Consider the following 56,546-nt stretch of genomic DNA (forward strand, 5'->3'; position numbering starts at 1 on the left):
CGCGAGCTTTTTGATGCTCGACGAGCCAACCGAGGGACTTGCGCCGGTCATCATTCAACAGATCGGGCATACGATCGCGCGGCTCAAGAACGAGGGTTTCACCATCCTCCTCGTGGAGCAGAACTTCCGCTTCGCCTCCACGGTCGCCGACCGCTACTACGTCGTCGAGCACGGCAAGATCATCGACGGGTTTGCGAATTCCGAACTGCAGGCGAACATGGACAAGCTCCACACTTATCTGGGCGTCTAGGACCGCGAACGAGAATTGAAATCAAGAAGAAATACTGGGAGGAAAGCTGCATGACAAAGTCGATCACTGCATTTCTGCTCGGCACGGCACTGGCGCTTGCCGCAACAACCGGCGCCAGTGCGCAGGACAAGACCGTCAAGATCGGCGTGCTGACCGACAATTCCGGCCTCTATGCGGACCTTGGAGGCCCGGGCTCGACGCTGGCCGCGCAGATGGCCATCGAGGATTCCGGGCTTGCAGCCAAGGGCTGGAAGGTCGACCTGGTCTCGGCGGACCATCAGAACAAGCCTGACGTGGGCACCACGATTGCCCGACAGTGGATCGACGTCGAGAAGGTCGACATCTTCATGGACGTGCTGAACTCCGGCGTTGCGCTGGCGGTCAACAACCTCGTCAAAGAGAAGAATGTCATCCTGATCGACACCGGCGCTGCGACCTCGGATCTCACCAACGCGCAGTGCACGCCGAACACGGTTCACTGGGTGTACGACACCTACATGCTCGCAAACTCCACGGGGCAGGCGCTGGTGAAGGCCGGCGGCGACACGTGGTACTTCCTGACCGCCGACTACGCCTTCGGCCATGCGCTCGAGCGCGACACCGCCGCGGTTGTGGTGAAATCAGGCGGCAAGGTGATCGGCACCGTCAGGCATCCGCTGAACACGGCCGACTTTTCCTCGTTCCTGCTGCAGGCGCAGGCGTCGAAAGCCAAGATCGTCGGCATGGCTAACGCCGGCGGCGATACCACCAACACGATCAAGCAGGCGGCGGAATTCGGCATCGTTTCCGGCGGCCAGAAGCTCGCGGGGCTTCTTCTGTTCGTCACCGACGTTCACTCGCTCGGTCTGAAGGTGGCGCAGGGCTTGAATTTCACCGAAACCTTCTATTGGGATCTGAACGACGGTACCCGGGCCTTCTCCAAGCGTTTCTCCGAGCGCATGAAGAACAAGGCGATGCCCTCGATGGTGCAGGCCGGCGTCTATTCGGGCCTGCTCCACTATTTCAAGGCGCTTGAAGCGCTCGGCGGCAATCCGCATGACGGCGCCAGGGTGGTTGCCAAGATGAAGGAGATGCCGACGGATGATCCGTTGTTCGGCAAGGGCTCAATCCGCGCCGACGGCCGCAAGCTGCATCCGGCCTACCTGTTCGAGGTCAAAAAGCCCGAAGAGTCCAAGGGACCCTGGGACTATTACAAGCTGATCGGAACGACCCCGGCGGACCAGGCTTTCCGTCCGCTTGCCGAGAGCGCTTGCCCCTTGGTGAAGAAGTAAGGATAACCATATTGGCCGCCGGCCCGGCGCCGGCGGCGCTTGATTCACGAGACTGAGTACGAGATCGATCGATGCAGGCTCTCTACGCACAGCTTCTGGTGGGACTGATCAACGGCTCGTTCTACGCGCTGCTCAGTCTCGGGCTCGCCGTCATCTTCGGCATGCTCAACATCATCAACTTCGCCCATGGCGCGCTCTACATGATGGGCGCGTTCTGCGCCTACTTCCTGCTTACCTACGGCGGCATCGGCTACTGGTGGGCGCTGATCATCGCGCCCATCGCGGTCGGCATCTTCGGCATCATTCTCGAACGCACCATGCTGCAGTGGCTGAGCGGGCTCGACCACGTCTACGGCCTGCTCCTGACCTTCGGCATCGCCCTTATCGTGCAGGGCATCTTCCAGAACTATTTCGGCTCTTCGGGCCTGCCTTACTCCATCCCCGATGAACTGAGGGGCGGCGTCAATCTCGGCTTCATGTTCCTGCCGATCTATCGCGGCTGGGTGGTGATCTTCTCGCTCGTGGTCTGCCTGGCGACCTGGTACCTGATCGAACGCACCCGGCTCGGTGCCAACCTGCGCGCCGCCACCGAGAACCCGACGCTCGTGCGCGCTTTCGGCATCAACGTGCCGCGCATGATCACGCTGACCTACGGCCTCGGCGTCGGGCTTGCCGCGCTGGCCGGGGTGCTTTCGGCGCCGATCAACCAGGTGCGGCCTCTGATGGGCGCCGATCTCATCATCGTGGTTTTCGCGGTCGTCGTGATCGGCGGCATGGGTTCCATCATGGGCTCGATCATCACCGGTTTCACACTGGGTGTGGTCGAAGGCCTGACAAAGTACTTTTATCCCGAGGCTTCCAACACGGTGGTATTCGTGTTGATGGTGCTGGTGCTCCTGGTGAAGCCGACGGGCCTGACGGGACGGACTGCCTGACATGACCGTAGTAACTGACGATACCTTGCCGATGACGCCGCGCGCGATGCGCGACGAGATGATCGTGTTCGGGGTCATGGCCGTGTTGCTGGCTCTCGTGCCCTTGAGCGGCATCTATCCCTTCTTCGTGATGCAGGCCCTGTGCTTTGCGCTGCTCGCCTGTGCCTTCAACCTTCTGGTCGGATATGGCGGCTTGCTGTCATTCGGCCATGCGATGTTCCTCGGGACCGCCGGCTACGTTAGTGCGCATGCGCTGAAGGTGTGGGGATTGCCGCCGGAACTCGGCATCCTGGTCGGCACCGCGGCGGCGGCCGCGCTCGGCGTCGTCACCGGCTACGTTTCCATCCGCCGCCAGGGCATCTACTTCTCGATGATCACGCTGGCGCTGTCGCAGCTTCTCTACTTCATCTACCTGCAGGTGCCCTTCACCCATGGCGAGGACGGCATTCAGGGCATTCCGCAAGGACACATGTTTGGCTTCCTGGATCTCTCCAAGTCGACGGTACTCTATTACGTCGTGCTCGGAGGCTTCCTCGGAGGCTTCCTACTGATCTACCGCTCGATCAACTCGCCGTTCGGCGAGGTGTTGAAGTCGATCCGGGAAAACGAGCAACGCGCGATCTCCCTGGGTTACAAGACCGAACAGTACAAGCTCCTGGCCTACATCCTGTCTGGCACGCTGGCGGGCTTTGCGGGGTCGCTGAAGGTATTTGTGGCGCAGAACGCCTCGCTCACCGACGTTCACTGGAGCATGTCGGGTGAAATCGTGCTGATGACGTTGGTTGGAGGCCTCGGCACCGTGTTCGGGCCGGTGGTGGGCGCCTTCGTGATCATCGCGATGCAGCAATATCTGGCGGGGTTCGGGCAGTGGGTCACGGTCATTCAGGGCGTGATCTTCGTTACCTGCGTGCTGACCTTCCGTCGCGGTATCGTCGGCGAGATCGCCCACTACTTCCGCCGGTCCTTGTAAGCGGCCGATTCGGCACCATTTTTTGCCTCGTTAAAGCGGTGGATGACGGCTGCCAATCGGGCGTCCACAACGCATCACGGCCGAAAATGGTCTATGACGGTTTCATGACAGGCCGCCAGACCGGCCCATTTCAGCACGACGGTTAAGCCCATGATGCGGTTGTTTCGCGCTTTTCTCCCCAAGGAGGAGCGCTTTTTCGAACTGTTTGCGCGCCACGCCCAGACCGTGGCCCACGGCGCAATGGCGTTGCAGGACATGCTGAAAGGGGGCGATGAGACGCCAGTCTATTGCCAGCGCGTCAGCCAGTTCGAGAATGATGCCGACAATATCACCCGTGAGGTGCTGACCGCCGTGCGGCGCACCTTCATCACGCCGTTCGACCGCGGCGACATCAAGAACCTGATCACCTCGATGGACGATGCCATCGACCAGATGCAGCAGACCGCGAAAGCCGTGATGCTGTTCGAGGTCCGCGCCTTCGAGCCGCCGATGCGGGAAATGGGCGGGCTACTGGTCGAATGCGCCAGCCTGGTCGGGCGGGCGCTGCCGCTTCTGCAGTCGATCGGTCCGAACGTGGCCATGCTGACCGCGATCACGGAAGAGTTGACCAAGCTCGAAGGGCGCGTCGACGACCTCCACGACATCGGGCTCAAAGAGCTCTTCCTCAAGCACCGCCACGCCAACGCCATGGATTTCATCGTCGGCGCGGAGATCTACGATCACCTTGAGAAGGTCGCCGATCGCTTCGATGACGTTGCGAACGAGATCAACAGCATCGTCATCGAGCAAGTCTAGGGCAGGGGCCGCGCCGTGGACGCCTCGTTGGGTCTTCCCATCCTGATCGGACTGATCGCAGTCGCGCTGTTGTTCGACTTCCTCAACGGCCTGCACGACGCGGCCAATTCGATTGCGACCATCGTCTCGACCCGCGTGCTGCGGCCGCAATACGCGGTGTTCTGGGCGGCATTTTTCAATTTCATCGCCTTCCTGGTATTCGGGCTCCACGTCGCCCAGACCATCGGAACGGGCATCATCGAACCTTCGATCGTCGATGCCCACGTCATCTTCGCGGCACTCGTCGGCGCCATCGTCTGGAACCTGGTGACCTGGGGTCTTGGCATCCCGTCCTCGAGTTCGCACGCGCTGATCGGGGGGCTGGTCGGGGCGGGCATGGCAAAAGCCGGTATTTCCGCCGCGGTCTGGAGCGGACTTTCGAAGACCATCGCGGCGATCGTGCTGTCGCCGTTGGTGGGCTTCCTGCTGGCGATGGTGCTGGTTGCCGTCGTGTCCTGGGCGTCGGTGCGCTCGACACCGTTCGCGGTCGACCGCGCCTTCCGCATCATGCAATTTGCCTCGGCCTCGCTCTATTCGCTCGGCCATGGCGGCAACGATGCCCAAAAGACCATGGGCATCATCGCCGTGCTGCTTTATTCGCAAGGATATCTCGGCAGCCAATTTTCCGTTCCGTTCTGGGTGGTCATGGCCTGCCAGGCGGCGATGGCATTGGGCACGCTGATGGGAGGATGGCGCATCGTCCGCACCATGGGCCTGCGCATCACGAAGCTGACGCCCATGCAGGGATTCTGCGCCGAGACCGGGGGCGCCGCGACCCTGTTCATGGCGACATTCCTTGGAGTTCCCGTCTCCACCACGCACACCATTACAGGTGCGATCGTCGGCGTCGGGGCGGCGCGGCGGGTCTCGGCGGTGCGCTGGAACGTGGCGAGCTCGATCGTTTATGCCTGGGTAATCACCATACCGGCCTCCGGCCTGGTTGCCGCGATCGCCTTTTGGGCTGTTCAGATCCTGCGCTGATCAGCCCACGAGCTTGAGCCCGAGAATGCCGGCCATGATCAGTCCGATGCTGGAGAGGCGAAGCGCTGTCGCGGGCTCATCGAACAGGGCAATGCCGAGCAGCGCCGTTCCGACCGCACCGATGCCGGTCCATACGGCATAGGCGGTTCCGATCGGCAGCGACTTTACCGCCAGTCCGAGCAGGATGACGCTGCAGGCCATGCTGGCAAGCGTTAGCACGGATGGAACGAGCCGCGTGAAACCTTCGGTGTATTTGAGGCCTACCGCCCAGCCGACCTCCAGCAGACCGGCGACGAACAATACAATCCAGGCCATACGACCCTCCGTATCAGGCAGGGTCGTCCCCGCGGATCATGTGCTGATGGGCAAGGTGTCCTTCTGCGGCCGATATGGGACTGGTCGCGGCGTTCCGCAATCACCAAATGACCCTTGATCAGCCCTGTTTTCCCTGCCAAACGCTCAACCCTCATGTCCGACCTCGCCCTCGACGCCGAATCGCCTGTCCGCTCGCCGCTTGCCGCAGAAGTGGAGCGCCGCCGGACTTTTGCGATCATTTCCCACCCCGATGCCGGCAAGACCACGCTGACCGAAATGCTGCTCTTGTTCGGCGGCGCCATCAATCTGGCGGGGCAGGTCAAGGCCAAGGGCGAGCGCAGAAACACCCGATCCGACTGGATGAAGATCGAGCGCGAGCGCGGCATTTCGGTCGTGACCTCGGTGATGACGTTCGAGTTCGAGGGGCTCGTATTCAATCTTCTGGACACGCCAGGCCACGAGGACTTTTCCGAGGATACCTATCGCACGCTGACGGCAGTCGATTCCGCGGTAATGGTGATCGACGCCGCCAAGGGCATCGAGGCGCGCACCCGGAAACTGTTCGAGGTCTGTCGCCTGCGCGATATTCCGATCATCACCTTCATCAACAAGATGGACCGCGAGAGCCGCGACACCTTCGATCTGCTCGACGAGATCGAGAAGACGCTCGCACTCGACACCACGCCGATGACCTGGCCGGTTGGTCGCGGGCGCGACTTCCTCGGCACCTATGACGTGGTGAATGGCGGCGTTCGCCTGCTCGAGGGCGGCGGCGCCAAGACCGGCGCGGCGCTGCAGATCGAGATCGCCGATCTCGCCAGGTACAATCCGAACCTCGACGTTGCCGCGGTGAAGGACGAGCTTGAGCTCGTCACCGAGGCCTGCAAGCCGTTCGAATTGGAAGCGTTTCGCGAGGGCCATTTGACGCCGGTCTATTTCGGCAGCGCGTTGCGCAATTTCGGCGTCGGCGACCTTTTGGAGGGGCTCGGCAGGTTCGCGCCGCCGCCAAGGGCGCAGGACAGCGATCTGCGCAAGGTGGAAGCCGCCGAGCCGCGCATGAGCGCATTCGTGTTCAAGATCCAGGCGAACATGGATCCCAATCATCGCGACCGCATCGCCTTCGCGCGGCTTTGTTCGGGCAGGCTCAGCCGTGGCATGAAGGCGAAGCTCGTGCGCACCGGCAAGAGCATGCCGCTGTCGAGCCCGCAGTTCTTCTTCGCGCAGGACCGCTCGGTGGCTGACGAAGCCTACGCCGGCGACGTTGTCGGCATCCCGAACCACGGCACCTTGCGCATCGGCGACACGCTGACCGAGGGCGAGGATCTGAACTTCGTCGGCGTGCCGAGCTTTGCCCCGGAGATCGTCCGCCGCGTGCGGCTGACGGACGCCATGAAGGCCAAGAAGCTGAAAGAGGCGCTGCAGCAGATGTCGGAAGAGGGGGTTGTGCAGGTGTTCCGCCCACGCGACGGTGCTCCGGCATTGGTCGGCGTGGTTGGCCCGCTGCAGCTCGACGTATTGAAGGCACGCCTGCAGGCCGAATACGCCCTTCCGGTCGAATTCGAGACGAGCGAATTCCAGCTCGCGCGCTGGATATCCTCCGACGACCGCAAGAAGCTCGAGGCCTTCGTTGCCGCGAACACCTCCTCCATCGCCGACGACGTCGACGGCGATCCGGTGTACCTCGCCAGGAACGAGTTCTATCTCGGCTATACGAAGGAGCGCGCCGGGGGTATCGATTTCGCCAGCGTCAAGGATGTGAAGCGGAAGGCATAGCGGTGCTCCCCGCGCGATCATGTGAACGCGGTGGGGCTTGACGCCTTTCCTCCGCCTACCAAGTCCTGTCTGGTAGGCTACGGTGGACTAACCTCGTGCTGCGCCCTGTTATTGTCCTGCTCTTGATGGTTCTGACGGCCGGCAGTGCCGATGCGCGGCGTCGGCACAACAACCCGATTCCGTTTTCCCATGAGCCCTGCAGCGTGTTCGACCGCCGGCCCTGCACCCCGACCTTCTGCAGCGTGTTCGATCGCGGCCCGTGCATTCCGGAGATCTATTACCCGTATGGGGAGAATCTCCAACTCACCATCGAGACGGTGCCGCCGCAGGGGAACGCCGCGAAGTATCAGAGGCCCGAACACCACCTGGATACGATCGGCGATCTGTTTGCCGAGTTGCGCTCCTGCTGGTCACCACCACGGGCCGATGCGGCGCGGCAAGGCATGCAGATGTCGGTGCGTTTCAGTTTCAACCGATCGGGTGGCCTGATCGGTCCGCCGCGCGTGACCTATGCCACGCCGGGTGTCCCGGCCGATACCCGCACGGCGTACCTCAACGCGATCAATGCTTCCCTGGATGCGTGCCTGCCGCTGAAATTTACCGGCGGCCTCGGCGGCGCACTGGCCGGTCGGCCGATCGCGATCCGCTACGTCGACAACCGGGATTTGGGCAAGTAACCGTCCAGGCCGTTTGCGACCTTGCAGGGACGGAAAGCCAGTCCCCAATGTCGCATTGCGGTACAAGCGTCTAAAATGATACTCGACGCGGTGAGCGGCTAACAGGGGAGGATGTCGTGGGACTAGCGGTGATGATCCTGGGGCTCGTGCTCCTTCTCGGCGCGCACGTCTTCACCACGCGGCGCAAGGCGAGGGCGCAGCTCATCGCCACAATCGGAGACGGCACCTACAAGATCCTTTATTCGCTGGTGTCACTGGCGGGCCTTGCGCTGATCGTCTGGGGCTATGCGAGCTACCGCTCCGCCGGAATAATCGACGTTTGGGAGCATCTGGTCCCGGCGAACGTGATGCGGGTGCTCAAGCACATCGCGCTCGCGCTCATGCTGCCGGCCGTGATCCTGGTGGTGGCGTCATATATCCGCGGCCGCATGTTCACGACGTTGAAGCATCCGATGCTGGCCGGCATCAAGGTGTGGGCCGCCGGACACCTGCTTGCGAACGGCGATCTCGGTTCCATCATCTTGTTCGGCTCGTTCCTGGCGTGGGCGGTGTACGATCGCATCTCGCTGAAATACCGTGCCGACAGCGGGGCGCCACCGATTCCGGTGGGAGGGGTCACCAATGACCTGATCGCCGTGGTGATCGGTTTCGTGGCCTATCTCGCGCTGCTCTTTGCCTTCCACCCCGTCGTGATCGGGGTTCCGGTGGTCGGATCCTGACATGTCTGTCCCGTCAATGATCAAACGCAAGACCGCGCCGGACATTCGCGCCCGCAAGAACGGCGAGCCGATCGTGATGCTGACATCCTATCACGCGCACACCGCAGCGCTGGTTGACCGCCATTGCGATGTTATCCTGGTCGGGGATTCCCTGGGCAACGTGATGCATGGTTTCGAGACCACCGTGCCGGTTACGCTTGACATGATGATCGTGCAGGGCCGGGCGGTGATGCGCGGCTCCGAGCATGCACTGGTCGTGGTGGACATGCCGTTCGGCTCATATGAGGCGTCAAAGGAGCAGGCGTTCCATTCCGCGGCGCGAATATTGAAGGAAACCCATTGTGGCGCGGTGAAGCTGGAAGGCGGCGCCCGCATGGCGGAAACGATCGCATTCCTTACCGACCGCGGCATTCCCGTGATGGGTCACGTCGGGCTGACGCCGCAATCAGTGAACACTCTGGGCTCATTCCGCGCGCAGGGGCGCGAGGAGGGGAGCTGGCAGCCGATCGAGAACGATGCCCGAGCCGTGGCGGAGGCCGGCGCCTTCTCCATCGTGATCGAGGCGATAGCCGAGCCGCTCGCACGCAAGATCACGCAGGAGATTCCGGTCCCGACCATCGGCATCGGCGCGAGCGCCGCCTGCGACGGTCAGGTGCTGGTGCTTGAGGACATGCTGGGACTGTCGCCGCGCACGCCGAAATTCGTGCGTCGTTATGGCAATCTCGGGCCGGCGATCGAAGCGGCAATTGAGGGCTATGCGCGCGATGTGCGTTCGCGTGCGTTCCCAGGACCGGAACACGTCTACGGCATGAAGACGAAAGGCTGAGAGCATAGATGAACTGGTCGCATTCCCAGATTCCGCCGATGCGGCTGGAGGCGCGCTTCGGCGATCGCGTGGTGCCGGTATTTTGTGATCGGCCGGCAAGTGTCTGGGCGATGGTTGCGGAAGCGGCCGCGAGAAATCCGGACGGCGAGGCATTGATCTGCGGTGATGTCAGGCTGAGCTGGCGCGAGACTGTCGCGCGCTCGGCACAGATCGCGGCGGGCTTCCGCAAGCTCGGTCTTGCCAGCGGCGACCGCGTCGGCCTGCTGCTCGGCAACCGCATCGAGTTCGTCCTGACCGTCTTCGCCGCGGCGCACGAGGGCCTCGTGACGGTGCTGCTCAGCACGCGCCAGCAGAAGCCGGAGATCGCGTATGTGCTCAATGATTGCGGTGCGAAGATCCTGATCCACGAAGCGGCGCTTGCCGACCGGCTGCCCGAGCCGGGCGATGTTCCGGACGTGACGCATCGGATCGCGATCGACAACGATCCCAGGCTTTCGCGTTTCTCGGAGCTTGCGGACAACGCACCGGCGCCAGCCCCGGTCGATGTCGGCGAAGAGGATACCGCCATGATCCTCTACACCTCGGGGACCACCGGCAAGCCGAAGGGCGCGATGCTTGCCAACTGCAACATCATCCATTCCTCGATCGTGTTCGTGTCCTGCATGGAGCTGACCGCGGCCGACCGGTCGATCGCGGCCGTGCCGCTCGGCCATGTTACCGGGGTGATCGCCAACATCACGACCATGGCCCGCTGTGCGGGCACGCTGATCATCATGGCCGAGTTCAAGGCCGCGGAGTATCTCAAGCTCGCCGCCCGCGAGCGCGTCACCTACACGGTGATGGTGCCGGCGATGTATAATCTCTGCTTGCTGCAGCCGGACTTTGACAGTTACGACCTGTCGAGCTGGCGCATCGGCGGCTATGGCGGCGCTCCCATGCCGATCGCCACCATTGAGAAGCTTGATGCCAAGATTCCGGGCCTTAAGCTGATGAATGCCTATGGCTCGACCGAGACCACCTCGCCGTCGACCATCATGCCGGGGGAGCTCACCGCCAGTCACATCGACAGCGTCGGCTTGCCCTGTCCGGGCGCCCGGATTGTGGTCATGGATGCGCAGGGGCGCGAACTGCCGCGCGGCGAGGTCGGTGAGCTCTGGATCCAGAGCGCTTCGGTGATCAAGGGTTATTGGAATAACCCGAAGGCTACCGCGGAAAGCTTCACGGCCGGGTTCTGGCATTCCGGGGATCTCGGCTCGATCGATGAAGAGAACTTTGTCCGGGTATTCGACCGGCAGAAGGACATGATCAACCGTGGCGGCCTAAAGATCTATTCCGCCGAGGTCGAATCCGTCCTGGCCGGCCATCCCGCGGTCGTGGAGAGCGCGATCGTCGCCAAGCCATGCCCGGTGCTGGGCGAGCGCGTGCATGCCGTGGTCGTCACCCGCGCGCAGGTTGACGCCGAGGTGCTACGCGCCTGGTGTGCCGAGCGACTGTCCGACTACAAGGTACCGGAGACGATGGTTGTGACGCCCGAGCCGTTGCCCCGTAATGCCAACGGTAAGGTGCTCAAGCGCCAGCTGCGCGAGACCCTCTCGGCCTAAACTGTGGGAGGAGGCGGGAACTGGAAGGTTAACGCTTTGATCTCACTTGCTTTGCCTTGCCACCGCCATATCGATAGGGTATCGCCGCCGCGACGCGGGGATGGGTAATATGGCGCAGCGATCGACCGCGCGCCCCCAGGCGGCCATGGGATTAGCCTAAGTGTCTGAATTATTTGACGAAGTCGACGAGGAAGTACGTCGCGAACAGCTCAAGAAGCTGTGGGACAAGTATTCCATCTTTTTCATCGGCCTGGCGCTTCTGGTCATCGCCGGTGTCGGCGGCTGGCGTGGCTATCAGTACCTGGAAGCCAAGAAGGCGGCTGAGGCCGGCGCTGCCTTCGAAAAGGCAGTCGAACTGTCAGAGCAGAAGAAGCCCGCCGAGGCGGAAGCCGCGTTTGCTCAGCTGGCTGCCAACGCGCCATACGGCTATCGCACGCTGGCGCGGCTGCGCGCGGCCGGCGAGGCCGCTAGCCGCGACCCGAAGGCCGGTGTGAAGCTGTACGACGAAATTGCCGCCGATCGCAGCGTCGGCGGTCAATTCCAGGAGGTGGCGCGTATCCGCGCGGCCGGATTGTTGCTCGACACCTCGAGCTATGGCGACATGCTGCAGCGGCTGGAGCCGGCAACGGCGGCCGGCGCAATGTTCCGGCACGGCGCGCGTGAAATGCTCGCTCTGTCCGCCTGGCGCAACGGCGACACGGCGGCCAGTCGCAAATGGCTGGATGTCATTGCCGAGGACAGCGAGACACCGGCCAGCCTGCGCGCCCGCGCCGAAGCCCTGCAGGCATTGTTGCCGCCGGTCGCGAAGAGCTGACGGCGGTTTAGGGATATCGAACATGCGCCGCTCGCAACGTGTCATCGCAGCCGCCGTCCTGATCGCACTCTCCGGCGTGCTCGGGGGCTGCGCCGGCGGCGGTTTCGATCCGAGCGACCTTTTGGATTTCCTCGACACCAAGAAGAAGCTGCCGGGCGAGCGCAAGCCGGTATTCCCGGAAGGCGTGCCCGGCCTGGAGCAGGGTGTGCCGAGGGACATGTACAGAGGCGCCCAACAGCAGCAGGATCAGCAGAACGCAGGCGGGGCCGCTGCCGCTGCTCCGCCACCGGAGCCTTCGACGTCAAAATCCGCCAAATCCAGGCACAGCAGGGCGGCCACGACCGCAAGTCCGGCGCCCGCCCAACCGGCTGAGGCCGAAGCCATTCCTGAGGAGGACGCGACGCCCGCGGCACCGCCACCGGAAAAGCCGAAGAAGATCGTGCGCAGGCGCACCACCGCCCCGCCGCCCGACCAGCCGGCCGCACAGTCGGCACAGTCGCAACAATCGCCACAGCCATTCCCGGCGCCGCTGCCCAGCGGCGGCTTCTCGCGCTGATACTTCCTTTCATTGACACGCGCAGGTTCGCCAGCGCACGAATGACCCATGTCCTTCACGATCGCCATCATCGGCCGGCCCAATGTCGGCAAGTCGACGTTGTTCAACCGCCTGGTGGGACAGAAGCTCGCGTTGGTCGATGACGAGCCCGGCGTGACGCGCGACCGCCGGGAAGGCGAAGCCCGACTCGGCGATCTCGAATTCACCGTGATTGACACGGCGGGCCTCGACGAGGGCGCGAGGGGTTCGCTCACTGCGCGGATGCAGGAGCAGACCGAAACCGCGATCGGCCAGGCCGATGCCCTGATGTTCGTGATCGATGCGCGTGCCGGGCTGACGCCCAACGACCGGGCCTTTGCCGACTTCGCCCGTCGCGCGAACAAGCCGGTGCTGCTGGTGGCGAACAAGAGCGAGGGCAAGCACGGCGACGCCGGGGCGATGGAGGCCTACGCGCTCGGTTTGGGTGAGCCCATCCAGATTTCCGCCGAACATGGCGAGGGCATGGGCGAGCTCTATGATGCGCTGCGTGCCGTGCTGCCGGAGCCACCCGAAGAGGAAGTGGAGACGGCAGGAGCAGAGGACGAATACGAAGAGGATGTTTCGAAACGGCCGATCCGCGTCGCCATTGTCGGACGGCCCAATGCCGGCAAGTCAACGCTGATCAACTATCTGCTCGGTGAAGAGCGGCTGCTGACAAGTCCGGAGGCCGGCACGACGCGGGACTCGATCGCGGTCGAGATCGAATGGAAGGAGCGAGGTTTTCGCGTGTTCGATACCGCTGGTTTGAGGCGGCGTTCGCGCATCGAGGAGAAGCTGGAAAAGCTCTCGGTGGCGGATGCGCTGCGCGCCGTGCGCTTTGCCGAAGTCGTGGTGCTGATGATGGACGCGCAGCACCGGTTCGAGGAGCAGGATCTGCGCATCGCCGACCTGATCGAGCGCGAGGGAAGGGCGATCGTCCTCGCTGTCAACAAATGGGATCTGATGGCGGGCAAGCCGGGGGCGATTTCCGCGTTACGCAACGACGCCGACCACTGGCTGCCGCAGGTCAAGGGTGCTCCGATCGTCGCTGTCTCCGGCCTGATGGGGGAGGGCATCGATCGCCTGATGAGCGCGATCGAGCAGGCCTATGCGGTATGGAACAAGCGCGTGCCGACGTCTGCGCTGAACCGCTGGTTCGAGCAGGCGATATCGGCCAACCCGCCGCCCGCGGTCTCCGGCCGCCGGCTGAAGCTGAATTACATCACGCAGACCAAGGCAAGACCGCCGAGCTTCGTGCTGTTCTGCTCGCGCGCCGACGCGGTGCCGCAATCCTACCTGCGCTACCTCGTCAACAGCCTCCGTGACGCTTTCGACCTGCCGGGCACGCCTATCCGGATTACGCTGCGCGAGAAGGCCAATCCGTTTGCCCACAAGCGGAAGCGGCTTTCGTGACCGAGCAGGCGTCCGAGGTCGCCGTCGTCGAAGTGCCGCCGGTGCGTACCGGCGCAGTCGCCTTCATCTTCGTCACCGTCGTTCTGGACATGCTGGCCCTCGGCCTGATCATGCCGATCCTGCCGAAGCTCGTGCAGAGCTTTGCCGACGATGACGCGGGGCGCGCCGCGCGCATCTTCGGCCTGTTCGGCACCGCCTGGGCGCTGATGCAGTTCGTGTCGTCGCCGGTGCTCGGCGGGCTCTCGGATCATTTCGGCCGGCGGCCGGTGATCCTGTTGTCGAATTTCGGGTTAGCGGCCGACTACGTGCTGATGGCGCTCGCGCCGAACTTGATCTGGCTGTTTGTCGGCCGTGTCATTTCCGGCATCACCGCGGCCAGCATTTCGACCGCGTTCGCCTATATCGCGGACTTGACGCCGCCCGATCGCCGCGCCTCGATCTTCGGCAAGATCGGTGCAGCGTTCGGCATCGGCTTTGTCCTCGGACCTGCGCTCGGCGGCGTGCTGGGCGACGTCGATCCACGGCTGCCGTTCTGGGCGGCGGCGGGCCTCAGCTTCGCCAATGCGCTCTATGGCTTCTTGATCCTGCCGGAATCGCTGGCGCCGGAGCGGCGGACGCCGTTCCGCTGGAGGACGGCTAATCCGCTCGGAGCGCTGCGCCTGCTGGGCTCCCATCGAGTGCTTGCCGGGCTCTCGGCCGCCAACTTGCTGGGCCAGATCGCCCATGTGGTGCTGCCCTCGATGTTCGTGCTCTACACGACCTATCGCTACGGATGGGACGCCAAGACCGTAGGGTTGACGCTTGCCATCGTCGGAATCTGCGCCGGCGTCATACAGGGGTTTGGCGTTTCGCTGATGGTGCGGCATCTGGGCGAACGCGGCGCGTTATTGCTCGGCCTCTTCTGCGGCGCGATCGGATTCATCGTCTTCGGCGCGGCGCCGACCGGAATCCTGTTCTGGCTCGGCATTCCCGCCATGGCGCTGTGGGGCGCCGCAGGGGCCGCGACGCAGTCGCTGATGACGCGCATCGTCGGGCCGGATGAGCAGGGACGGCTACAGGGCGCGAACTCGAGCGTGCAGAGCGTGGCGCAGTTGATCGGGCCGTTCACGTTCACCCTGACCTTCTCGTATTTCATCGGCGCCAGCGCGCCTTTGCATCTGCCCGGCGCGCCATTCCTGCTAGCTTCGGTGCTGCTGGTCGCCGCGTTCGCGATTGCCGCCCGCTCGACGGTCGGCGTCGAGAACAAGACATCAATTTGACGAGGCTTACAGCCCCCACGCATCGACGGCCGTCACGCGATCGTGGAGTCCGTAGATGATCCTGACGAGCGATTCCTGCTTGTCATTGGCGCTACCTTTTCCGACCATCCGGCGGATGACGTACCAGTGCGAATAGCCGATCGTTTTCGGGCGCCTGATGCGCGGCTCATGCAACGGCCGGACTTCATCGGGCGTGCCCAGGATGGCGGAGACCTCGGCCGCTGACATCCCGATTCCGATCCGGCGAAAATTGCTGCGGATGGTTGCAGCCCGCTCGACGCTCGCAAAGAACGGATAAGCGGTGATCTCGATGGTCTGAATATCGCCGAGGTCCATCGCGCGCCGCCAAAGCAAAACCCACGCCCTTGGTCGGAATTTCCAGGGCGTGGGTTCATCTTGAGATCAGCGGGCTGGTGCTGGCGCACCATCCCGCAATGATGGCTACGCGGTTACTTCTTCACCAGCGGACACTCGCTCTGGCTGAGCGGCTTGGCTGCGTCTTCCGGCGCGATGGTCGCGACCAGCTTGTAGTAATCCCACGGATATTTGGATTCTTCCGGCTTCTTGACCTCGAACAGATAGGCCGGAATGAGGCGGCGGCCGTCGGCCCGCAGCGTACCCTTGCCGAACAACGGATCGTCTGTCGGGATTTCCTTCATCTTGGCGACGACCTTGGCGCCGTCATGCGGATTGCCGCCGAGCGCTTCCAGTGCTTTCAGGTAATGCAAGATTTCAGCATAAAGTCCCGCCACCGTCATCGAAGGCATCGAGCCCTTTGGCGAGACCTTCTGGAAACGCTTCGACCATTCGCGGGTCTTGTCGTTCAGGTCCCAGTAGAAGGATTCCGTGAAGGTCAGGCCCTGCGCTGTTTTCAGGCCGAGCGCATGCACGTCGTTGATGAAGAGCAGGAGCGCAGCGAGCTTCTGGCCACCGGAGACGATGCCGAATTCGGCGGCCTGCTTGATCGCATTGGTGGTGTCGCCGCCGGCATTCGCGAGCCCAATGATCTTTGCTTTCGATGACTGCGCCTGAAGCAGGAAGGACGAGAAATCGGAGCTGTTGAGCGGATGCTTGACGCCGCCCAGCACCTTGCCGCCATTGGCAGCGACGACCGCGCCGGTGTCGCGCTCCAGCGCATGGCCAAAGGCATAATCCGCGGTCAGGAAGAACCAGGTATCGCCGCCCACCTTGGTCAGCGCCTTGCCGGTGCCGTTGGCGAGCATATAGGTGTCATAGGTGTAGGAGACCGTGTTGGGGTTGCAGGCCTTGCCGGTGAGGTCTGCGGTGGCCGCACCCGAGTTGAGCAGGATGGCGTTCTTCTCCTTGACGAGATTGCTCACGGCAAGCGCGACGCCGGAACTCGGTGTGTCGGCGACGGCGTCGACCTTGTCGGCGTCGATCCATTGGCGCGCGATGTTGACGCCGACGTCCGGTTTGTTTTGGTGGTCACCGCTGAGTACCTCGATTTTCCAGCCCTTGGCAGGCAAACCGGAGTCCTCGACGGCCATCTTGACCGCGGCCACGGAGTTCGGGCCGCCGATGTCGGCATACAGGCTCGACATGTCGTTGAGCACGCCGATCTTGACGTTCTTGTCCTGGGCGAGTGCCGGCGTGGCAAAACCCACCGCAGCGCAGCTGAGCAGCGCGGCATAGCGCCACGCGGAAGTCATCTTCATTGCATTCCTCCAACTAATGATGCCGGGACGGTTCTCTTGGCGGAACCTTTGACCTGCGGCCCGATCGGTCGCGATCTGTTGGTTCCGATAGCCTGTCTTCAGCCTTGCTGCAATGCGCTTATGTTACGCCGTCGCCGGCAAGCTTAAGGGTCTTGATATGCGTCCGGGCGTTAAGGGCTGCTGCCAGCTGAAGCCGCCAACCGCGGTACCCTTTCACCTCTGGGATGCGGGGCCGCCGCTATGCCGGCGGCCGAAAGCTCATCAGCGTGCGGGTATAGTAGTTGTAGACTTTGCCCGTCTCCGTCCATTCCGGCGCACACATAGGAACTATGAATTCCGCCGTCTGTTCCGGCGTGTCCAGCGTCATCGGATCCTCGCCGGGAAAGATCGCGGCGCGCATGCGGGTGCGGATCGGACCCGGGTTGAACAGGTTGACCCGGATCGGCGTTCTGGCGGTCTCGTGTGCCCATGCCCGCGCCAGCACCTCCATCGCGGCCTTTGAGGCGGCGTAGGGTCCAAGATAGGCGGTCGCCTCGGCGGCGGCGCTGGAGGTGATGAACACCGCGCGTCCGGCGTCGGATTGTCGCAGCAGCGGTTCCATACATCGGATGAGCTGGAAGTTCGCCGACACGTTGATCGCGATCACGTCGTTGAACTGCTTAAGCTCGATATGACCGAGCGGCGAGGAGGGGCCGGCGACAGCGGCATTGCCGACCAGAATATCGAGCTTGCCGTGGCGTTCGTTCAATGCGGCGCCCAGCCGCGCAATGCCGTCGAAATCGGTGAGGTTGAGCGGCACCAGCGTGGCGCTGCCGCCGTCCTTCCTGATCTCGTCGTCGAGTTCTTCAAGGCCGCCTTGGGTGCGCGCCACCGCCACGATATGCGCGCCGGCTTTCGCCAGAGCCTTTGCCGTGGCGTAGCCGATGCCGCGCGATGCGCCGGTCACCAGGGCGATACGGGAGGCGAGGGGTTTTGTCATTGTCGCTTTAAGCCTTCGTCGTGCCCGGCGAGCGCGCAGAGCGTGCGTCCTTGTTCCTGACCAGGGGCATCCACGTCTTTGCGGCGGGTTTTACAGACGTTCATGGCCGGGACAAGCCCGGCCATGAGGAAAACGCCCGCTTGTGCGGTGCGACGCGTCAGCTCGCCTCGGCCAGCAACGACAGCTGCCGCGGCTGCGGCTCGGTCTGGGTCTGGTCGGTGAGGTGGGTCGGATAGGCTCCGGTGAAGCAGTGATCCGAGAACTTGGGATTGGCGGGATCGCGGCCGGGCTCGCCCATGGCGCGGTACATGCCGTCGATGGAGAGGAAGGCGAGCGAGTCCGCGCCGATGATCTCGCGCATCTCTTCCAGCGAGTGGGTCGCGGCGAGCAGCCCGCCGCGATCGGGCAGGTCGATGCCGTAGTAGTCGGGGTAGAGGATCGGCGGCGAGGCAAGACGGAAGTGGACTTCGCGCGCGCCGGCGTCGCGCATCATGCGCACGATCTTCTTCGAGGTGGTGCCGCGCACCAGCGAGTCGTCGATCAGGATGATGCGCTTGCCGGCAATTGCCGCGCGGTTCGCCGAATGCTTCATACGCACGCCGGACTCGCGGATGCTCTGCGTCGGCTGGATGAAGGTGCGGCCGACGTAGTGATTGCGGATGATGCCGAGCTCGAACGGCACGCCGGAATGCTGGCTGTAGCCGACGGCGGCAGGCACGCCGGAGTCCGGCACCGGCACCACCACGTCGATGTCGACGTGGCTTTCCCTGGCTAGCTGTGCACCGAAGGCCTTGCGCACCTCGTAGACCGAGCGCCCGTGCACGATCGAATCCGGGCGCGCGAAATAGATGTATTCGAAAATGCAGGGCCGCGGCGCGATCGGCGGGAACGGCTTGTGAATGTCCTGGCCGTGCTCGTCGAAGACGATGACCTCCCCGGGTTCGATGTCGCGGATGTAGTGTGCGCCGATGATGTCGAGCGCGCAGGTCTCAGAAGTCAGGATCGGACAGCCGTCGAGCTCGCCGAGCACCAGCGGACGGATGCCGCGGGGGTCGCGGGCGCCGATCAGTTTCTTGTTGGTCAGTGACACCAGCGCATAGGCACCCTCGATGGCGCGCAACGCTTCGATGTAGCGTTCGATGAAACGGCTGCGCCTGGAATTCGCGACCAGATGCAGGATGACCTCGGTGTCCGTCGTCGACTGCATGATGGAGCCGCTGCGCACGAGTTCGCGGCGCAGCGTCAGGCCGTTGGTGAGGTTGCCGTTGTGGGCGACCGCAAGCCCGCCGGCGTTCAGTTCGGCAAACAGCGGCTGAACGTTGCGCAGGATGGTGGCGCCGGTTGTTGAATAGCGCACGTGACCGACCGCGACAGTGCCCGGCAGGCGATCGATAACCTCGCGGCGGGAGAAGGTGTCGCCGACCAGGCCGAGCCGGCGTTCGGAATGAAACCTGGTTCCATCGAAGGAAACGATGCCGGCGGCCTCCTGGCCGCGGTGCTGAAGCGCGTGCAGGCCCAGCGCGGTGATCGCGGCGGCGTCGGGATGCCCGTAGATGCCGAACACGCCGCACTCCTCGCGCAACGTGTCGCCGTCCAGGTCGTCGTGTCCTTCCCGCGGTGCCGGCCCGAGGTCGAGATCAAGCTGGGCGTTCAGGTCAGGGTTCTCTGTCTTGTCCATCGCGCCTCTCTTTGGGCCCAAGTCAACGCGCCGCGGGTTTCTCGATCAGCTTCTTGAGGCTGTCACGAGCGGGTCTACTGTACCCTTCGCCGCCGCCTGTAGGCGAGGGCTCGGTATCAGCTTGATCGTCATCTGGTTTGTTTTTCTTGAATCTCTTCAAGATGGTGTTCTCGGGGTCGTCCGGCAAGAGCGACATCAGCCAGTCCCCGGTTCCCTGCAGCACCACCCTTGATTTCGCGCCGGTCACCCAGTCCGGGCGCTGCTTCTCCGGCACCAGCCAGCTGAAGAACAGGAATGCGACCACGATGATCAGGAGGCCGCGGGCCAGCCCGAACAGGAAGCCAAGGGTACGATCCAGCGCCCCGATCCGGGAATCCAGGATCATGTCGGATATGCGCACTGTGATGATCGAGACCAAAATCAGGGTACCGACGAACACGCCGGCCACCACCACGACGCTCGCGACCGTGTCGTTGTTGAAATAGGTCTTGGCCGTCGGCAGCAGCTTGGAGAACGAGTACAGGGTGACAATGGCGGCGGCGCCCCAGGCCGCGATCGACAGGATTTCGCGCATGAAGCCGCGCACCATGGCGAGCAGGCCCGAGATCAGCATCACACCGAGCAGGATCAGGTCGAGGATGGTTATCGGCATCTGCTGGCTTGGTCCGCTCGTATTCTCGGGGCTTTCGCGAATCGCCTTGTCGGCCCCACCCTAACTGAGGGCCAGACCGTGCTCCCGGCAAGGTCGGAACCGCGTCATCCCGTGCTGCTTTGTGTGGCCGTTGTATAGCGGCGGGGGCCGGGTCCGTCACGCCCGGCTAGCCTTCCTGACGGCGGAATCTCGCAGGTGTGGCATTTTTCTCGCCCGCCGTGCCTTCCTGGCCTGGCCTGCGGGAGCCGCGGGCGGCGATCTCGGCAACCAGGGTGGTGAGCCCGCCGACGGCGTTCAGCGCCAGCCCGGCATCGCTCCCGACCTCGCCACGGGCCGATTCGGGCAGTATCGCGCGGCCGAAACCGAGCTTGGCCGCCTCCTTCAGCCGGGCGGCGGTCTGAGCCACCGGCCGGACCGCGCCGGACAGCGAAACCTCGCCGAAATAGACGGCGTCCGTCGGCAAGGGAGCATTAACCAGCGATGAAACCAGGGCCGCCGCGGCGGCGAGGTCCGCCGCCGGTTCCTGAATCCTGAGGCCTCCGGCGACGTTCAGATAGACGTCGTGGCCGGACAACTTGACCCCGCAATGGGCCTCGAGCACCGCCAGCACCATGGAGAGACGGCTGGGGTCCCAGCCCACCACCGCACGTCGCGGCGTGCCGAGCGAGGTCGGGGCGACCAGCGCCTGCAATTCGACCAGCACCGGGCGGGTGCCTTCAATGCCGGCGAATACCGCAGTGCCGGGCGTACCGAGATCGCGCTCGGACAGGAAGAGCTCGGACGGATTGGTGACCTCGCGCAGGCCGAGGCCCGTCATCTCGAACACGCCGATCTCGTCGGTCGGGCCGAAGCGGTTCTTCACCGCGCGCAGGATGCGGAATTGCTGCGAACCTTCGCCCTCGAATGACAGCACTGCATCGACCATGTGCTCGACGACGCGGGGACCGGCAATCTGGCCGTCCTTGGTGACGTGTCCGACCAGGATGATTGCCGCGCCCGACTTCTTGGCGAAGCGGATCAGCGCCTGGGCCGAGGCGCGCACCTGTGTGACCGTGCCGGGCGCCGATTCCACGGTGTCGGTCCACATGGTCTGTATCGAGTCGATCACGATCAGCCGCGGCACCGTTCCGTCGGACAACGTGGCGATGATGTCCTCGACGGAGGTTTCGGCGGCGAGCTGCACCGGCGCGTTGGAGAGCCCTAACCGCTCGGCCCGCAGCCGCACCTGCGCGACCGCTTCTTCGCCGGAGATGTAGACGACGCGATGGCCGGCCCGCGCCAGCATGCTGGTCGCCTGGGTCAGGAGCGTCGACTTGCCGATGCCGGGGTCCCCGCCGACGAGCAGGACCGAGCCGCGGACAAAGCCGCCACCCGTGACGCGGTCGAGCTCGGTCATGCCGGAAGCAAGGCGAGGGGCGTCCTGGCTCTTGCCGCTAAGGCTCTCCAGCGCAAACGTCCGGCCCTTGCGCCTGGAGCGGATCGAGACCGGCACCGAGGTCGCCGAATCCTCCTCCGCGAGCGTATTCCACTCGCCGCAGGCGTCGCATTTGCCCTGCCAGCGGTTATAGGCCGCGCCGCAGCTCTGACAGACGAAGGAGGCGGTGGATTTGGCCATCGAAACGATCAATCGCCGTTGCGTTGAATTGATTTCATCTTGGCTTCTTCTTGCCTGTGATCACCCTTCATAACTTCTCACCCCCACGAGCGCGGCAACAGCCGTTGTGGCGACCCCCATACCGGCTCCCGCCCAGCCAAGTGCAGCCACAGCTTGTTGAACTTAGCAACTCTGTCGGGGTCGTGGGCGAGCTCCGCGCCTCGCGATTCGTCAAGCTGGCGGCGCTGCGAAGCTAAGGCGCTTGCGCCGCGGTTTCTATCTGGAATTGGGAGCATAGGCCCAAATTTCGTCGCGTGCATTCCGCTTACTTCACCGAGACGAACGGTACCGCCGAGCCCGGTACCATCGTGGTCGGCAGCACGCCGTTCCAGCGTTCGGCCTGCACCAAGGTGACCAGGTTGGGGTTGGAGCCTAGCGCCTTGGCACGGGCTTCGATTGCGGCGGCTTCGGCTTCGCCCACGATCCTGATGTTCGAGGCCCTGGCTTCGCCGTTCAGTCGGGTGGCATCGGCCTGGGCCTGCGCTTCGGCGCGGATGGCGTTGGCTTTTGCGGTTGCTTGCGTCACCGTGATTTGCGCCTGCACCTTTTCGCGCTCGGCGTTCTGCTGCAGTTTCTGTACCTCGACCTCGGCCAGCATGCGCTGCTCGATCGAATGCAGATAGTTCTGGCTGAACTCGATATTTTCCAGCTGTACGCTCTCGATCACGATCATCGGATCATCCTTCAAGGTCTCCGTAATGGCCTCCTTGATCGCGCTGTTGAGCGCGCCACGCTCTTGAATGGCCTTCACCGCGGTGTAGCGGCCGAACACGACCTTTACCTGCTGGTGGACCACAGGGCTGACAACCTGATTGACCGCCGCGTCCAGCTGGCCGAACTTGGCGTAGAGATCGGCAACCTTCTCCGGCGCGGCGCGCAACGTCACGCTGATCTTCAGGTCGGCCGGTTGCTGATCGTAGGAGTAGGAGTTCATCTTGTCCCATGTATAGGTCGCGGTCTTGACGCTGACCTTCTCGACACTGTCCATGACCGGAATCTTGAAGCCAAGCCCCGGCTGGGCGGTGCCGACCACGGCGCCGTTGCGCAAGATGACGCCGCGCTCGGTCTGATCGACGGTGTACCAGCTTCCGACCGCAATGATGAGGATGATAAGGATGGCGAAGACGCCTCCGATGATGCTCCGGTTCATGTATTCTCCCGATGAAAACGACTCAAGAACGGCTCCAAGCTGCCATCTTTCGCAGGCCGTTACGAACGCTGTGACACGCGTCACTTCGTCGGTGCAACCAGAGCTCTGGTTCAGGCTGTGACAATGAGACAGCAACGATTCTAGAAGGTTGCCGCCGACCAAAATAGCGACGCCCCGGCGCCCGGCATGATGCCGTCATGACCAGGCGGAACATGTCGGGCTTTGTTGTTGCCTCATGGTTCGAGACGGCGCTGTCGCGCCTGCTCACCATGAGCGGCAAGCAGCGTTGGTTAACAAGCGATTTCGAGAAAGGCAAGAATGCCCGGTTTCGCGGGGCGTTATCCTTAGAATTTGAAGCGTATTCGTCGCTCGCCAACTCAAAGAACTTGAGAAGCGACGATGGAACGACAGTCCTTTTCCGCGCTCGATCACCATGCCGTGCTGTCCGGGGCCGACGACGGCTTCCCATGGTTCGCAGGCGCGATGCTTGCCCTTGAATCCTGCGACGTGATGCGCATGCGTCTCGAGAAACTCGCCCACGCCGATGAGGAGGCCGAGCAGGAGGCCGTCCTGATGATGGGCGAGAAGTTCGCCGCGGCCTATGAGGCCGTGTCAGGCTGGCTCGCGGGCGCCACGCCTGCAGCCATTATCGACCGTTATCGCGAATACGTCGCCGCGAACGCGAGGCGGCTTTCCGCCGATCATCACTAGCTCAGGATCGCCCAGGCAGGGGCGTGGTCGCTGGCACCTTGCTCGCCGCGGATCTTGCGGTCGACGCCGGCCTTCACCAGGCGCGCGGCAAGCAATGGGCTGAGCAGCAGGTGATCGAGTCGCAGGCCGGCGTCTCGCTCCCAGCGGTTACGCTTGTAGTCCCAGAAGGTGTACATCGGCTTTGACGGGTGGAGGGTGCGGATGGCATCGCACCAGCCTTGCGCAACCAGCGACTTGAACGCCGCTCGGCTCTTCGGCTGCACCAACGCATCCTTGTCCCAGGATCGCGTTGGGTAGATGTCGAGCTCGGTCGGCGCGACGTTGTAATCGCCGGCGAGCACGACCGGTACCTCTTGCTTGATGAACTTTGCAGCATGCAGGCGCAGCCGCCTGAACCAGTCGAGCTTGTACTCGAATTTTGGTCCGGGCTGAGGATTGCCGTTCGGCAGATAAATGCTGGTGACAATGATGCCGTTGACGGCGGCTTCAATATAGCGCGCCTGCTTATCGTGCCGATCGCCGGGCAGTTCGTCACGGATCAGCACCGGCTCGGCATTGCGCGCGAGGATGGCAACCCCGTTCCAGGTCTTCTGCCCGCTCCACACCGCGCCATAGCCGGCCTTCGCGATGGGTGATGCCGGAAATTCATCGTCGCTGGCCTTCAATTCCTGCAGCGCCACAGCGTCGGGCTTTGCCGTCCGCAGCCAGCGCAACAGGTTCGGCAGGCGCCGGTTGACGTTATTGATGTTGAATGTCGCAATCTTCATGTAGAGCTGACGCCGTTGCTCCCCTGAATCGGAGATCCCATGTCGAAACTGAGTTTTGCGGCCATCGTGTTCGTCATCGGATTTTCCGGATCCGTTGCTGCGCAGAGTTCCGACCAGCGCGGCGTATGCAAGGCCGACTACGACAAGCACTGCGCCGGTATCGCGCCAGGGGGAGGTCGCGTTGTCGCGTGCCTGAACCAGCAGCGTACCCAGCTCAGCGACGCCTGCAAGAAGGCGATTGACAGCAAGAAGGCGATTGACAGCAGGAAGGCGCAATAATCAGTTCAGTCGGACGGCGCGGGAGCGACAGCCGGTGCCGGTTCAGCCGGAGTTTCCGCATTGCCGCCTTTGTAAATCCGCGCAAAGCGCGGACCGAGGCTCGTCAGCACCTCATACGCGATCGTGCCGAAATGATGCGCGAGCTCGTCGACGGTAATGCCTTCGCCGATCAGGGTCGCCATATGGCCGCGCCGCGCCGCGTTCGGCGGCAGGTCGGTGATGTCGACGGCCATCAGGTCCATCGAGATACGTCCCGCGATCGGACAGCGCTTGCCGGCGATCACGACTTCGGCACCGCGGGTGCCATCATTGGCGCTGGCCGCGCGGAAGTAGCCGTCGGCATAACCCGTGGCGATGATGGCAAGCCTGGTCGGACGGCGCGCGGTCCAGGTGCCGCCATAGCCCACGGTCTCGCCGCGGTCGATATTGCGGATCTGAATGATGCGCGCCTTCAGCTCGACGACCGGCTGCATCGGATTGTCAGCTTCCGGCGTGGGATTGACGCCGTAAAGCGCGGCCCCCGCACGCACCAGATCGAACTGGAACGACGCGCCGAGATAGATGCCGGAGGAGTTCGACAGTGAGGCCGGTACTCCCGTGAACTCGCTGGCAATCTGGCGAAAGGCTGCAAGCTGTCTGGCGTTAACCGGGTTGTTGAGCAGCTCGGCGGCGACGAGATGGCTCACCAGCAGGGTGATGCCATGGTCGCCGGCATGGATTCGGGGAATGATGGCCTGCGCCTCCGCGATGGTGAGGCCGAGCCGGTTCATGCCGGTGTCGATATGGATCGCTGCCCCGCCCGACCAGCCGGTGCGGCGGCAGAACACGTCCCACTCGGCGAGCTCGTTGAGGTCGCCGATGACCGGTTTGCAGTCGTTCTTGGCGTAATAGTCGCCGGTGTTCTGGAAATACCCGTTCAGCACGTAAATGGCCGCTGACGGCGCAGCGGCGCGCGCGAGGCGCGCTTCTTCGAGCGTTGCTACAAAGAATGTCTTGCAGCCGGCCTTGGCGAGCGCGCCGGCGACCGGCGCGATGCCGCAGCCATAGGCGTTGGCCTTGATCACGGCGCCGCATTCGGCCGGCACCGCGGTCTTCTCGAGCTTGCGCCAGTTGGCGACGATAGCGTCGAGATCGACGGTGAGCACGCCGCCATAGGGGGCCAGTGCCGCGGCCTGGTTTGCCTCCGGCGACAGGACGCCGCCTTGGGGGATGATCTTCGGGTCGGACGCTATATTCATGCGGCCGTTTTACGCGCGGCGGCGGCGCCGTTCAACCGCGAGGCATTCAATAAATGCGATCGGGCAGCTGGTCGTCATGCGTGAGATCGCCGAAGCGCGTCACCGACGCGTCGAAGTGCAGCTCAACCGTTCCGGTCGGGCCGTGGCGCTGCTTGCCGATAATGACTTCGGCCTTGCCATGCACCAGCGACATGTCGAGCTGCCATTTCTCGTATTCCGGCGTGCCGGCGCGCGGCTCCTTGTTCGCGAGGTAGTATTCCTCGCGGAAAACGAACAGCACGACGTCGGCGTCCTGCTCGATCGAGCCGGACTCACGGAGATCGGAGAGTTGCGGCCGTTTGTCGTCGCGCGACTCGACCTGACGTGAGAGCTGCGACAAGGCAATCACCGGAACGTTCAGCTCTTTTGCGAGCGCCTTGAGGCTGGTGGTGATCTCGGTGATTTCCTGGACGCGGTTGTCGTTGCCTCGCTTGCCCGACCCCTGCAGCAGCTGGATGTAGTCAATGACGATGAGATCAAGCCCTTTCTGCCGCTTCAGCCGCCGCGCCCGGGCCATCAGCTGCGCGATCGAAAGGCCGCCGGTTTCGTCGACGAAGAAGGGGAGGGATTGCAGCTCGATCGAGACTTCGCGGATCTTGTCGAAATCCGCCTCGGAGATGCCGCCGCGGCGAATGTTGCTGGAAGAAATTCCGGTGCGTTCGGCGACGATGCGGGTGGCGAGCTGTTCGGCCGACATTTCGCAGGAGAAGAAGCCGACCACCCCGCCATTGACCGCCTTCATGGTGCCGTCGGCCTGCACTTCGGCTTCATAGGCCCGGGCAACGTTGTAGGCGATGTTGGTGGCGAGCGAGGTCTTGCCCATGCCGGGGCGGCCAGCGACGATGATGAGGTCGGAATGCTGCAAGCCGCCCATCTTGGTGTCGAGATCGCGCAGTCCGGTAGCGATCCCCGACAGCCTTCCCTCGCGCTGGAAGGCCTTGGCAGCCATGTCGACTGCGGTGGTCAGCGCCTGGGAGAACTTCTGGAAGCCGCCGTCGTAGCGGCCCGACTCGGCAAGTTCATAGAGCCTGCGCTCGGCGTCCTCGATCTGCGCCCTCGGCGCAAAATCGACCGGCGCGTCGTAGGCGACATTGACCATGTCCTCGCCGATGGTGATCAGGTCGCGCCGCAGCGCCAGGTCGTAGATGGTGCGCCCGTAATCCTGGGCGTTGATAATGGTGGTCGCCTCCGCCGCGAGGCGTGCGAGGTATTGTCCAACCGTCATGCCGCCGATGTCGGTTTCGGCCGGAAGGAAGGTCTTCAGCGTGACGGGGGTTGCGACCTTGCCCATCCGGATCAGGCTGCCGGCGGTCTCATAAATGGTCTGGTGCAGCGGCTCGAAGAAGTGCTTCGGCTCCAGGAAGTCCGATACGCGATAGAACGCGTCGTTGTTGACCAGGATCGCGCCCAACAGGCTTTGCTCCGCTTCGATGTTGTGCGGCGCGCTCCGATAGGCCGGCGTTGCGGCGTCGGGAGCAAGCTTGAGAACGTTCGAATCGGTCAAAGCCATTGTCGCAAGTCGATCTGGATCTATTGTCGTTATTGGGATTGCGGGCCGGGGATAAAGCGCCAGTCTAAGGCGCGTCGGAAGCCCTGATGTGCCTTATGCCCGATTCACACAATGGCCAGTGTGAATCTTTGTCTGACGCCCACGTCAACGCTTGACGCCTTTGCTGCCCGGAGCGCGCCGGTTCCCGATCGCTGCCAGCTCACAAAGCGGGCGAGGGATGAACCTTAACCAGTTCCATTCATACGTACTTAAAGGTGCCTGTGGCACTAGGCAGCCGATCTTCGGCGAGTCAGATCAGGAGCAGGTAGATCAGCGCGACAAGAGCCGCGCCGATACCGGCAGCGATAAGGGCGTAGTCGGTATGGGTGTCGTTCTGCAGATCGAACGAGGATCGGTCATTCTTCGGCATGAGGAAGGTCTAGGCCAGGGACGGTCCGCCGCCGTGTGAAGCAAATCACACAGCAGCGAATTTTTCGGCCCTGATGGGAACAAAATAGTGGGTTAAGGGTCGTCTAAGACTCCCGACCGGAGAGAAACCGGAAAAGAATAGGCGAGGCGAGACTATGCGACAGGAGGCGCAGTCCTGGCGGTCGGAACAGGGTAGCCGGCTGTGGCTGGCGATGCTGGTTGGCGCCATGCAGGAGGGGGCTGGTTTGCAACCCGGGCTGGACTTGAGTTCGCCTGCTGCGCTGGAACAACTGCGCATGCAGCTTTCGCTCCCGGCTTCGCTTCGCTCTTACCCGACCTCCATCTACAGCTTCAGGAACTAGCCGCTATTCGCCGGCGAGCTTGAGCCTAGGCCAGCTGCCGCTCTCGACCTCGCGGAGTCTTGCCTCTTCAAGCGCGATGTAGTCGCGTGTTATCGGCACCACCCCCTGCCGCTTGGTGAGCTGGATCTGGAAATTCATCATGTTCTGCTTTCGGAACGCCATCTCCGAGGCCGCAAGGTAGAACTCCCACATCCGCGCGAAGCGCTCGTCATACAGTTGCACCGCTTCCTCGCGCCGCGCCATGAAACGCTCCCGCCAGGCTTTCAGCGTCTCCGCATAGTGCTGCCGCAGGATTTCGATGTCGCAGACCAGGAGGCCCGCACGCTCGATGGCCGGCAGCACCTCCGACAGGGCAGGGATGTAGCCGCCGGGGAAAATGTACTTCGCGATCCACGGATTGGTGGAATCGGGGCCCTCCGAACGGCCGATGGAATGCAGGACCATGATGCCGTTGTCGGTGAGCAGCTCGGCGCACGTCTTGAAATAGGTGTCGTAGAAGTTGACCCCGACATGCTCGAACATGCCGACCGAGACGATGCGGTCGAACGGCCCTTTCACGTCGCGATAATCCTGCAGGAGGAACTTCGCCGATTGGGCGAGTCCCTTTTCGGCCGCACGCGCGTTCGAGACCTGCAGTTGCTCCATCGAAAGCGTGACGCCGGTAACGTTGGCCCCGCACATCTCCGCCAGATAGAGACCGAGGCCGCCCCAGCCCGAGCCGATGTCGAGCACGCGGTCGCCGCGGCTGATCAGGAGCTTTGCCGCGAAGTGGCGCTTCTTGGCCAGCTGCGCATCGTCGAGCGAGGCATCCGGCGTTTCGAAATAGGCGCAGCTGTATTGCCGGTCGGCATCGAGGAACAGGGAATAGAGCCGTGCGTCGAGATCGTAGTGGTGGGAGACGTTGTTGCGGGAACGGCGGCGTGGATTGAACTGCCGGATGTGCCGCGTCCTGTAGCGCAGCCACCATTGCGGCTTTGCCCAGTGCGGCAGCACATCGTGCTGATCGAAAAGGACCGCGATTGCATCTGCAATCGTGCCGTGTTCGACGACGAAGCTGCCATCCATATAGGCTTCGCCCAGCGCAAGCTCCGGATTAAGGAGAATCTTGCGTTGCGAGTACTTTGTCCGGAAGCGCACTGCCACCGGCGCCCCGGTTCCGTCCCCGAGCCTTAGCCTTTCACCGCTTGCCGTTATTACGGTCATTGAGCCGCGGCGAATGAACTGAGCAAGAAACTTGCGCAACAAACGGTCCATCGAAACCACCCCGTCGAGCGAACTCGAAAAGATGCGACAACCCGGCCGCCACACGACGCCCCCGGAGCGCCTTTGTTCCCAGGGCACCTTGTATTAAAGATAATCATGGGGTTCCGTCCTTGACTAGTCCCTCGCCACAAAGCAGACATTTCGAAATGTCGTGAGCACGTGCACAATGCACGAGCATGCTTCCCTTCACGGGATAATCCGGTAAAAGGTGAACCGCTCCAGCGCCGCCCCGCGCGCCGGCTGGGAAACGATTTCCGGATCTGGAGAAAACGGGAAATGTCGAGCCGAGCGCTCAGTTTAGCGACGGTCTTGCTTCTGATCGGCTGCGCCGTGGCCGAGCGCGCGTGGGCTCAGGCCACGAACCTGGAGGCCGGAAAAACCCCTTCCCAGCTCTTCGCCCAGACCTGCAACGCCTGTCACAAGAGTCCTCGCGGATTGTTGAAGTCGGTGCCGGCGAGTTCCCTGCCGGGGTTCCTGCGCCAGCACTACACCACCAGTTCCGACATGGCGGGGGTACTTGCTTCCTACCTCGTCTCCAACGGTGCGACGGATACCCGCTATAGCGGCGGGCAACCGCCGAAAGGAGGCAAGGAGGCCAATTCCAGCGCAGCCCCGAGCGGAGCGCCTGATCAACTCGATCGCTCCGGACGCCGTCAGAATCCGCGGCCACCCCAGGACGTGGCAGGGTCGGAGGAATCCAAGCCCGACGCCGAGACGGCTCAGGCCAAGCGGCAGGCGCGGCCGGGCGCGGCGCAGGAGGGCGCCAAGGAGATTCCGGCCGAGGCAGCGAACGAACGTGGTCCCGACGGTCGCAAGCTTTCCGCCAAGCAGAAGCTGAGCAAGCGCAGCAAGCCGGGAGGCGAAGAGGCCGCCAAGAGCGAGGCGGCCAAGCAAAGCCCACCCGCGGCCGATGAAAAGCCGAAGAACGAGACCACCAAGGTCGAGACCGGCAAGGACGAGGGCAAGGCGGAGAGCACAAAGCCTGCCCTCGAGACCAAGCCTGACGCTGCGAAGACCGAGCCCGGCAAATCGGAATCGGCCAAGGCCGAACCGCCCAAGGAGGGGACTCCGATATTGCGGCCCGACCCCGTGCCGCCCGTGACGCCCGCGTCCACGGCCCCTGCCAAGCCGCTTGAATCCGCGGCCGCCAGCGGCAGCGCCGAACCAGCGGTAACGAAGGCGCCAGAGCCTTCTCCCGCGGTTGCGGCCTCAGCACCGCCGTCGCCACCCGTCGCTCCTGCTGGTCCTCCGGCACCCCCGATCTCCCAATAATCCGCTGGTCAGCGGCGCCGCACCGACGTCGCCCCGCCTTGACCGTCTCTGGAGTATTGCTCTAGAGTAATGCTCTAGGAGGTGGCCAGCGATGAAGCCTAGAGTACGAGAGGACCTGCTGGCGGCGGGATTGGCGGTGTTCGATCGCGACGGCTTCGACGGCGCGACCGTAGCCGCCATTCGCGCGCGGGCGCGTGCCTCGAACGGCAGCTTCTTCCATTTCTTTGCCTCCAAGAAAGAACTCGGCGGCGCCTTGCTTCTCAAGGTGCTGCAGCACTACCACACCGAGGTGCTGGCGGCGCTCGATCCAGCTTCAGGCGCGCGGGAGGGCATTGACCGGCTGATCCGGGCCCATCTGGATTTCGTCGTGAGCAACCGCCGCGAGGCGCGTTATCTGTTCGAGATTTCGCGCAGCGAGTGGGGGGAGGTGGTTCGCGATGCGCAACGAGCGCAAAACGCGCGCCTGCTCGACGGCATCGAGCGCTGGCGCGCGCCGCTGGTTAGGCGCGGCGAGTTGCTGCCGCTGCCCTCGGTGATGTTCGTCAGCCAGCTCATCGGACCCGCACAGATCTTTTGCCGCGCTTTCCTGTCGGGCCGCGACCGCGCCGATCCGCGGTCACAGGCCGAGACCCTGGTTGCCTGCGCGATCCGGGCGTTGGCACCTCCCCAACCGAAAGAGATGACCGGAGCTGCATCATGACCGCAATCGCGCTCGATCCTGATTTCACGCCGATCGCCGAACGCATCCGCGACAATGTCAGCCGGCAGGGCTTCATGAACCTGGTCGGGGCGGAATTGACCGAGCTGTTGCGCGGTGGATGCACGCTTGCCGTGACGCGCCGGCCCGAACTGTTGCAGCAGTACGGCTTCTTTCATGGCGGCGTGACCGCCTTTCTGGTCGACAACGCGACCACGATCGCGGCCGCGACATCGCGCGGGCAGGCGGCGCTGACGGCGGAGTACAAGCTAAACCTTTTGTCGCCAGCCGACGGTGAGCGGCTGATCTGCCGGGCGCGGGTGATCAAGCCGGGACGCCAGGTCGCTGTGGTGGCAGCGGACGTATTCTGCCTTTGCAACGGAGTAGAAAAGCACACGGCGACCGCACTCGCGTCGATCGCGATGCTCAACCAGGAGCTCTCCTGACGAACAAGAGCCCGGCCTCGTGGGCCGGGCTCTTGCAGGATGTCTGGAAATAAAGCGTTACTGCTGTGGCGCGGTCGCCGGTGCGGGCTCAACCTCGTCTTCGTGCTGCGCTTCCGGATCGAAGAATTCGCCGGCCGCAGCAAGCGCCTCGGCGGCGGCATCCTTGTCTTCCTGGCGCAGGCTGATGTCCTCGCCGCGGTTGATGCGATCGGCCTCTTCGACGCTGCGCGCGACCGTCACAGTCACGTTGACGTCGACCTCCGGGTGCACCGCGATCGTAATCGTGTGCCGGCCGATGGTCTTGATCGGCGCATCGAGCTGCACCTGCGGACGGGCCAGCGTGACGCCGCTGGCTTCGAAGGAGACGACGATGTCGCGCACCGTGACCGAGCCAAACAGCTGGCCGGACTCGGAAGCCTGGCGGAGGACGACGATGTTGCGGCCCTCGATCTTCTCCGCGACCTTGGCCGCTTCGCCCTTGGCCTCGAGGTTTCGGACCTCGAGTTCGGCCTTCATGCCTTCGAATCTGGCCTTGTTTTCGGTGGTGGCGCGCAGCGCCTTGCCGCGCTTGAGGAGGAAATTGCGGGCATAGCCGTCGCGCACGCGCACGACTTCGCCCATCTGGCCGAGCTTGGCCACGCGTTCCAGCAAAATGACTTCCATGATGATTCTCCTTCTGAACGGATGTGAGCTGGTTGGAGGTTGAGATTCAGGGTGTTGGCAGCGGTGGCGGCCGCCCGCGCAGGAAACGTTCGCGAAAGCCGAACACGGCGTCCGCAAGCCCGAGGAGCACCACGGCAAGCACGGGCCAGACGAACATCACGACGATGGCGTAAGCCGAGCCGAGCCAGAACGGACGGCTCTTCAACGCGAGCGTCAACGTGTGCAGCACGGCGAAGCCGGTTATCGCATAGGCCATCATCAGCGACGTCGTGACGATCTCGGCGAAGATCGCAACCAGCCCGCCGGTGAAGCAGAAGGCGATTGCAAGACACAGGACCGCAAGCGTCATTCGCGGCAGGGTCACCGTTTTCAGGTCCGGCCACGGACGGCGCAGCCGTCCCGAGGTCGCCGTCACCTTGGCGGCGAGCCAGAGGTTCAGCGTGAGCGTTGTCACGCCGGACATGGCGAGCAGGATGGGCACGACTGCGACGAGGGCATGGACGGCCGGATCGTCTTCGCCGATCGCGGACTTGGTGACGGCCCGGAGCGAATGCGCAAAACTGCGTCGTAAGGTGCCGCTGATCGTGGTGGCGTCGCTGCCGAGGCTGAGCAATGACGCCATCGTAACCAGCGCGGCGAGCGCGGTGATCCAGAGCAGGATGCGTCCGATCGGGTACCATTCGAGCTCCGGCGCGACCGCAGGCGCACCTTCGTCGGGCCCCGGAGTGCCGAACGACGGCCGGCCGAGCAGGGCAAGATGTCCAAGCCACCAGGCGGGCAGTGCGACGGAAAGGCCGAAGGCTATCGAGATAGGCAGGCCGAAGGCGGCGCCGAGCCCAAGCATAGCGAGGAGACCGCCGGTGATGACGCAGAACGATCCCCACCCAAGCGCCGCCACCATGAGCGGCATCGGCGCCAAACAAATCAAGACGAGCGAGATCAGCGCGCCCGAGGTGATCGAGGCGAACATCAGCGCCGAAGCGCAGCCGGCGATGAGGGCAACGAGAATCGTTCCAATCATCAGCTGTCCCGCCCCTTTCGAGCGGTTAGAGGTCTAAGGACCCCAACCATCGGCGACCGGACGACCCGGACGCCTTATGAAGGTTGTTGCGGGCGGCAGCGGTGAGGCCGCCGCCCCGAATGCAAAATGTTACCGGATCACGTAGGGCAGAAGGCCGAGGAAACGCGCGCGCTTGATGGCGCGGGCAAGTTCACGCTGCTTCTTGGCCGATACGGCGGTGATGCGGCTCGGCACGATCTTGCCGCGCTCGGAAACGTACCGCATCAAAAGCTTGGAATCCTTGTAGTCGATCTTCGGCGCGTTCTGACCCGTGAACGGGCAGCTCTTGCGGCGACGGAAAAACGGACGGCGTGCACCAGGTTCAGCCATTGTTCTTACTCCTCGTCCGTCGTCGGCGTTTCGGCATCTTCACGCGGCCGTCGCGGGCCGCGGTCGCCGCGGAAGCCACCGCCGTCACGCTCGCCGCGGAAGCCACCGCCCTCGCGGTCGCCACGGAAGCCACCGCCACGGTCGTCCCGCTCGCGGTCACGGTCCGCCTTGCGCATCATCGCCGACGGGCCTTCTTCAAGTTCCTCGACGCGAACGCTGAGATAGCGGATCACGTCCTCGCTGATGCGCTCCTGGCGCTCGATCTCGGCAATCGCGGCCGCCGGCGCATCGATGTTCATCAGCACGAAATGCGCCTTCCGGTTCTTGTTGATCCGGTAGGTGAGCGAGCGCACGCCCCAGTTTTCCGTCTTGGTGACCTTGCCGCCCAAACCTTCGACGACCCCGGTCACCTGGGTGGTCAACTCCTCGACCTGCTGAGGGCTCGCGTCCTGGCGCGCGAGAAAAACATGCTCGTAAAGAGGCATGGTGTCCTTTCCTATACGGTTGGCGCTTCACCCGGCGACAAGCCCTTCGAGACCTTCGGAAAGGACTCGGGATAAGCTCAGAAGGCGGGAACACGGGACGACGAGCCGACTGGCCCTGCCACATCAAAATCGCCGATGAGGTGAAATTGCTGAGACCGTCCGTTCAGCTCCCGGCCGGGATCTGCGGATGGCGCGCTTTATACGCATTTTATGGCCGATGGCAAGCTATCCGGTCGGCTGTCTCGCCAGGAGACCGCACCCTGGAACGACCCGCTTCTCCTCCCTTATCCCTCCCTTGACTCCTTGTTTGTATGGCATACAAAGAGGTATCTGGAGGTTCCTATGGCAGCCGAGCCTGTCCGAACTCCTTCCGAAATACCGGCTGGCAATCCGAAGCATGCCGCCCGTGCCACGCGCCCGGCCGGCCGCAAAACGCGCTCGCTGCTGCTGGATGCCGCCAGCCCTTTGTTCAAGGAGCGCGGGCTGGCGGGCACCTCGATCGCCGACATCGCCACAGCCGCGGACGCCTTTCCGAGCCAGATCACCTACTACTTCCGCACCAAGGAAGCGCTGTTCGTCGAGTGTGCCTGCCGTGACATGCTCTACGTGGCGCGTGCGGCCGAACAGGCGGCGCTCAAAGCGCGCACGCCGCGGGACTACACGCGCGCACTCGTCGAGACCGTGACATCGACCGATTCTGTGTCCTTCTTTGCCGAAGCCCTGACTCTGACTCGGCGCCGCCAGGATCTCGCACCGCTGGTCGAGCGCACGATCGGGCGATTGCACAGCGAAGGGCTGCGGGCCTACGCGGGTCAGATCGAGCGGCACGGCTGGCGCAGCCTGCGCGATCCGGATGCGACCTCGCGGCGGTTCTGGGCGGTTGCGATCGGAGTGATCCTTGAAGGCTACGCGATCGGACGCTCGCCGGACCAGCTGTGCGAGGAGATGCTGCGCGCGATAGGTGAGCAGGCAGCGACCGCCTCCATGAGCGACAGCGCGCCCTTGCGGCTCGTCGATCGCGACGCATCGCCCTCAATATCGCCCGACGGGGAGACTTCGTCATGACCGCACTTCGCATTCGTGCCCGCGATTTCCTGACCGAAGATCAACTCATCGCCGTTCGGCAGCGTTCGACCTGGAAAGGCATCGCGTTGATTGCCCATGCGTGGGCCTTGATATTGGGTGCGATCGCGCTGGTGGCATGGTGGCCCAATCCGCTGACCTATCTGTTTGCGGTAGCGATCATCGGCTCGCGCCAGCTCGGGCTTGCGATCCTGATGCATGACGGTGCGCACGGATGTCTTTCGGCAGACGAGAAGACCAATTCGGCCCTGAGTCAGTGGCTCTGCGCCTACCCGATTTTCGCCGAGACGCGCGCCTATCGGCGCTATCACTTGCAGCACCATGTGCGGACGCAGCAGGAGGATGATCCCGATCTCGTTTTGTCGGCACCTTTTCCGATCACGAGGACGAGCTACCGCCGCAAGTTCATTCGGGATATCACGGGACAAACCGGTTATCAGCAGCGCAAGGCGCAGTTGCTCAACGCACTCGGGCCGAAGGAATGGTCGTTCCAGCAACGCGCCGCACAATTCTGGGAGAAGCTCGGGCCACAGTTCGTCGTCAATGCCGGCATGTTTGCCGGGCTGGCAGCTGCAGGCGTGTGGTGGGCCTACCCGTTGTTATGGCTTGTTCCGCTCCTCACCTGGATGATGGTCATCACCCGTATCCGCAACATCGCCGAGCACGCCGTTGTTCCCGACAGTGGTGATCCGTTGCGCAATACCCGCACCACGCACGCGAACTTCCTCGAGCGGCTGTTCATCGCGCCTTATTATGTGAACTACCACCTCGAGCATCACCTGCTGTTCTATGTGCCATGCTACAACCTGCCGCGGGTGCACCGCATTCTCAGCGCAAGCAGGCATGCAGCCCGGATGGAGGTGCAGCCGAACTACCTTGCCGTACTGCGGCTCGCGACCGCCAAACCTGACCACCAGGATCGTCCGGGGCAGTTGGTCAACAGTGCGCGCCGGGCGAGTGCGGGAGCGGAAGTAGGCGCCGATCAGACGGCTGCCGGTTTCTAGGCGCGCTCCTCAGCCCCCGGACCCGACCGCGGCTTGACATCCCGGCCCCGGTCAGTGTCTTACCGCCAAAGTTTCACGGACTTTGGACGTTCAGGGAGCGCCGATGACGGCAGCATTTACTTTTCCGGGGCAGGGTTCCCAGGCGGTCGGCATGGGTAAGGCCCTGGCCGAGGCCTTTCCGGTGGCGCGGGCGGTATTTGAGGAAATCGATGCGGCCCTGGGCGAAAAGCTGACCAACACCATCTGGGACGGGCCCGCCGAGACGCTGCAGCTCACCGAGAATGCGCAGCCGGCCCTGATGGCGGTATCCCTGGCAACCCTGCGCGTGCTGGAGAGCGAGGCCGGCCTTTCCGTCGGGCGGGATGCTGCCTTCGTCGCCGGGCATTCGCTCGGCGAATATTCGGCGCTGGCCGCGGCCGGCAGCCTGACTATTTCCGATACCGCGCGCCTGCTGCGCACCCGGGGCCTTGCCATGCAGAAGGCCGTGCCGGTTGGCGCGGGTGCGATGGCGGCGCTGCTTGGTCTGGACTATGAGGCGGCCATGGCCGTCGCCAACGAGGCTGCCCAGGGTCAGGTCTGCCAGGCTGCCAATGACAATGGCGGCGGGCAGGTCGTGGTGTCCGGCGACAAGGCTGCCGTCGATCGTGCGGTCGAGATCGCCAAGACCAAGGGCGCCAAGCGCGCGATGTTGTTGCCGGTGTCCGCCCCCTTCCATTGCAGGCTGATGCAACCGGCGGCCGAGGCGATGGCGGAAGCGTTGGCCAGGGTCACCATAAAGGCGCCGGCTGCGCCGCTGGTGTCCAACGTGCTGGCGAGCGCAATCACCGATCCCGACGAAATTCGCCGGCGTCTCGTCGAACAGGTGACGGGTACCGTGCGCTGGCGCGAGTCCGTCGCCTACATGGCGAGCAAAGGTGTCACGCATTTCTTCGAAATCGGTGCCGGCAAGGTGCTTACCGGCCTCGTCAAGCGCATCGCCGACGGTGCGGTCGGCGTTGCCGTGGGGGGGCCGAACGATATTGCCGCGGCCAAGGATGCGTTAGCCGCCGCGAAGTCGGCGTAAGGAGCAATCGATGTTTGATTTGACTGGCAGGACGGCGCTCGTCACCGGCGCAACCGGCGGGATTGGCGGCGCGATTGCAATTGCCCTTCATGCGCAAGGCGCCACCGTTGCGGTTTCCGGAACGCGGCGGGAGGTTCTCGATGAACTCGCCGCCCGACTTGGCGAGCGCGCTCACGTGCTGCCCTGCAACCTCTCCAACGCGGAGGAAGTCGAAGCGCTGGTGCCGGCGGCCGAGCAGGCCATGGGCCAGCTTGACATCCTCATCGCCAACGCCGGGATCACGCGCGACAATCTGTTCGTCCAGCTGCGCGATGAAGACTGGGACGAGGTGATCAAGGTCAATCTGACCGCGACCTTCCGTCTGGCGCGTGCCGCGACGAAACTGATGATGCGCAAGCGATTCGGGCGCATCATCGCCATCACCTCGGTCGTCGGCGTGACCGGAAATCCGGGGCAGGGGAATTATACCGCCTCGAAGGCCGGCCTGATCGGCATGATCAAGACGTTGGGTGCCGAATATGCCAAGCGCGGCGTGACCGCGAACTGCATAGCGCCGGGTTTCATCAAGACGCCGATGACGGATGTGCTGAACGATAAGCAGCGCGAAGCCATCCTATCAAAGGTTCCGGCAGGCCGGCTCGGTACGCCCGAGGACATTGCCGCCGCGGCCGTCTACCTCGCCTCGAACGAAGCAGGCTATGTCACCGGCCAGACGATTCACATCAACGGCGGAATGGCCATGATCTGAACCGTTTTCCGGGCCGGAGAGGTGCGGCAAAGCGTCGTTTTTCGGAGCGAATTGAGGCTTGTAGTCAAGAGAGTTGAAGTATGATAACCGGGCCGTCCAGCGGGTGGGCGAAGAACGCCATTGCAGGATGTTGAAACCCTGTATATTGGCGGTGCGGAGCTTGGCCGTCGTTCGCGGGCCTGCGTCGGCTAAGGTGGGGCCCACTTCAAGTTTTGCGCGATTGCGAAAGCAGCTAACGACCACGATGACTCGTATCGTCCCCGGGGTCGGGTGTTAAGGGAACAACACGAGGTTAAACGATGAGTGAGATTGGCGAGCGGGTTAAGAAGATCGTGGTCGAGCACCTTGGTGTTGAACCCGAGAAAGTCGTCGACAACGCGAGCTTCATTGACGACCTCGGCGCCGACAGTCTCGACACCGTCGAGCTTGTGATGGCTTTCGAAGAAGAGTTCGGCTGTGAGATTCCCGACGACGCCGCGGAGACCATTCTGACCGTCGGCGACGCGACCAAGTTTCTTGAGAAGAACGCGAAGAGCTGAGGCTCTCGCACGGGTTGATAGCGAAACCGGACGGGCCGCGACTCAGCGGTCCACCGGTTTCTTGCTATTGGCCGCAGAATCCTGATCCGGAGTTGAGGGTATGAGACGGGTTGTCGTCACTGGCCTCGGCATGGTGTCGCCACTTGGCTGCGGCGTCGAGCCGACCTGGAAACGCATCCTCAATGGCGAGAGCGGCGCGCGGAAAATCGACACCTTCGAGGTCTCCGATCTGCCAAGCCAGATCGCCTGCATGGTGCCGCGCGGCGACGGTTCCGGCGCCACGTTCAATCCCGATCAGTGGATGGAGCCGAAGGACCAGCGCAAGGTCGACGACTTCATCATCTACGGGATGGCGGCGGCACGCCAGGCGCTTGATGACGCGAACTGGCATCCCTCCACCGAAGAGGACCGCTGCGCGAGCGGTACGATGATCGGTTCCGGCATCGGCGGACTCAACGGCATTGCCGAGACCGCGGTGCTTCTGAAGGAGCGGGGGCCACGCCGGGTGTCACCGTTCTTCATTCCCGGGCGACTCATCAACCTTGCCTCCGGCTATGTCTCCATCGAGCACGGCTTGAAGGGACCGAACCATGCCGTGGTGACGGCCTGTTCGACCGGCGCCCATGCGATCGGAGACGCCAGCCGCCTGATTGCGCTCGGCGACGCCGACGTGATGGTGGCGGGCGGAACGGAATCGCCGATCTCCCGCATCGGCATCGCCGGCTTCTGCGCGGCGCGTGCCCTCTCGACCGGGTTCAACGACGCGCCCGAGAAGGCGTCGCGTCCGTATGACAAGGATCGCGACGGGTTTGTCATGGGCGAGGGTGCGGGCGTCGTCGTGCTCGAAGAGTATGAGCACGCTAGGCAGCGCGGCGCGAGGATCTACGCAGAGGTGGTCGGCTACGGTCTTTCCGGCGACGCCTATCACATCACCTCGCCGTCCCCCGACGGTGATGGTGGCTATCGCAGCATGGCGGCAGCGCTCAAGCGCGCCGGCATCACGGCTGCGGATATCGATTATATCAACGCGCACGGCACCTCGACGCAGGTCGGCGACGAAATCGAGCTTGGCGCGGTGGAACGATTGCTCGGCAACGCCGCTTCGAAAGTCTCGATGTCTTCGACGAAGTCCTCGACCGGGCACCTGCTCGGCGCGGCTGGTGCGATCGAAGCGATCTTCAGCATCCTGGCGATTCGCGATAACATCGCGCCGCCAACGATCAATCTGGACAACCCTTCGGTCCAGACTGCGATCGACCTCGTGCCGCAGGTGGCGCGCGAACGCGAGATCAACATCGTGTTGTCGAATTCATTCGGTTTTGGTGGTACCAACGCGTCGGTCATCCTCAAGCGCGTGGCCGGTTAGCCGGGATTGGAATCATTCCACCGTTTTGCCTTATTCGGCGATAACTCATAGTTGCGGGCGTGTGCTATTGGCGTGACAAGCGATTTGTCAGGCCACGATTGGACCGGCAGGATTCAGGTTGCATCGATGAGTGAAAGGCCGCCCATTTCCCCTCGGAGTCCGCGTGCGGCACTGGAGCCTGAAAAGGTCCCGCCGCCGCCCAAGCGCTCCGATCGCGCGCGCAATCCCTTTGTGGTGGTCGGCAACGCCATCATTACGATTATACTGATCGCGATGCTGGGCATCGGGGCTGGCTACTATTATGGCAGGCAGATCCTCGAAGCGGCCGGCCCGCTGAAGGAAGACAAGATCGTCAACATTCCCTCGCGCGCCGGCAAGCGCGACATCGCCGACGTCCTGAACAGGGAAGGCGTAATCGACGTCAATCCGTGGATCTTCATCGGCAGTGTCTTTGCCCTGAAAGCCTCTTCTGACCTCAAGCCCGGCGAATACGCGTTTCAGAAGAATGCCAGCCTGCGCGACGTCATCGCAACTATCGTCGAGGGCAAGGTCGTTCAGCATGCCGTCACCATTCCGGAAGGGCTGACCTCCGAACAGATCGTGGCGCGGCTGGCCGACAACGACATCTTCACGGGCACCGTGCGCGAGTTTCCGCGTGAGGGCACGTTGTTGCCGGAGACCTACAAGTTTCCGCGCGGCACGACGCGAGAGCAGGTGATCCAGCGCATGCAGCAGGCGCAGAAACGTGCGCTGGCTGAAATCTGGGAACGCCGCAGTCCCGACCTCCCGATCAAGTCACCCGACCAGCTCGTGACGCTCGCCTCGATCGTGGAGAAGGAGACCGGCAGAGCCGACGAGCGCAGCCGTGTTGCCGCCGTGTTCGTCAACCGACTGCGACAGAGAATCAAGCTGCAGTCCGACCCAACGATCATCTACGGTCTGGTCGGCGGCAAGGGTACGCTGGGCCGCCCGATCAAGCGCAGTGAAATCACCCAGCCATCGCCCTACAATACCTATGTGATCGAGGGACTTCCGCCGGGCCCCATTTCCAATCCCGGGCGCGCCTCGCTGGAAGCCACCGCCAACCCCGCGCGCACGCGCGACCTGTACTTCGTGGCCGATGGAACCGGCGGCCACGCCTTTACCGAGACCTACGACCAGCACCAGAAGAACGTCGGCAGGCTGCGGGCGATGGAAAAGCAGATCCAGAACGACACGGTCGAACCTCCCGAGGAAGCGTCGCCGCCGCCGGCTGCGGCGGCGCCTGCTGCCGCGGACACCGCCCCGACTGCCACGACCAGGCCGCCGCAGCCGAAGAGACCGGCCCGACCACCGACGCCAACTGCGCCAACTGCGCCGCCAACCGCGCCGCCTGCCCGCCAGGGGGCAGCGCAGACGAGCCCCACGGCCCCGGTGGTCCAGCGCTAGCCTTCGCCAGCGCTAACCGACTGCTCGGCCGATTCCACTTTGGGGAAGAAAAGTTCTAAGTTTCCCGCCTGCTTTATTGCGGCGAATCTAACTGCCGGAGAATTTTACCTGATGGCGCTATCGAGCATGACCGGCTTTGCGCGAAGCCATGGCGCAAGCGGATCTTACACGTTCGAATGGGAATTGAAGTCGGTCAATGCCAAGGGGCTCGACATCAGGCTGCGACTGCCGCAGGGGTGGGACGAACTGGAGGCCTACGCCAAGAAGCGCGCCGGCGAGGTGCTCGTGCGCGGCACGGTCTACGCCAATCTCAACGTCAAGCGAACGAGCGCGGTCGCGGCAATCCGCATCAACGAGGAGGTCCTGGCCGCGGTCCTGAAAGTGGCAAGCCAGCTCTCCGGCAAGATCGATGCGGTAGCACCGAGCATCGACGGTCTTCTGAGCATCAAGGGCGTCATCGAGGTGGTCGCGCCGTACGGCGATGAGGCCGAGGACACGGCGGCGCCGGCCGCCGCCGCCACTGCCTTCGACAAGGCGCTCGCCGATCTCGTCGGGATGCGAAGGCGCGAGGGCGATACGCTCGGGCTGATTCTCAAGCAGCGCATGGACGAGGTCGAAGTGCTGGCGAGGAGGGCCGAAGCCGCGCCCGGCCGCAAGCCGAACGCGATCAAGGCGCGTCTTGCCGAGCAGATTGCGACGCTGCTTGAGACTCCCGATCGGTTCGATCCGGACCGCCTCAACCAGGAAGCAATCCTGATCGCGAGCAGGGCCGATATCCGCGAGGAACTCGACCGCATCGCCTCCCACATCGCGCAGGCACGCGAATTGATCTCCAACGGCGGTCCGATCGGGCGCCGGCTCGACTTCCTGGCGCAGGAGTTTCATCGCGAGGTCAACACCTGCTGCTCCAAATCGAACGATATCGAACTGACTAACACCGGGCTCGCCATGAAGAACGTGGTCGAGCAGTTTCGCGAGCAGGTCCAGAATCTGGAGTGACGGATGACGGTGAGCAGTCACGGCTTTGACAAGGTCGAGCGGCGCGGCCTGATGTTCGTGCTGTCCTCGCCATCGGGCGCGGGTAAGACCACGTTGTCGCGTCTATTGCTCTCGCGCATGCCGGGCCTGAAGATGTCTGTATCGGCCACCACGCGGTCGATGCGGCCCGGTGAAGTCGACGGACACGACTATCTGTTCGTCGACAAGACAAGATTCCAGGAGATGGTGAAGGCAGACGAACTGCTGGAATGGGCCACCGTATTCGACAACCATTACGGCACGCCGCGCGCTCCCGTGGAAGCCGCGCTATCGGCGGGCCAGGATGTGCTGTTCGATATCGACTGGCAGGGCACGCAGCAACTGCGCCACAAGGCGCGGGCGGACGTGGTCAGCGTGTTCATTCTGCCGCCGTCAGCGGCCGATCTCGAGAAACGCCTGCATTCCCGGGCGCAGGATTCCAATGAGGTGATCCGCAAACGGATGAGCCGCGCCAGCCACGAGATGAGCCACTGGGCTGAATACGACTACATCGTCATCAATCACGACATCGACGTCGCGTTCGCCGAAGTGCAATCCATCCTGAAAGCCGAGCGGCTCAAGCGCGAACGCCGGATCGGGCTTGTGGGCTTTGTGCGTAATCTGCAGAACCAGCTGCAGCAATAGAACGGTCCAGCCTTGGCCCTTCTTTGAGCAGGTGCTCCAGCAGCTTCGTGATCTCGTCGATATCGATCTCGTCGTCCTGCTCGCTCGGTGCAGGATCCTGCTCGCGCGCGGGCTCGTCCCGTACGGGCTCGGCGTCAGTGGCGGGCGCAGGCGCAGTCTCCGGGTCAGAGGCAGCCATAAGCAGAGGCTCGGGGGCAGGCACAGGCTCGGGGGCAGGCACAGGCTCGGGGATGCGTTCGGGCTCGGACGCGAATCGGCTGCGCGGCGTGAGCGGCGATGCTTTGCTGACCCATGGTGCCCCGCTGTTATCGGCGGGTGGCTTCCAATTCACGCGTCGGCGCTGGCTTGCCCGGTGGCGAACCGGATTGCGCGAGCCGGCGAAGCGATAGATGACGCTGCCGCTCAGTCCGGCCATGCCAAGCGCGCCGAGCACCACGAGCAGCAGCATCTGAATCGAGGCGGTCGGCTTTTGAAACTGGATCGAGCCGGTCGGCGTCTCAATCGGAACGTCGGCTGCGGCGAGAGTCATCGCAGGGGCGTGCGAGGGCGCTGAGTGCTGCCTTTGCCGCGCGCTCACGCTGGCGGCAGGCGGCGTTGCGGGTGAGCTGACGGCGATATCATTGGTGGTCGCATCGGGCCAGCGCGAGTCGACGGGGGGAAGCTGTAGGCCGTTGTTGGTTGCGTCTGCCCGCGGAAGCACTGGCGCAGGGCCGGCAGGTGGCGCATGCGCGATAGATCCGGTGGTGTCCTGATCGGATGCCGCTCGCCTCGGTATCTCGGCACGCGCGTCCTGCAGCGAACGCGGCGGAGGCGCCTCGGCCCTTTGCGTAACCGGTTTCTCCGTCACAGCCGCTTTACTCGCCGTGCCTTGTGAGGCCCTGTCGCCCTCTTCACGCAGATACCAGCACTGACGCTTGGTCCCGCGTTCGAGGCGATAATACCAGTGCTGGCCCTGCGGCGCGGCGCCCTTGGCCGCGGGCAGGCATTCGTCGGCGACAGCGGGAGCATCCTGGGACGTCGTCGCTGTGGGCGCAGCGGGAGCATTCTGAGACATCGTCGCCACGGGTGCGCCAGCAATGACGCTGGCGAATATGGCGGAAATGAACTTCGCGGCTCGACTGGCCATGGACGCCTCCGGATACGCATACGCAACGCTTCACATGGTCCCAATCTCTGGGAAGAGTTGGGTCGCAATGGGCCGCAATTCCGGAGAGGATGAGGCTTAATTCGGGCCCACGCTTCAGGCGTGCGGTTGAGGCGAATTGCTGTTTGGAGGCCGTCAAACGGCCGAAAAATCCATCGGATTGCCGGAGGGTTCCGGAGCCGCTGCGGCCTGACAGATGTCGGAGGCTGCTGATGGTAATGCCTTGAAACGGCCGACGGCGCTGCGGCGCGCAAATTTGGCAGCAGGGGGACCCGGGCAAGGCGCGTCAACACGCGGCGAGCGAATCTCGCATGCGAGCACAACCGGCGAAACCATCAGACGCGATGGCTTCGCCGGATCAGTCGAGACGGCTTGATCGATCAGTTCTTCAACATGATCCGGCCGACGACCTTGCCGCCGCGCAGCGCGTCGATCCATTTCTGGACGTCGGCCATCGGCTCCTCACGCATCGGGGTCGGCTTGATCTTGCCGGCGCGTGCAAGCGCCATCAGTTCGTGACCCTCGGCCAGCGTTCCGACCATGAAGCCCTCGATGGTCATGCGCTTGTAGATCCACTGCACCATCGGCAGGTTGAAACTTCCGCCCATCAGTCCGGACACCACGATCTTTCCGCCGCGCGCGACCACCGAGACGGCAAACGCCATGGACTTCTCGTTGCCGGCGAAATCCACCACCTCGTCGAAACCGCCCTCGGTTTCCTTCATGATGCGCTTGACGATGTCCTGCTCGGACGGATCGTAGGCGACCGAGGCGCCGTTCTTCAGCGCGGTCTCCCGCGCGGCGGGGCTGAGATCGGCAACTGAAATCTTCTGCTTGAACATCGACTGCGCGAATGACAGGCCCATCATACCGACGCCGCCCAGGCCGATCAGCAGCAGATTGCGCTGTCGCGGACGGTCGACCAGGCGTTTCAACGCGCCATAGGCCGTGACGCCGGAGCACATCAGGGTCGCGGCCTGGTTGATCGGCAACGGGTCGTATTCCAGGAGATATCTTGCATCCGGCACCAGGACATGGCTGGCAAAGCCGCCATCGATGGAGACGCCGAGGAAGCGGTTCTTCACGCAGAGATTTTCGTCGCCGTTCAGGCAATCCCGGCACTGGCCGCAGCCGATCCAGGGAAACACCGCTCGCTTGGCGCCGACCAGGCTCGAGGCAACGTCCGCGCCGACCTCTTCGACCACGCCGGCGATCTCGTGCCCGAGCGTGAACGGCAGCGTCATGCCGCGCGTGGTGTCGAGCCGCTTGCCGCCGCCGAGATCGGCATAACCGTCCTGGATGTGCAGGTCGGAGTGACACAGCCCGCAGCGCTCGATGCGCACCAGGACTTCCTTGCCCTTCGGCTTGGGGGTCTCCACGATTGTTTCGCACAACGGCGCATCGAATTTGACCAAAGACTGCCGATGCATTAGCGCCATTTGCTTCCTCCTTGATTTTCTGCCGGGTTTTCCCTGCGTATATCGGCCAATTCGCGCGCCATGGCAACAAAGCCCGCGACGGGAATCGTTTCGGCGCGCCGCGTCGCATCGACATGCGCAGCGAGGGCCAGCCGCGCCGGATCGACGCCCAGCGACTTCAGGCTCTGCCGCAGCATCTTGCGGCGCTGGCCGAATGCCGCCCCGGTGACTTTCTCGAGCAATTTCCGCTCGCACGGCTCAGGGCTGTGCCGAGGCACCAGGCGAACGACGGAGGAGGTCACCTTGGGCGGCGGCACGAAGGCTGACGGCGAGATGTCGAACAGGATCCTGGTCTCGGCGCGCCAGTTTGCCAGCACGGCGAGCCGGCCATAGGCCTCCTCGCTTTCGTGCGCCACGATCCGCATCGCAACCTCGCGCTGGAACATCAGCACCATCATCTCGTACCAGGGCGGCCAGGGCTCGATCGACAGCCAGCCGACCAGAAGCGCGGTTGCGATGTTGTAGGGCAGGTTGGCGACGATCTTGGCCCTTTCCCCTGCGAGCAGAGGCTTGGGGTCGAAACTTTGCGCATCCGCGCACACGATTTCGAGCCGCCCGGGATAGCGCGCCGAAATGTCCCGCAACGCCGGAATTGCCCGTTCGTCGTGCTCGATCGCGATCACGCGGCGGGCGCCGAGCGCGAGCAGCGCGCGGGTCAGCCCGCCGGGGCCGGGCCCGACCTCGACGACTGTCGTGTCCTCCAGGGGACCCGCCGCGCGCGCGATGCGTGCCGTCAGGTTGAGATCAAGCAGGAAGTTCTGGCCGAGCGACTTGCGCGCCGATAGCGAGTGCTGGCGGATGACCTCGCGAAGCGGCGGCAGGTCGTCGATGGCGCTCATGCGGAAGGTCGTGTTCCCGCCATTCGCGCGGCAAGCCTCAACGCGGCGATCAGGCTTGCAGGATTGGCTCTGCCGGTGCCGGCGATATCGAACGCGGTGCCGTGGTCGGGCGAAGTACGGACGAACGGCAGCCCAAGCGTGACATTGACGCCCTCGTCGAAAGCGAGCGTCTTGATCGGGATAAGGGCCTGGTCGTGGTACATGCAGACTGCGCAATCGTAGGTCTTGCGCGCGGCTTCGTGAAACATGGTGTCGGCGGGCAGGGGACCTTTGACCTCGATGCCCTCGCGGCGCAGCATCTCGATCGCCGGCGCCACGATCGTCTGCTCTTCGGTGCCGAGCGAGCCGTCCTCGCCGGCATGCGGGTTGAGACCGGAGATCGCAATTCGCGGGCGGGGGATGGCGAACCGGGATTGGAGCGCCGCCGCGACAATGCGCACCGTTGAAACGATCAACTCGGTCGACAGCTGCGCCAGGGCCTCGCGCAGGGCAACATGGATGGTCACCGGAACGACCGCGAGCACGGGCGACCACAGCATCATCACCGGCTGCGGTGCGCGGCCGCCGACCGCGGCAAGCTCGGCAAGAAATTCGGTATGTCCGGGGTGGCGGAAGCCCGAGCGATAAAGCACGCTCTTGGCGATCGGATTGGTCACGACCGCGGCGGCGCGTCCTGACACGACTTCGGCAACGGCCTGGCGGATCGAAGCCAGGGCCGCCGCGGCGCTTGTCTCGTCAGGCTGGCCGGGTGCGGCCGTTGCGATCTCTCCGGTCGGAACGACCGGCAACGCGTCCGCGAACGTCGCCGCGGCGTGTTCGCTGGCGACCGTGGCGATCCTGATGTCCGCGCCTAACGCCTTTGCGCGTTCGGCGATGCATTGCTCGTCGCCGAGCAAATAGAAGGCCGGCAGTTTCAGCTCATCGCGCCGTACCCAGGCGGCGATGGTGATGTCGGGTCCGATGCCGGCGGGTTCGCCTAATGTCAGCGCGAGGGGCTGGGCCATGGGTCAGCGATATTCGATCATCGCCGCCTTGCGGACTTCCTGGAGATAATTCTTCGACGTCGTTTCGTACTTCTCGACGAACATCTTCTCGCGGATTTCCCGCTTCTTCGGCGTGTCGATCATGGTCTGCTGGCGCGCGCACAGCACCACCATTTCGATACCCTGCTTGGTCACCTCCGGCGGAGTCAGATGGCCGACCGGAGTATCGTCGAGAACCTTGCGAAGGGCCTCGGGCAGGTCCGCCGAACTCTTGGTCACCATCTCCCGAATCGCGCCATTCTGCATCGAGCGAAAATAGGAATTGGCTTCGCCGCAGCTTTGTATCCGGCTGCGCAGCGCCTCGGCCTCCTTGCGTCGCGCGTCGACAGTGGCCTGCGGCGATCCCCGCGGCACGATCAGGACGACAGGCTGCATCTTGTATTCGAAACCTTCGATCTGCAGCTTGTCGCCGCTCTGCGCCTGCACGGCAGACATGACGTCCTTCTCACCGACCTGCAGACGCTCCTTGAAGCGGCCGCGCACCAGGCTGCTCCACACCATCTCCGCCTTCATGCGGCTCTTGAGCGTTTCGGCCCGGACTCCCTTGCTCTCGAGCGTTTTTGTCAGCTGGTCCGACGTCAGCCGCATCCGCGATGCCATCTGCGCATAGGATTGCTCGACATCGGAAGAGGTCGGGGCGACGCCGTACTTCTTGCCTTCCTTGATCTTTACCTTTTCGTTGATCAGCGTGTCGATCACCTCCTGGCGGGCCGGCTGCTTGTGCGAAACCAGAACTTCAAGCTTCGCGCGCTGCTCGATGTCGAACTCCGTGATCGGCTCGCCGTTGACCATGACGACGATGGATTGTGCGTGCAGCAGGCCGGTGCTGCCGGTGAGGGCCAGTGCAAGGACCAGGACGAAAAACAGGAGACGGTTGAGCGGCGTGAAGGTCGTCATGTCTGTCGTACGCATGTCAGCCAAGGTGAATTGAGATTGCTATCGGGAGCCCCCCGGGCAACATCAAATCGGTCACTGGAGCGTGCCGCTGCCGGTGCCGCCCGCGGACGTCGTCGCCAGCGTGCGCAGGCCGATCTGCAGCATGAAGGCGTGGCCGAGTATCGGAGGCGTCGTGCCGGCAGTATAACTATACGAGGTAACATAGTTCGCCGCCAGAACGAAGCAGTCGTCCACGTAGCCGGCGCCGATCACGTACTGGTTGAGCTTGTTCGCCTCGAGATCCCATCGGGCGGCTCCCGTCAGCACCCAGTTTGCCGCAACCTTGACCGAGGCGTTGCCCAGCAATCCTTCGCGTCGGGTCAAATAACCGAGCTCGGGCTGCGGCGCGTAGTTGCCGTAGGTCAGGGCGACGGACCAGCGGTCGAAATTGGCGCGGCCCTCAGCCTCGAAACGCTGGACGTTCGTCGTCTGCTCGTCGAGGCGCGTACGTACGCTGAACGTATAGGTTCTGTTCGGCGAATAGTTGACGCGGGCGACATAGTCGGACCTGGGCTTGGCCAGTCCTGAATCGAGGCCGGTATTGCTCACGTCCTGGACCGCAAAGGAGTTCATGCCGAACAGCTGGTAGGACTGGCCAAACAGGACGTTGATTGATCCCCCGCGATCGAATTGGGTCGTTGCCTGCACGCCCACGTTCGCGCGTCCGCCGCCCTCGAGCCGATCGTAGCCCGAGAACTTGTCGACACGGAACAGGTTGCTGGCATCGAAGACCAGGCTTTGCGCATCTTCGTTGGGTAGCTTGCCGGCGGAGGGCTCGTTGGGCCGGACGATAACCTGGGCGATGGGCTCGAGGGTCGTCGTTCCCCACGGCTGAACGTTGATGAAGGGATAGCGATATTCCAGCCCGACTGTCGGCATCAGGCGAAGCTCCTGCGTGTCGCCGACCGGCAGGAAGTTGGAAACACCGGGCTGATTGGAGATCGAGGCGTTGATCGCATCGGCACGGAGGATGGCGAACGGGGTCCAGATTTGGCCCGCGGGGTCGGTGAACGAGCGCCGCCACTGCGCTTGCGCGCTGAGCCGCGTGTAGGTCCCCGGGATGCCGCGCAGGAGGCATTGCGAGGGCAACCGCGCCAGGGGATCGGCCGATGCCGTCGTGCACAAGCTGGCGGTATTGGCCAGCGTGGTGATCGGGTCGAACACGGCGCTTTCGCGTGTCAGGCTGGTGAAGTTGGTCTTGTAGCTGACCTCACCGCCGAGGATCGGAGTGTTCCACACGTTCGCGTAATCGATCACCGGGTGGATGACCGGAACCTGGTCCTGCTTGCCCGAGAAGCTCAGGTAATAGATCGCGCGCGCGTCGAAGAAGCTGCGGTTGCCGACCCCGGTCAGGTAGAGCTGCGAGACCGCCTCCGTGGGCAGGCTCAGGAACGAGTTCAGCGGGTCGCGGTACTGGGACAGCCGGTAATCCGACATGAAGTAGTAATCGGAGAGTGCGACGCCTTCCCAGCCCCAAACCCATTTGTCGTTCAATGCGAACTGACCTCTGGTCTCGACACCGCCTCGGAACTGGCGGTCGCCGGGCTGACCGGCGAAGGCGCCGGGATCGAGCTGGTCGATCCCGTAGGCGCGGATCTGGTAGGCGCCATCCATCAGGCGCTGTCGGAACTCGGCCTGGAACAGCACGCCCTGCTTGGTGGTGAAGCGCGGGTTGAGGGTCAGGTCATAGTCGGGAGCGATCGCCCAGTAGAAGGGGACTTCGACACCAACGCCATAGGTCGAGTTGGTGCTGAAGCCCGGCATCAGGAAGCCGGTCTTGCGCTTCACCGTCGGATCCGGCGTCGAGAAATAGGGGATGTAGGCGATGGGAACGCCGAAGAATTCGAGCTGCGCAGTCTCGAAGTACAGCATCTTCTCGGTCTGGTCGTGGATGATCCGCGCGCCCTTGACCTGCCACAGGGGTGGCTTCTTCGGATCGTCCTTACACGGCGCGCAGGCCGTGTAGACTCCGTTCTCGAAGACGGTGTAGTTGCCGCTGGAGCGGTCGGCGCGCGTCGCCGCCATGCGGGTCTGGTCCGCGGTATCGACGCGCAGCGAATCGACGAAACCGTCGCGGTAGTCGTCGCTCAGATCCATGATCTCGGCGTAGGTAATTTTGCCGTCGGCATCCGTCATGCGGATGTTGCCTTCGGCATGAAGCCGCTTGGTCTTCTGGTCGTAGATGACCTTGTCGGCCTCGACGCTCGTGCCGTTGTAGAACATCTGCACGTTGCCGACGGCCGACACGCGGGAGTTGTTGTAGTCGTAATTGACCTCGACCGCCTGCACGAGCATCTGCCCGTCATTACCGGTGCGCGGCGGTTTCGGGCGCGGCGGTAGCGGGTTGTAGGTAAAGCTCTGGGCGGCAGCCGGTTCGCTCGTGGCAAGCCCGGCGAGGCCAGTCAGCGCGAATGCGACCGTGAGGATGAGCAGGAAGCTTGTCGCGGCAGGCACACCAACGGCGTTGCCGCGCACGATGGTACGCAGCGCCGACACAAACGCCCTCGCTCGGCGGACGGGGGTCACTATCCGTCCTCCTGATATAGCAAGGCCAAAAAGCCGGTGAGGCCGCCGACGAACACGGGCAGCCACGCCGCAGCGATCGGATGCATCAACTCAGCCTTGCTCAAGTCCTCGGTTACTTTCGACAGAACGTAGAGCAGAAACCCTGCGCCCACGCCACTTAAAACCATCTTTTGCACGCCACCGAATCGGAAGAAGCGCAAGGAGACAGAGGCCGCGAGCATGACCATTGCTGCAAGCAAAAACGGTTGGGCGAGAAGCTTGTGGTATTGCAACCGGTATCCGGCTGTCGCAAATCCTGAACTCTCGGAAGAACGGATGTAGCTCGGCAGTTGCCAAAAAGACACAGTCTCCGGCGTGGAGAAGCTATTGCGGATTTGCGCCTGGGTCAGCGTGGTCGGAAGCTCGAAGGTTGCCTGGTCGACCGGCGGGGCATCGAGGGCGAAGCGCCGCACGTCCTTGAACAGCCAATGCCCCTGTTCGAGCGTGGCTTCGCGCGCCTCGATCCGCTCCTTGAACTGGTTGTCAGCATCGAATCGGAACAGCGTGAGCCCGGTGAGGCGAACGCCCTGCTGCTCGCTGCGTGCCGCGTTGATGATGGTCTGGCCGTCGCTGCCGATCTGGTTGAGCCAGAATCCGGATGCATCCTGGATCCCTCCGCCGGGCGCCGAGCCGAACAGCTCGGCCTCCATCCGTTTGGACAGCTCCCGCAGGTTGGCGGACACCGGATTGTAGATGAACGTCGCGACGGCCCCGATCAGGATGGCACTGCCGAGCGCCGGGGAGATGAACTGCCAGGCCGAGACGCCGGCGGCCCGCGCGACGACGAGCTCGAGCCGGCGCGACAGCGCCAGGTAGCAGGTCATCGCGCCGATCAGGACGCAGAACGGGGTCAGCTTCTCCAAGAGCTGAGGCACGCGAAACAGCGAGGTCTCTGCGACCGTGATCGCGGAGGCCGAAGCCAGCCCCGAGGTCTTTCTCACCATCTCGATGTAATCGACCAGCACGAGAAGCACGAAGATGCTCGCGAACACGCCGAGTGCGGAGATCACGAAGCGCCCGGCGAAATACCGCCCAAGGGTGTTGGTGAGCATGCTCATGCGGTTGCCGTCCGGCCGAACAGCCGCGCAATGCGCTCGTTAGATCTGTTGATGGCCTCCATGAGGGCCGGCGGCGGCTCCACCACCATGCCCTTGACGATCATCCAGACGCCGAGACCGGTCGCGACCGCAATCATCGCGTATTGGATGAGTGGCGCGAGCGGGGACTTCACCGCCATTACCGAGCAGGCGAACCCGGCCATGCGCAAGCCGAACACCGCCAGAATTGCGCCCCCGATCGCCAGGTTCCGGCTCTGACGCGTGGTGCGCGGCGCACCGAGAAAGGCGAAGGTCAGGGCAGCAAAGACGAAGGGATAGAGCGGCGACATGAAGCGGTCATGCAGCTCGGCGCGGAACTGCCCGGGGATCTGCATGTAAATGGGGTCATCGGGAGAGGGCGACAGCAGCTCCCAGACGTAGCGTTCGCGAATGCCCAGCCTCACGTCGCGGCCCTGGTTGGAGAATTTCGACATGTCGAAGGCATAGCGGCCGAATGCGACCAGAGCGGGATCACGCTTGCCTGTCTCGAATCGCTGGAGATTGCCGTCCTCCAGCACCAGGAACGAGCCGCCGCCGTTCTTCACCACCGTTCCATGGTCGGCCACGATGCTGATGCGTTCCTTCGGATCGCGACGATCGTCGATGAAGATGCCGGCAAGAATGCCGCCGGGCAGGCGCTCGCGGATGCGAATGGTCAGGTTCTGGTCGAGCTGGGCGAAACGGCCGGGCTGCAGGATGTTGGTGAGCACGTCCGCTGTGATCTCGGCGTCCCACTGCTTGATGCGCCGCATGCCGTCAGGCGAGAGATAGGCCGCAATGAACGCGACCAGCAGGGCCACGGCGCACGTGGCGTAAACGAACGGGTAGAACAGCCGGAACGGCGAGAAGCCGGCCGCGTTCATCACAATGATTTCGGAATCGGTCGCGAGCTTGTTCAGGGTGTGCGAGATCGCGATCATCAGCGCGATCGGCGAGATGATCAGCACCAGCGCCGGAATGACGAGGGCCGTGATGCCAAGAAAGGTCAGGATGGTCTGGCCCTGACTCGTCATCAGGTCGATGCCGCGCAACGCCTGGGTAATCCAGATCACGCCGGTGAGGCTGACCAGGATCAGCGCGAACGACCCGAGGGTCGTGCGGAAAATATACCTATCGATCGACCCCATCGTTACCGCACGATTCCCGCCCGCCACCGAGGGACTGCGGCTCTCGACCGACCCCCACGAGGGGTCCCCTTCGGTCGTGCCGCCAACTGTCCAGCCCGCTCATTCTCTCACTACCATCCCTTTGATCCGTCAACAAAATGGCTGGCCCATGGCGCCCTGAGGTTACGGTTAATAATTTGCGCAATGTGGCCTCCAGGCCACGGGCCGCTTGGCACGGGCCGGGCCGGCAGGCCATAGTACCCCTTATGCGTCCGAACGGAGCAGTGAATCACCGTTCAGACCACGGCCCTCGGCGGTAGCCCCGTCCCACAACCAGCCCTTTCGGAGGTTTTGCTCATGTCCGACGCCGTCAAGGTCGGCTTCGTTCCGCTTTCCGTCGCACCCCGCGGTATTTTGGTGGTGTTTTGCGATGAGGGCTTGAAGTTCGGCGCGGCGACCCGCAAGGCGCTCGGCTCGGCCGCCGATCTGGTCGGGAAGGCGGCCGCGACCAGCCGATTCAAGGGCAAGAGCGGCTCGATGCTGGATATCCTCGCTCCGCAGGGGCTCAAGGTCTCGCGCCTGCTCGTGATCGGGGTCGGCAAGGTCTCGTCGCTGAAGAGCAGCGACTACCTGAAATTCGGGGGCGCCGCGGCCAGCAAGCTTGCTCCCGGCAGCAATGCCATGACGATCATCGCGGAGTTGCCGGACGAAGCCATCAAGACCGAACAGGCGGTCGCCGTCGCTTCCGGGGTGAGGCTTCGGGCCTACCGGTTCGATCGCTACAAGACCAAGAAGAAGGACGACGAACAGGGCGTCCTGCGCGCTGATGTGGCGGTCGCCGACGTTGCCGGCGCGCGCAAGGCGTTCGGCCCGGCCGGGCATGTCGTGGACGGCGTGATCATGGCGCGCGACCTGGTCAACGAGCCGCCGAACGTACTTCATCCGCCGGAATTCGCCCGGCGCGCGACGCAGCTGCGCAAGCTTGGCGTCCATGTCGAGGTGCTCGACGTCAGGGCGATGACCAGGCTCGGCATGGGCGCGCTGCTTGGGGTGGCGCAAGGCTCCGCGCACCCTGGACGCACGGTGATCATGCGCTGGAACGGTGGAAAACGAGGCGAGACGCCGATAGCGTTCGTCGGCAAGGGCGTTTGCTTCGATACCGGCGGCATATCCATCAAGCCTGCAGGCAGCATGGAAGACATGAAGGGCGACATGGGCGGCGCCGCCTGCGTCGTCGGCCTGATGCACGCGCTGGCCGCACGCAAGGCGCGGGTCAACGCGGTCGGCGCCATCGGCCTCGTCGAGAACATGCCTGACGGCAATGCCCAGCGGCCGGGTGACATCGTCACCTCGATGTCCGGCCAGACCATCGAGATCATCAACACCGACGCGGAAGGTCGATTGGTGCTGGCCGACCTGCTCTGGTACGTCGCCAAGAAGATCAAGCCGAAATGCATGATCGACCTTGCGACCCTCACCGGCGCGATCATGGTGGCGCTCGGCACCGAACATGCCGGCATTTTCTCCAACAATGAAGAACTGGCAGATCGGCTGACCCAGGCGGGACTGGAAACCGGCGAACGGGTGTGGCGGCTGCCGCTGGGGCCCGAGTACGACAAGCTCATCGATTCACAGTTCGCCGACATGAAGAACACCGGCGGTCGCCATGGCGGCTCGATCACCGCGGCGCAATTTCTGCAGCGCTTCGTCGATGATACGCCTTGGGCGCATATCGACATCGCGGGTACCGCTATGGGTGCGCCGAAATCGGATATCAATCAGAGCTGGGGCTCCGGTTACGGCGTTCGCCTTCTGGATCGCCTGGTTGCGGACCACTACGAGAAGAAATGACGGAAGTTCTCTTCTACCACCTGCAAAATATCTCGGTGGAAAACGTCTTGCCGCCGCTGCTCGAGAAATCGCTGGAGCGGGGCTGGCGCGCCGTCGTGCAGTCGACCTCGCCGGAACGCGCCGATGCGCTCGACGCGCATTTGTGGACTTATCGTGACGATTCGTTCCTGCCGCATGCAACCTGGCGTGCGACTGATGTGCATGATCAGCCCATCGTGCTGGCGATCGAGGAGCACAACCCAAACGGGGCCAACGTCCGCTTCCTCGTCGACAACGCCGCTTTGCCTGCCGATTCGCACAGCTATGAGCGCATGGTGCTGCTGTTCAACGGAGATGACGAGGATGGGCTCCTTGCCGCCCGCGCCGCCTGGACCGATTGCAAGACGAGGGGATTCGAGGTCACCTACTGGCAGGCCGACGAGCGCGGCCGGTGGCAGCGGCGCGAATAGCGAGCCTGAGGAATTAATGATAATCTGCACTTTTGAGAACGCCGGGGTCATCCGGCCACGGTCGTGCCGCAAAGTGGTGTTGGGACAATCCTTTAGGGCTGGATCTTAGGGTGAGAATTTAGTTCGCCGTGCGACATCAAAGACGTTCTTCAACATTGCTCCTGGCGTTGCTTGCGGTGGCCCCGCTGATTGCGGGCTGCTCAGGCGCGTCCGAATTCTTGTCGAAGGATGCCGAGTGGTTCTCGCGGCCCGGCCGGCTGTTCGTCAAGAACGTGTCGATCGAAACGCCGCCACTTACGCCCGACAGAGCGGTCACTCCCGATGATCTTGTGAGCGCCGATGGCGCATGTCCCGGCATGACACCGCCCGCTGTGCCGGCGGATGCCAACGCATCGACCGCCGCTCCGCCTTCGGGAGGGGGAACGGTCGCGCTTGGCCACACCGAGTGTGATGTCGTGCGCGGCATCGGTGCGCCGGACGGCGTGAACCTCTCGAGCAACGCGCGCGGCGACCGCGTTGCGGTCGTGACCTGGTCGCGCGGACCGCGCGCCGGAATCTATACCTTCACCGCCGGCCGCCTGAGCTCGATCGAGGGTACGCCCGAACCGCAGCCT

General features: G+C 63.7%; 56 protein-coding genes (2 of these 56 running past the window's edge). 32 read left to right on the plus strand and 24 right to left on the minus strand.

Annotated features, from left to right (window positions below; translation table 11 throughout):
* From HY852_RS13320 to HY852_RS13345, 6 genes are all read left to right on the plus strand, one after another.
* Positions 1–250 carry the final stretch of an ABC transporter ATP-binding protein gene (locus HY852_RS13320; protein ID WP_291605175.1) on the plus strand. 497 nt of this gene lie to the left of the window's left edge, so the window shows 250 of its 747 coding nt (coding positions 498–747); the start codon falls outside the window, past its left edge; the stop codon is at positions 248–250.
* A 50-nt stretch (positions 251–300) separates the two neighbouring features.
* On the plus strand, positions 301–1,521 hold the full coding sequence (locus tag HY852_RS13325) for an ABC transporter substrate-binding protein (RefSeq protein ID WP_291605176.1): 1,221 nt from the start codon (positions 301–303) through the stop codon (positions 1,519–1,521).
* A 71-nt stretch (positions 1,522–1,592) separates the two neighbouring features.
* Entirely contained in the window at positions 1,593–2,456 is an 864-nt protein-coding gene (locus HY852_RS13330) for a branched-chain amino acid ABC transporter permease (protein WP_291605177.1), read from the plus strand.
* A gap of 1 nt (position 2,457) precedes the next feature.
* The gene (locus HY852_RS13335; RefSeq protein ID WP_291605178.1) at positions 2,458–3,426 is read left to right on the plus strand and encodes a branched-chain amino acid ABC transporter permease; all 969 of its coding nucleotides are present in this window, start codon (positions 2,458–2,460) and stop codon (positions 3,424–3,426) included.
* A gap of 150 nt (positions 3,427–3,576) precedes the next feature.
* Positions 3,577–4,221, plus strand: coding sequence for a DUF47 domain-containing protein (locus tag HY852_RS13340; RefSeq protein ID WP_291605179.1), 645 nt, complete (start codon positions 3,577–3,579; stop codon positions 4,219–4,221).
* A 15-nt stretch (positions 4,222–4,236) separates the two neighbouring features.
* Positions 4,237–5,241, plus strand: coding sequence for an inorganic phosphate transporter (locus HY852_RS13345; RefSeq protein WP_291605180.1), 1,005 nt, complete (start codon positions 4,237–4,239; stop codon positions 5,239–5,241).
* Here HY852_RS13345 and sugE read toward each other — a convergent pair whose 3' ends face one another.
* Complete coding sequence (gene sugE / locus HY852_RS13350; RefSeq protein WP_291605181.1) at positions 5,242–5,556, minus strand: quaternary ammonium compound efflux SMR transporter SugE; 315 nt, start codon at positions 5,554–5,556, stop codon at positions 5,242–5,244.
* Between the two features lie 153 nt (positions 5,557–5,709).
* On the opposite strand from sugE, the gene HY852_RS13355 reads away from it, so the two are divergent.
* From HY852_RS13355 to HY852_RS13395, 9 genes are all read left to right on the plus strand, one after another.
* Positions 5,710–7,329, plus strand: coding sequence for a peptide chain release factor 3 (locus HY852_RS13355; protein ID WP_291605182.1), 1,620 nt, complete (start codon positions 5,710–5,712; stop codon positions 7,327–7,329).
* Positions 7,330–7,424: 95 nt separating this feature from the next.
* Positions 7,425–8,006 carry a hypothetical protein gene (locus tag HY852_RS13360; RefSeq protein ID WP_291605183.1) on the plus strand — a complete coding sequence of 194 codons (582 nt, stop codon included), beginning with the start codon at positions 7,425–7,427 and terminating at the stop codon, positions 8,004–8,006.
* A gap of 116 nt (positions 8,007–8,122) precedes the next feature.
* A complete protein-coding gene (locus HY852_RS13365) occupies positions 8,123–8,725 on the plus strand; it encodes an NnrU family protein (protein WP_291605184.1) in 603 nt (200 codons plus the stop codon).
* A 1-nt stretch (position 8,726) separates the two neighbouring features.
* Positions 8,727–9,551 (plus strand): 3-methyl-2-oxobutanoate hydroxymethyltransferase, encoded by an 825-nt coding sequence (gene panB, locus HY852_RS13370; protein WP_291605185.1) that lies wholly within the window; start codon positions 8,727–8,729, stop codon positions 9,549–9,551.
* An 8-nt stretch (positions 9,552–9,559) separates the two neighbouring features.
* A complete protein-coding gene (locus HY852_RS13375; protein ID WP_291605186.1) occupies positions 9,560–11,152 on the plus strand; it encodes a class I adenylate-forming enzyme family protein in 1,593 nt (530 codons plus the stop codon).
* 160 nt (positions 11,153–11,312) lie between these two features.
* Positions 11,313–11,966 carry a tetratricopeptide repeat protein gene (locus HY852_RS13380; RefSeq protein ID WP_291605187.1) on the plus strand — a complete coding sequence of 218 codons (654 nt, stop codon included), beginning with the start codon at positions 11,313–11,315 and terminating at the stop codon, positions 11,964–11,966.
* A gap of 22 nt (positions 11,967–11,988) precedes the next feature.
* Positions 11,989–12,522, plus strand: coding sequence for a hypothetical protein (locus HY852_RS13385; RefSeq protein WP_291605188.1), 534 nt, complete (start codon positions 11,989–11,991; stop codon positions 12,520–12,522).
* 48 nt (positions 12,523–12,570) lie between these two features.
* Positions 12,571–13,953, plus strand: a complete 1,383-nt coding sequence (gene der, locus HY852_RS13390) for a ribosome biogenesis GTPase Der (protein WP_291605189.1) — start codon at positions 12,571–12,573, stop codon at positions 13,951–13,953.
* On the plus strand, positions 13,950–15,212 hold the full coding sequence (locus HY852_RS13395; protein ID WP_291605190.1) for a TCR/Tet family MFS transporter: 1,263 nt from the start codon (positions 13,950–13,952) through the stop codon (positions 15,210–15,212). Before der ends, HY852_RS13395 begins: the two co-directional genes overlap by 4 nt.
* Positions 15,213–15,218: 6 nt before the next feature.
* Here HY852_RS13395 and HY852_RS13400 read toward each other — a convergent pair whose 3' ends face one another.
* From HY852_RS13400 to HY852_RS13430, 7 genes are all read right to left on the minus strand, one after another.
* Positions 15,219–15,548, minus strand: coding sequence for a hypothetical protein (locus HY852_RS13400; RefSeq protein WP_291605192.1), 330 nt, complete (start codon positions 15,546–15,548; stop codon positions 15,219–15,221).
* A gap of 113 nt (positions 15,549–15,661) precedes the next feature.
* Complete coding sequence (locus HY852_RS13405) at positions 15,662–16,888, minus strand: ABC transporter substrate-binding protein (RefSeq protein ID WP_291605193.1); 1,227 nt, start codon at positions 16,886–16,888, stop codon at positions 15,662–15,664.
* Between the two features lie 238 nt (positions 16,889–17,126).
* On the minus strand, positions 17,127–17,867 hold the full coding sequence (locus HY852_RS13410; RefSeq protein WP_291605194.1) for an SDR family NAD(P)-dependent oxidoreductase: 741 nt from the start codon (positions 17,865–17,867) through the stop codon (positions 17,127–17,129).
* Between the two features lie 157 nt (positions 17,868–18,024).
* A complete protein-coding gene (gene purF, locus HY852_RS13415; RefSeq protein ID WP_291605195.1) occupies positions 18,025–19,545 on the minus strand; it encodes an amidophosphoribosyltransferase in 1,521 nt (506 codons plus the stop codon).
* A 22-nt stretch (positions 19,546–19,567) separates the two neighbouring features.
* Positions 19,568–20,197, minus strand: coding sequence for a CvpA family protein (locus HY852_RS13420; RefSeq protein WP_291605196.1), 630 nt, complete (start codon positions 20,195–20,197; stop codon positions 19,568–19,570).
* Positions 20,198–20,363: 166 nt separating this feature from the next.
* Positions 20,364–21,812: a DNA repair protein RadA gene (gene radA / locus HY852_RS13425; RefSeq protein WP_291605198.1), complete on the minus strand. Its 1,449-nt coding sequence runs from the start codon at positions 21,810–21,812 to the stop codon at positions 20,364–20,366.
* A 304-nt stretch (positions 21,813–22,116) separates the two neighbouring features.
* Positions 22,117–23,001: a prohibitin family protein gene (locus tag HY852_RS13430; protein ID WP_291605199.1), complete on the minus strand. Its 885-nt coding sequence runs from the start codon at positions 22,999–23,001 to the stop codon at positions 22,117–22,119.
* A gap of 399 nt (positions 23,002–23,400) precedes the next feature.
* On the opposite strand from HY852_RS13430, the gene HY852_RS13435 reads away from it, so the two are divergent.
* Entirely contained in the window at positions 23,401–23,712 is a 312-nt protein-coding gene (locus HY852_RS13435) for a hypothetical protein (RefSeq protein ID WP_291605200.1), read from the plus strand.
* Here the strand turns inward: HY852_RS13435 and HY852_RS13440 are convergent.
* The gene (locus tag HY852_RS13440) at positions 23,709–24,479 is read right to left on the minus strand and encodes an exodeoxyribonuclease III (protein ID WP_291605201.1); all 771 of its coding nucleotides are present in this window, start codon (positions 24,477–24,479) and stop codon (positions 23,709–23,711) included. The genes HY852_RS13435 and HY852_RS13440 overlap by 4 nt on opposite strands.
* A gap of 39 nt (positions 24,480–24,518) precedes the next feature.
* Between HY852_RS13440 and HY852_RS13445 the strand changes: the two genes are divergently transcribed.
* Positions 24,519–24,758: a cysteine rich repeat-containing protein gene (locus tag HY852_RS13445; protein WP_291605202.1), complete on the plus strand. Its 240-nt coding sequence runs from the start codon at positions 24,519–24,521 to the stop codon at positions 24,756–24,758.
* Between the two features lie 5 nt (positions 24,759–24,763).
* Here HY852_RS13445 and alr read toward each other — a convergent pair whose 3' ends face one another.
* The 3 genes from alr to HY852_RS13460 all read right to left on the minus strand — a co-directional run bounded on the left by alr (position 24,764) and on the right by HY852_RS13460 (position 29,569).
* Complete coding sequence (gene alr, locus HY852_RS13450) at positions 24,764–25,990, minus strand: alanine racemase (protein ID WP_291605305.1); 1,227 nt, start codon at positions 25,988–25,990, stop codon at positions 24,764–24,766.
* A 52-nt stretch (positions 25,991–26,042) separates the two neighbouring features.
* Complete coding sequence (locus HY852_RS13455) at positions 26,043–27,545, minus strand: replicative DNA helicase (RefSeq protein ID WP_291605203.1); 1,503 nt, start codon at positions 27,543–27,545, stop codon at positions 26,043–26,045.
* Positions 27,546–28,318: 773 nt separating this feature from the next.
* Positions 28,319–29,569 carry a cyclopropane-fatty-acyl-phospholipid synthase family protein gene (locus tag HY852_RS13460; protein ID WP_291605204.1) on the minus strand — a complete coding sequence of 417 codons (1,251 nt, stop codon included), beginning with the start codon at positions 29,567–29,569 and terminating at the stop codon, positions 28,319–28,321.
* Between the two features lie 285 nt (positions 29,570–29,854).
* On the opposite strand from HY852_RS13460, the gene HY852_RS13465 reads away from it, so the two are divergent.
* From HY852_RS13465 to HY852_RS13475, 3 genes are all read left to right on the plus strand, one after another.
* Complete coding sequence (locus tag HY852_RS13465; protein WP_291605205.1) at positions 29,855–30,850, plus strand: hypothetical protein; 996 nt, start codon at positions 29,855–29,857, stop codon at positions 30,848–30,850.
* A gap of 91 nt (positions 30,851–30,941) precedes the next feature.
* Positions 30,942–31,550 carry a TetR/AcrR family transcriptional regulator gene (locus HY852_RS13470; RefSeq protein WP_291605206.1) on the plus strand — a complete coding sequence of 203 codons (609 nt, stop codon included), beginning with the start codon at positions 30,942–30,944 and terminating at the stop codon, positions 31,548–31,550.
* The gene (locus HY852_RS13475) at positions 31,547–31,993 is read left to right on the plus strand and encodes a PaaI family thioesterase (RefSeq protein WP_291605207.1); all 447 of its coding nucleotides are present in this window, start codon (positions 31,547–31,549) and stop codon (positions 31,991–31,993) included. Before HY852_RS13470 ends, HY852_RS13475 begins: the two co-directional genes overlap by 4 nt.
* A gap of 57 nt (positions 31,994–32,050) precedes the next feature.
* Here HY852_RS13475 and rplI read toward each other — a convergent pair whose 3' ends face one another.
* The 4 genes from rplI to rpsF all read right to left on the minus strand — a co-directional run bounded on the left by rplI (position 32,051) and on the right by rpsF (position 34,531).
* Entirely contained in the window at positions 32,051–32,656 is a 606-nt protein-coding gene (rplI, locus tag HY852_RS13480) for a 50S ribosomal protein L9 (RefSeq protein WP_291605208.1), read from the minus strand.
* Positions 32,657–32,702: 46 nt separating this feature from the next.
* Positions 32,703–33,677 carry a hypothetical protein gene (locus HY852_RS13485; protein WP_291605209.1) on the minus strand — a complete coding sequence of 325 codons (975 nt, stop codon included), beginning with the start codon at positions 33,675–33,677 and terminating at the stop codon, positions 32,703–32,705.
* 129 nt (positions 33,678–33,806) lie between these two features.
* Positions 33,807–34,046, minus strand: a complete 240-nt coding sequence (gene rpsR / locus HY852_RS13490) for a 30S ribosomal protein S18 (RefSeq protein WP_291605210.1) — start codon at positions 34,044–34,046, stop codon at positions 33,807–33,809.
* Positions 34,047–34,051: 5 nt separating this feature from the next.
* Complete coding sequence (gene rpsF, locus HY852_RS13495; protein ID WP_291605211.1) at positions 34,052–34,531, minus strand: 30S ribosomal protein S6; 480 nt, start codon at positions 34,529–34,531, stop codon at positions 34,052–34,054.
* A gap of 342 nt (positions 34,532–34,873) precedes the next feature.
* Here rpsF and HY852_RS13500 point away from each other — a divergent pair, with 342 nt between their 5' ends.
* The 9 genes from HY852_RS13500 (at position 34,874) to gmk (ending at position 43,424) form a co-directional block, all read left to right on the plus strand.
* Positions 34,874–35,596 carry a TetR/AcrR family transcriptional regulator C-terminal domain-containing protein gene (locus HY852_RS13500; RefSeq protein ID WP_291605212.1) on the plus strand — a complete coding sequence of 241 codons (723 nt, stop codon included), beginning with the start codon at positions 34,874–34,876 and terminating at the stop codon, positions 35,594–35,596.
* Positions 35,593–36,618: a fatty acid desaturase family protein gene (locus tag HY852_RS13505; RefSeq protein WP_291605213.1), complete on the plus strand. Its 1,026-nt coding sequence runs from the start codon at positions 35,593–35,595 to the stop codon at positions 36,616–36,618. Before HY852_RS13500 ends, HY852_RS13505 begins: the two co-directional genes overlap by 4 nt.
* Before the next feature lie 103 nt (positions 36,619–36,721).
* Entirely contained in the window at positions 36,722–37,681 is a 960-nt protein-coding gene (gene fabD, locus HY852_RS13510; RefSeq protein ID WP_291605214.1) for an ACP S-malonyltransferase, read from the plus strand.
* Between the two features lie 10 nt (positions 37,682–37,691).
* Positions 37,692–38,429: a 3-oxoacyl-[acyl-carrier-protein] reductase gene (gene fabG, locus HY852_RS13515; RefSeq protein WP_291605215.1), complete on the plus strand. Its 738-nt coding sequence runs from the start codon at positions 37,692–37,694 to the stop codon at positions 38,427–38,429.
* A 299-nt stretch (positions 38,430–38,728) separates the two neighbouring features.
* Positions 38,729–38,968, plus strand: coding sequence for an acyl carrier protein (locus HY852_RS13520; RefSeq protein WP_006610957.1), 240 nt, complete (start codon positions 38,729–38,731; stop codon positions 38,966–38,968).
* Between the two features lie 100 nt (positions 38,969–39,068).
* Positions 39,069–40,334: a beta-ketoacyl-ACP synthase II gene (gene fabF / locus HY852_RS13525; RefSeq protein WP_291605216.1), complete on the plus strand. Its 1,266-nt coding sequence runs from the start codon at positions 39,069–39,071 to the stop codon at positions 40,332–40,334.
* A 126-nt stretch (positions 40,335–40,460) separates the two neighbouring features.
* A complete protein-coding gene (gene mltG, locus HY852_RS13530; protein ID WP_291605217.1) occupies positions 40,461–41,762 on the plus strand; it encodes an endolytic transglycosylase MltG in 1,302 nt (433 codons plus the stop codon).
* Positions 41,763–41,873: 111 nt separating this feature from the next.
* A complete protein-coding gene (locus HY852_RS13535; protein WP_291605219.1) occupies positions 41,874–42,761 on the plus strand; it encodes a YicC/YloC family endoribonuclease in 888 nt (295 codons plus the stop codon).
* 3 nt (positions 42,762–42,764) lie between these two features.
* Positions 42,765–43,424 carry a guanylate kinase gene (gene gmk / locus HY852_RS13540; protein ID WP_291605221.1) on the plus strand — a complete coding sequence of 220 codons (660 nt, stop codon included), beginning with the start codon at positions 42,765–42,767 and terminating at the stop codon, positions 43,422–43,424.
* Here the strand turns inward: gmk and HY852_RS13545 are convergent.
* From HY852_RS13545 to lptF, 8 genes are all read right to left on the minus strand, one after another.
* Positions 43,357–43,953: a hypothetical protein gene (locus HY852_RS13545; protein ID WP_291605223.1), complete on the minus strand. Its 597-nt coding sequence runs from the start codon at positions 43,951–43,953 to the stop codon at positions 43,357–43,359. The two genes, gmk and HY852_RS13545, sit on opposite strands and share 68 nt — an antisense overlap.
* 995 nt (positions 43,954–44,948) lie before the next feature.
* Entirely contained in the window at positions 44,949–46,007 is a 1,059-nt protein-coding gene (locus HY852_RS13550) for an alcohol dehydrogenase (RefSeq protein ID WP_291605224.1), read from the minus strand.
* Positions 45,998–46,885, minus strand: a complete 888-nt coding sequence (rsmA, locus tag HY852_RS13555) for a 16S rRNA (adenine(1518)-N(6)/adenine(1519)-N(6))-dimethyltransferase RsmA (protein ID WP_291605226.1) — start codon at positions 46,883–46,885, stop codon at positions 45,998–46,000. The genes HY852_RS13550 and rsmA overlap by 10 nt, the downstream gene beginning before the upstream one ends.
* Complete coding sequence (pdxA, locus tag HY852_RS13560) at positions 46,882–47,889, minus strand: 4-hydroxythreonine-4-phosphate dehydrogenase PdxA (protein ID WP_291605228.1); 1,008 nt, start codon at positions 47,887–47,889, stop codon at positions 46,882–46,884. Before pdxA ends, rsmA begins: the two co-directional genes overlap by 4 nt.
* A 3-nt stretch (positions 47,890–47,892) precedes the next feature.
* Positions 47,893–48,840 carry a SurA N-terminal domain-containing protein gene (locus HY852_RS13565; protein ID WP_291605230.1) on the minus strand — a complete coding sequence of 316 codons (948 nt, stop codon included), beginning with the start codon at positions 48,838–48,840 and terminating at the stop codon, positions 47,893–47,895.
* 57 nt (positions 48,841–48,897) lie between these two features.
* Entirely contained in the window at positions 48,898–51,297 is a 2,400-nt protein-coding gene (locus HY852_RS13570; RefSeq protein WP_291605306.1) for an LPS-assembly protein LptD, read from the minus strand.
* 92 nt (positions 51,298–51,389) lie between these two features.
* Positions 51,390–52,487, minus strand: coding sequence for an LPS export ABC transporter permease LptG (lptG, locus tag HY852_RS13575; protein ID WP_291605231.1), 1,098 nt, complete (start codon positions 52,485–52,487; stop codon positions 51,390–51,392).
* On the minus strand, positions 52,484–53,653 hold the full coding sequence (gene lptF, locus HY852_RS13580) for an LPS export ABC transporter permease LptF (protein ID WP_291605232.1): 1,170 nt from the start codon (positions 53,651–53,653) through the stop codon (positions 52,484–52,486). Before lptF ends, lptG begins: the two co-directional genes overlap by 4 nt.
* A 336-nt stretch (positions 53,654–53,989) precedes the next feature.
* On the opposite strand from lptF, the gene HY852_RS13585 reads away from it, so the two are divergent.
* From HY852_RS13585 to HY852_RS13595, 3 genes are all read left to right on the plus strand, one after another.
* Positions 53,990–55,483, plus strand: coding sequence for a leucyl aminopeptidase (locus HY852_RS13585; RefSeq protein WP_291605233.1), 1,494 nt, complete (start codon positions 53,990–53,992; stop codon positions 55,481–55,483).
* Complete coding sequence (locus HY852_RS13590) at positions 55,480–55,932, plus strand: DNA polymerase III subunit chi (RefSeq protein WP_291605234.1); 453 nt, start codon at positions 55,480–55,482, stop codon at positions 55,930–55,932. The genes HY852_RS13585 and HY852_RS13590 overlap by 4 nt, the downstream gene beginning before the upstream one ends.
* A 167-nt stretch (positions 55,933–56,099) precedes the next feature.
* Positions 56,100–56,546, plus strand: the 5' portion of a protein-coding gene (locus HY852_RS13595; RefSeq protein WP_291605307.1) for a hypothetical protein. Its footprint extends 42 nt past the window's final position; only the first 447 of its 489 coding nucleotides appear in the window; it begins with the start codon at positions 56,100–56,102; its stop codon lies off the right edge, out of view.

Origin of the sequence: Bradyrhizobium sp. (assembly GCF_016213215.1) — a bacterium.
Taxonomy (GTDB): Bacteria; Pseudomonadota; Alphaproteobacteria; order Rhizobiales; family Xanthobacteraceae; genus Bradyrhizobium.

Bases quoted from the DNA above. Each gene is read 5' to 3' on its own strand.
- HY852_RS13440 (WP_291605201.1), bottom strand. From the start codon at position 24,479: ATGAAGATTGCGACATTCAACATCAATAACGTCAACCGGCGCCTGCCG.
- HY852_RS13500 (WP_291605212.1), top strand. From the start codon at position 34,874: ATGGCAGCCGAGCCTGTCCGAACTCCTTCCGAAATACCGGCTGGCAAT.
- HY852_RS13385 (WP_291605188.1), top strand. From the start codon at position 11,989: ATGCGCCGCTCGCAACGTGTCATCGCAGCCGCCGTCCTGATCGCACTC.
- HY852_RS13445 (WP_291605202.1), top strand. From the start codon at position 24,519: ATGTCGAAACTGAGTTTTGCGGCCATCGTGTTCGTCATCGGATTTTCC.
- lptG (WP_291605231.1), bottom strand. From the start codon at position 52,487: ATGAGCATGCTCACCAACACCCTTGGGCGGTATTTCGCCGGGCGCTTC.
- lptF (WP_291605232.1), bottom strand. From the start codon at position 53,653: ATGGGGTCGATCGATAGGTATATTTTCCGCACGACCCTCGGGTCGTTC.
- HY852_RS13335 (WP_291605178.1), top strand. From the start codon at position 2,458: ATGACCGTAGTAACTGACGATACCTTGCCGATGACGCCGCGCGCGATG.
- HY852_RS13330 (WP_291605177.1), top strand. From the start codon at position 1,593: ATGCAGGCTCTCTACGCACAGCTTCTGGTGGGACTGATCAACGGCTCG.
- HY852_RS13535 (WP_291605219.1), top strand. From the start codon at position 41,874: ATGGCGCTATCGAGCATGACCGGCTTTGCGCGAAGCCATGGCGCAAGC.
- HY852_RS13400 (WP_291605192.1), bottom strand. From the start codon at position 15,548: ATGGACCTCGGCGATATTCAGACCATCGAGATCACCGCTTATCCGTTC.
- HY852_RS13465 (WP_291605205.1), top strand. From the start codon at position 29,855: ATGTCGAGCCGAGCGCTCAGTTTAGCGACGGTCTTGCTTCTGATCGGC.
- fabG (WP_291605215.1), top strand. From the start codon at position 37,692: ATGTTTGATTTGACTGGCAGGACGGCGCTCGTCACCGGCGCAACCGGC.
- HY852_RS13590 (WP_291605234.1), top strand. From the start codon at position 55,480: ATGACGGAAGTTCTCTTCTACCACCTGCAAAATATCTCGGTGGAAAAC.
- HY852_RS13475 (WP_291605207.1), top strand. From the start codon at position 31,547: ATGACCGCAATCGCGCTCGATCCTGATTTCACGCCGATCGCCGAACGC.
- HY852_RS13520 (WP_006610957.1), top strand. From the start codon at position 38,729: ATGAGTGAGATTGGCGAGCGGGTTAAGAAGATCGTGGTCGAGCACCTT.
- rplI (WP_291605208.1), bottom strand. From the start codon at position 32,656: ATGGAAGTCATTTTGCTGGAACGCGTGGCCAAGCTCGGCCAGATGGGC.
- HY852_RS13375 (WP_291605186.1), top strand. From the start codon at position 9,560: ATGAACTGGTCGCATTCCCAGATTCCGCCGATGCGGCTGGAGGCGCGC.
- panB (WP_291605185.1), top strand. From the start codon at position 8,727: ATGTCTGTCCCGTCAATGATCAAACGCAAGACCGCGCCGGACATTCGC.
- HY852_RS13420 (WP_291605196.1), bottom strand. From the start codon at position 20,197: ATGCCGATAACCATCCTCGACCTGATCCTGCTCGGTGTGATGCTGATC.
- rpsR (WP_291605210.1), bottom strand. From the start codon at position 34,046: ATGGCTGAACCTGGTGCACGCCGTCCGTTTTTCCGTCGCCGCAAGAGC.
- radA (WP_291605198.1), bottom strand. From the start codon at position 21,812: ATGGCCAAATCCACCGCCTCCTTCGTCTGTCAGAGCTGCGGCGCGGCC.
- HY852_RS13550 (WP_291605224.1), bottom strand. From the start codon at position 46,007: ATGGCGCTAATGCATCGGCAGTCTTTGGTCAAATTCGATGCGCCGTTG.
- HY852_RS13340 (WP_291605179.1), top strand. From the start codon at position 3,577: ATGATGCGGTTGTTTCGCGCTTTTCTCCCCAAGGAGGAGCGCTTTTTC.
- HY852_RS13430 (WP_291605199.1), bottom strand. From the start codon at position 23,001: ATGAACCGGAGCATCATCGGAGGCGTCTTCGCCATCCTTATCATCCTC.
- HY852_RS13325 (WP_291605176.1), top strand. From the start codon at position 301: ATGACAAAGTCGATCACTGCATTTCTGCTCGGCACGGCACTGGCGCTT.
- HY852_RS13505 (WP_291605213.1), top strand. From the start codon at position 35,593: ATGACCGCACTTCGCATTCGTGCCCGCGATTTCCTGACCGAAGATCAA.
- rpsF (WP_291605211.1), bottom strand. From the start codon at position 34,531: ATGCCTCTTTACGAGCATGTTTTTCTCGCGCGCCAGGACGCGAGCCCT.
- fabF (WP_291605216.1), top strand. From the start codon at position 39,069: ATGAGACGGGTTGTCGTCACTGGCCTCGGCATGGTGTCGCCACTTGGC.
- pdxA (WP_291605228.1), bottom strand. From the start codon at position 47,889: ATGGCCCAGCCCCTCGCGCTGACATTAGGCGAACCCGCCGGCATCGGA.
- HY852_RS13460 (WP_291605204.1), bottom strand. From the start codon at position 29,569: ATGGACCGTTTGTTGCGCAAGTTTCTTGCTCAGTTCATTCGCCGCGGC.
- mltG (WP_291605217.1), top strand. From the start codon at position 40,461: ATGAGTGAAAGGCCGCCCATTTCCCCTCGGAGTCCGCGTGCGGCACTG.
- HY852_RS13405 (WP_291605193.1), bottom strand. From the start codon at position 16,888: ATGAAGATGACTTCCGCGTGGCGCTATGCCGCGCTGCTCAGCTGCGCT.
- HY852_RS13485 (WP_291605209.1), bottom strand. From the start codon at position 33,677: ATGATTGGAACGATTCTCGTTGCCCTCATCGCCGGCTGCGCTTCGGCG.
- fabD (WP_291605214.1), top strand. From the start codon at position 36,722: ATGACGGCAGCATTTACTTTTCCGGGGCAGGGTTCCCAGGCGGTCGGC.
- HY852_RS13455 (WP_291605203.1), bottom strand. From the start codon at position 27,545: ATGGCTTTGACCGATTCGAACGTTCTCAAGCTTGCTCCCGACGCCGCA.
- HY852_RS13410 (WP_291605194.1), bottom strand. From the start codon at position 17,867: ATGACAAAACCCCTCGCCTCCCGTATCGCCCTGGTGACCGGCGCATCG.
- HY852_RS13470 (WP_291605206.1), top strand. From the start codon at position 30,942: ATGAAGCCTAGAGTACGAGAGGACCTGCTGGCGGCGGGATTGGCGGTG.
- HY852_RS13545 (WP_291605223.1), bottom strand. From the start codon at position 43,953: ATGACTCTCGCCGCAGCCGACGTTCCGATTGAGACGCCGACCGGCTCG.
- rsmA (WP_291605226.1), bottom strand. From the start codon at position 46,885: ATGAGCGCCATCGACGACCTGCCGCCGCTTCGCGAGGTCATCCGCCAG.
- HY852_RS13355 (WP_291605182.1), top strand. From the start codon at position 5,710: ATGTCCGACCTCGCCCTCGACGCCGAATCGCCTGTCCGCTCGCCGCTT.
- purF (WP_291605195.1), bottom strand. From the start codon at position 19,545: ATGGACAAGACAGAGAACCCTGACCTGAACGCCCAGCTTGATCTCGAC.
- gmk (WP_291605221.1), top strand. From the start codon at position 42,765: ATGACGGTGAGCAGTCACGGCTTTGACAAGGTCGAGCGGCGCGGCCTG.
- HY852_RS13565 (WP_291605230.1), bottom strand. From the start codon at position 48,840: ATGCGTACGACAGACATGACGACCTTCACGCCGCTCAACCGTCTCCTG.
- HY852_RS13585 (WP_291605233.1), top strand. From the start codon at position 53,990: ATGTCCGACGCCGTCAAGGTCGGCTTCGTTCCGCTTTCCGTCGCACCC.
- der (WP_291605189.1), top strand. From the start codon at position 12,571: ATGTCCTTCACGATCGCCATCATCGGCCGGCCCAATGTCGGCAAGTCG.
- sugE (WP_291605181.1), bottom strand. From the start codon at position 5,556: ATGGCCTGGATTGTATTGTTCGTCGCCGGTCTGCTGGAGGTCGGCTGG.
- HY852_RS13435 (WP_291605200.1), top strand. From the start codon at position 23,401: ATGGAACGACAGTCCTTTTCCGCGCTCGATCACCATGCCGTGCTGTCC.